This window comes from Mesorhizobium sp. CNPSo 4689 (genome assembly GCF_057784325.1).
The window spans coordinates 568,884-626,554 of record NZ_JBWLUZ010000001.1 but is presented as its reverse complement, the minus strand read 5'-3'; the positions used below and the strand labels follow the sequence as shown (position 1 = coordinate 626,554).

45 protein-coding genes, 1 tRNA gene, 1 pseudogene and 1 riboswitch (2 of these 48 cut by a window edge) are annotated in these 57,671 nt (G+C 63.9%); of the genes and pseudogenes, 25 read left to right on the top strand and 22 right to left on the bottom strand.

Going from position 1 to position 57,671, the window contains the following annotated elements:
- From AC04SI_RS02840 to AC04SI_RS02830, 3 genes are all read left to right on the top strand, one after another.
- On the top strand, window positions 1-205 hold the 3' portion of the coding sequence (locus AC04SI_RS02840; protein WP_488473881.1) for a hypothetical protein. Its footprint begins 68 nt before the window's first position; only the last 205 of its 273 coding nucleotides appear in the window; its start codon lies off the left edge, out of view; its stop codon occupies window positions 203-205.
- A gap of 813 nt (window positions 206-1,018) precedes the next feature.
- Complete coding sequence (locus AC04SI_RS02835; RefSeq protein ID WP_488473880.1) at window positions 1,019-2,479, top strand: hypothetical protein; 1,461 nt, start codon at window positions 1,019-1,021, stop codon at window positions 2,477-2,479.
- A 1,147-nt stretch (window positions 2,480-3,626) separates the two neighbouring features.
- The gene (locus AC04SI_RS02830; RefSeq protein WP_404280162.1) at window positions 3,627-4,067 is read left to right on the top strand and encodes a hypothetical protein; all 441 of its coding nucleotides are present in this window, start codon (window positions 3,627-3,629) and stop codon (window positions 4,065-4,067) included.
- A 156-nt stretch (window positions 4,068-4,223) separates the two neighbouring features.
- Here AC04SI_RS02830 and AC04SI_RS02825 read toward each other — a convergent pair.
- The 3 genes and pseudogenes from AC04SI_RS02825 to AC04SI_RS02815 all read right to left on the bottom strand — a co-directional run bounded on the left by AC04SI_RS02825 (window position 4,224) and on the right by AC04SI_RS02815 (window position 8,038).
- A pseudogene (locus AC04SI_RS02825) lies at window positions 4,224-5,111 on the bottom strand (alpha/beta hydrolase).
- A 25-nt stretch (window positions 5,112-5,136) separates the two neighbouring features.
- The gene (gene fhuB / locus AC04SI_RS02820; RefSeq protein ID WP_404280158.1) at window positions 5,137-7,176 is read right to left on the bottom strand and encodes a Fe(3+)-hydroxamate ABC transporter permease FhuB; all 2,040 of its coding nucleotides are present in this window, start codon (window positions 7,174-7,176) and stop codon (window positions 5,137-5,139) included.
- Complete coding sequence (locus AC04SI_RS02815) at window positions 7,169-8,038, bottom strand: ABC transporter substrate-binding protein (protein ID WP_404280265.1); 870 nt, start codon at window positions 8,036-8,038, stop codon at window positions 7,169-7,171. Before AC04SI_RS02815 ends, fhuB begins: the two co-directional genes overlap by 8 nt.
- A gap of 271 nt (window positions 8,039-8,309) precedes the next feature.
- On the opposite strand from AC04SI_RS02815, the gene AC04SI_RS02810 reads away from it, so the two are divergent.
- Window positions 8,310-9,059, top strand: coding sequence for a pseudouridine synthase (locus AC04SI_RS02810; protein ID WP_404280156.1), 750 nt, complete (start codon window positions 8,310-8,312; stop codon window positions 9,057-9,059).
- Between the two features lie 29 nt (window positions 9,060-9,088).
- Here the strand turns inward: AC04SI_RS02810 and AC04SI_RS02805 are convergent, their stop codons facing one another.
- Both AC04SI_RS02805 and AC04SI_RS02800 read right to left on the bottom strand, forming a co-directional pair.
- Entirely contained in the window at window positions 9,089-9,670 is a 582-nt protein-coding gene (locus tag AC04SI_RS02805) for a histidine phosphatase family protein (RefSeq protein ID WP_404280154.1), read from the bottom strand.
- 111 nt (window positions 9,671-9,781) lie between these two features.
- On the bottom strand, window positions 9,782-11,113 hold the full coding sequence (locus tag AC04SI_RS02800; RefSeq protein WP_040582399.1) for a dicarboxylate/amino acid:cation symporter: 1,332 nt from the start codon (window positions 11,111-11,113) through the stop codon (window positions 9,782-9,784).
- A 233-nt stretch (window positions 11,114-11,346) separates the two neighbouring features.
- Between AC04SI_RS02800 and AC04SI_RS02795 the strand changes: the two genes are divergently transcribed.
- From AC04SI_RS02795 to AC04SI_RS02785, 3 genes are all read left to right on the top strand, one after another.
- On the top strand, window positions 11,347-13,218 hold the full coding sequence (locus AC04SI_RS02795) for a sensor histidine kinase (RefSeq protein ID WP_404280152.1): 1,872 nt from the start codon (window positions 11,347-11,349) through the stop codon (window positions 13,216-13,218).
- Entirely contained in the window at window positions 13,215-14,570 is a 1,356-nt protein-coding gene (locus tag AC04SI_RS02790) for a sigma-54-dependent transcriptional regulator (RefSeq protein ID WP_404280150.1), read from the top strand. Before AC04SI_RS02795 ends, AC04SI_RS02790 begins: the two co-directional genes overlap by 4 nt.
- Before the next feature lie 161 nt (window positions 14,571-14,731).
- Window positions 14,732-15,076: a hypothetical protein gene (locus tag AC04SI_RS02785; RefSeq protein ID WP_120018428.1), complete on the top strand. Its 345-nt coding sequence runs from the start codon at window positions 14,732-14,734 to the stop codon at window positions 15,074-15,076.
- 28 nt (window positions 15,077-15,104) lie between these two features.
- Here the strand turns inward: AC04SI_RS02785 and ggt are convergent, their stop codons facing one another.
- The 3 genes from ggt to AC04SI_RS02770 all read right to left on the bottom strand — a co-directional run bounded on the left by ggt (window position 15,105) and on the right by AC04SI_RS02770 (window position 20,758).
- Window positions 15,105-16,844 carry a gamma-glutamyltransferase gene (gene ggt / locus AC04SI_RS02780; RefSeq protein WP_404280148.1) on the bottom strand — a complete coding sequence of 580 codons (1,740 nt, stop codon included), beginning with the start codon at window positions 16,842-16,844 and terminating at the stop codon, window positions 15,105-15,107.
- Between the two features lie 351 nt (window positions 16,845-17,195).
- Window positions 17,196-18,488: an L-rhamnose catabolism isomerase gene (gene rhaI, locus AC04SI_RS02775; protein ID WP_404280146.1), complete on the bottom strand. Its 1,293-nt coding sequence runs from the start codon at window positions 18,486-18,488 to the stop codon at window positions 17,196-17,198.
- Between the two features lie 167 nt (window positions 18,489-18,655).
- Window positions 18,656-20,758: a bifunctional rhamnulose-1-phosphate aldolase/short-chain dehydrogenase gene (locus AC04SI_RS02770; RefSeq protein ID WP_488473879.1), complete on the bottom strand. Its 2,103-nt coding sequence runs from the start codon at window positions 20,756-20,758 to the stop codon at window positions 18,656-18,658.
- Between the two features lie 187 nt (window positions 20,759-20,945).
- Here AC04SI_RS02770 and AC04SI_RS02765 point away from each other — a divergent pair, with 187 nt between their 5' ends.
- From AC04SI_RS02765 to AC04SI_RS02735, 7 genes are all read left to right on the top strand, one after another.
- Window positions 20,946-21,749, top strand: coding sequence for a DeoR/GlpR family DNA-binding transcription regulator (locus tag AC04SI_RS02765; RefSeq protein WP_488473878.1), 804 nt, complete (start codon window positions 20,946-20,948; stop codon window positions 21,747-21,749).
- Window positions 21,750-21,804: 55 nt separating this feature from the next.
- Window positions 21,805-22,800 carry a rhamnose ABC transporter substrate-binding protein gene (gene rhaS / locus AC04SI_RS02760; RefSeq protein WP_488473877.1) on the top strand — a complete coding sequence of 332 codons (996 nt, stop codon included), beginning with the start codon at window positions 21,805-21,807 and terminating at the stop codon, window positions 22,798-22,800.
- An 83-nt stretch (window positions 22,801-22,883) separates the two neighbouring features.
- Window positions 22,884-24,443 carry a sugar ABC transporter ATP-binding protein gene (locus tag AC04SI_RS02755; RefSeq protein WP_488473876.1) on the top strand — a complete coding sequence of 520 codons (1,560 nt, stop codon included), beginning with the start codon at window positions 22,884-22,886 and terminating at the stop codon, window positions 24,441-24,443.
- Window positions 24,440-25,417, top strand: a complete 978-nt coding sequence (locus AC04SI_RS02750; protein ID WP_404280135.1) for an ABC transporter permease — start codon at window positions 24,440-24,442, stop codon at window positions 25,415-25,417. Before AC04SI_RS02755 ends, AC04SI_RS02750 begins: the two co-directional genes overlap by 4 nt.
- A complete protein-coding gene (locus AC04SI_RS02745; RefSeq protein ID WP_404280132.1) occupies window positions 25,414-26,415 on the top strand; it encodes an ABC transporter permease in 1,002 nt (333 codons plus the stop codon). The genes AC04SI_RS02750 and AC04SI_RS02745 overlap by 4 nt, the downstream gene beginning before the upstream one ends.
- Window positions 26,415-26,729, top strand: coding sequence for an L-rhamnose mutarotase (gene rhaM, locus AC04SI_RS02740; RefSeq protein ID WP_404280130.1), 315 nt, complete (start codon window positions 26,415-26,417; stop codon window positions 26,727-26,729). The genes AC04SI_RS02745 and rhaM overlap by 1 nt, the downstream gene beginning before the upstream one ends.
- A complete protein-coding gene (locus AC04SI_RS02735; RefSeq protein ID WP_488473875.1) occupies window positions 26,726-28,093 on the top strand; it encodes an FGGY-family carbohydrate kinase in 1,368 nt (455 codons plus the stop codon). Before rhaM ends, AC04SI_RS02735 begins: the two co-directional genes overlap by 4 nt.
- Here the strand turns inward: AC04SI_RS02735 and AC04SI_RS02730 are convergent, their stop codons facing one another.
- The 3 genes from AC04SI_RS02730 to galE all read right to left on the bottom strand — a co-directional run bounded on the left by AC04SI_RS02730 (window position 28,094) and on the right by galE (window position 32,259).
- On the bottom strand, window positions 28,094-29,920 hold the full coding sequence (locus tag AC04SI_RS02730) for an alanine racemase (RefSeq protein ID WP_404280126.1): 1,827 nt from the start codon (window positions 29,918-29,920) through the stop codon (window positions 28,094-28,096).
- Window positions 29,921-29,923: 3 nt separating this feature from the next.
- Window positions 29,924-31,174: a D-amino acid dehydrogenase gene (locus AC04SI_RS02725; protein ID WP_404280124.1), complete on the bottom strand. Its 1,251-nt coding sequence runs from the start codon at window positions 31,172-31,174 to the stop codon at window positions 29,924-29,926.
- Window positions 31,175-31,263: 89 nt separating this feature from the next.
- Window positions 31,264-32,259, bottom strand: coding sequence for a UDP-glucose 4-epimerase GalE (gene galE, locus AC04SI_RS02720; protein WP_404280122.1), 996 nt, complete (start codon window positions 32,257-32,259; stop codon window positions 31,264-31,266).
- 278 nt (window positions 32,260-32,537) lie between these two features.
- On the opposite strand from galE, the gene hemA reads away from it, so the two are divergent.
- Complete coding sequence (gene hemA / locus AC04SI_RS02715) at window positions 32,538-33,815, top strand: 5-aminolevulinate synthase (RefSeq protein WP_404280119.1); 1,278 nt, start codon at window positions 32,538-32,540, stop codon at window positions 33,813-33,815.
- 20 nt (window positions 33,816-33,835) lie between these two features.
- Here hemA and AC04SI_RS02710 read toward each other — a convergent pair whose 3' ends face one another.
- Together AC04SI_RS02710 and mscL are read right to left on the bottom strand one after the other, a co-directional pair.
- Complete coding sequence (locus AC04SI_RS02710; protein ID WP_404280117.1) at window positions 33,836-35,002, bottom strand: pyridoxal phosphate-dependent aminotransferase; 1,167 nt, start codon at window positions 35,000-35,002, stop codon at window positions 33,836-33,838.
- A gap of 106 nt (window positions 35,003-35,108) precedes the next feature.
- Window positions 35,109-35,528, bottom strand: coding sequence for a large conductance mechanosensitive channel protein MscL (gene mscL, locus AC04SI_RS02705; RefSeq protein ID WP_404280115.1), 420 nt, complete (start codon window positions 35,526-35,528; stop codon window positions 35,109-35,111).
- A gap of 237 nt (window positions 35,529-35,765) precedes the next feature.
- On the opposite strand from mscL, the gene AC04SI_RS02700 reads away from it, so the two are divergent.
- On the top strand, window positions 35,766-39,242 hold the full coding sequence (locus AC04SI_RS02700; protein ID WP_488473874.1) for a PAS domain-containing hybrid sensor histidine kinase/response regulator: 3,477 nt from the start codon (window positions 35,766-35,768) through the stop codon (window positions 39,240-39,242).
- Window positions 39,243-39,261: 19 nt separating this feature from the next.
- On the opposite strand, the gene AC04SI_RS02695 is transcribed toward AC04SI_RS02700, so the two are convergent.
- Together AC04SI_RS02695 and AC04SI_RS02690 are read right to left on the bottom strand one after the other, a co-directional pair.
- On the bottom strand, window positions 39,262-39,921 hold the full coding sequence (locus AC04SI_RS02695) for a response regulator transcription factor (RefSeq protein ID WP_404280106.1): 660 nt from the start codon (window positions 39,919-39,921) through the stop codon (window positions 39,262-39,264).
- 119 nt (window positions 39,922-40,040) lie between these two features.
- Window positions 40,041-40,469 (bottom strand): hypothetical protein, encoded by a 429-nt coding sequence (locus AC04SI_RS02690; RefSeq protein ID WP_404280104.1) that lies wholly within the window; start codon window positions 40,467-40,469, stop codon window positions 40,041-40,043.
- A gap of 104 nt (window positions 40,470-40,573) precedes the next feature.
- Here AC04SI_RS02690 and AC04SI_RS02685 point away from each other — a divergent pair, with 104 nt between their 5' ends.
- Window positions 40,574-40,924 (top strand): DUF952 domain-containing protein, encoded by a 351-nt coding sequence (locus AC04SI_RS02685; protein WP_404280102.1) that lies wholly within the window; start codon window positions 40,574-40,576, stop codon window positions 40,922-40,924.
- Window positions 40,921-41,994, top strand: coding sequence for a quinone-dependent dihydroorotate dehydrogenase (locus AC04SI_RS02680; RefSeq protein ID WP_404280100.1), 1,074 nt, complete (start codon window positions 40,921-40,923; stop codon window positions 41,992-41,994). The genes AC04SI_RS02685 and AC04SI_RS02680 overlap by 4 nt, the downstream gene beginning before the upstream one ends.
- Here AC04SI_RS02680 and AC04SI_RS02675 read toward each other — a convergent pair.
- On the bottom strand, window positions 41,991-43,322 hold the full coding sequence (locus AC04SI_RS02675) for an MATE family efflux transporter (protein WP_488473873.1): 1,332 nt from the start codon (window positions 43,320-43,322) through the stop codon (window positions 41,991-41,993). The genes AC04SI_RS02680 and AC04SI_RS02675 overlap by 4 nt on opposite strands.
- A 126-nt stretch (window positions 43,323-43,448) precedes the next feature.
- Here AC04SI_RS02675 and AC04SI_RS02670 point away from each other — a divergent pair, with 126 nt between their 5' ends.
- Window positions 43,449-44,351 (top strand): histone deacetylase family protein, encoded by a 903-nt coding sequence (locus tag AC04SI_RS02670; RefSeq protein WP_488473872.1) that lies wholly within the window; start codon window positions 43,449-43,451, stop codon window positions 44,349-44,351.
- An 8-nt stretch (window positions 44,352-44,359) separates the two neighbouring features.
- Here the strand turns inward: AC04SI_RS02670 and AC04SI_RS02665 are convergent, their stop codons facing one another.
- Together AC04SI_RS02665 and AC04SI_RS02660 are read right to left on the bottom strand one after the other, a co-directional pair.
- Window positions 44,360-44,623: a DUF6460 domain-containing protein gene (locus tag AC04SI_RS02665; RefSeq protein WP_006204546.1), complete on the bottom strand. Its 264-nt coding sequence runs from the start codon at window positions 44,621-44,623 to the stop codon at window positions 44,360-44,362.
- Between the two features lie 129 nt (window positions 44,624-44,752).
- Window positions 44,753-46,456, bottom strand: a complete 1,704-nt coding sequence (locus AC04SI_RS02660) for a glycosyltransferase (protein WP_488473871.1) — start codon at window positions 46,454-46,456, stop codon at window positions 44,753-44,755.
- Window positions 46,457-46,646: 190 nt separating this feature from the next.
- On the opposite strand from AC04SI_RS02660, the gene AC04SI_RS02655 reads away from it, so the two are divergent.
- Both AC04SI_RS02655 and AC04SI_RS02650 read left to right on the top strand, forming a co-directional pair.
- Window positions 46,647-46,720, top strand: a tRNA-Gly gene (locus tag AC04SI_RS02655).
- Window positions 46,721-47,010: 290 nt separating this feature from the next.
- Window positions 47,011-48,198: a putative sugar O-methyltransferase gene (locus AC04SI_RS02650; protein ID WP_488473870.1), complete on the top strand. Its 1,188-nt coding sequence runs from the start codon at window positions 47,011-47,013 to the stop codon at window positions 48,196-48,198.
- Between the two features lie 120 nt (window positions 48,199-48,318).
- On the opposite strand, the gene AC04SI_RS02645 is transcribed toward AC04SI_RS02650, so the two are convergent.
- Together AC04SI_RS02645 and AC04SI_RS02640 are read right to left on the bottom strand one after the other, a co-directional pair.
- Window positions 48,319-48,765, bottom strand: a complete 447-nt coding sequence (locus AC04SI_RS02645; protein WP_404280089.1) for a hypothetical protein — start codon at window positions 48,763-48,765, stop codon at window positions 48,319-48,321.
- A gap of 211 nt (window positions 48,766-48,976) precedes the next feature.
- Entirely contained in the window at window positions 48,977-49,966 is a 990-nt protein-coding gene (locus AC04SI_RS02640) for a LysR family transcriptional regulator (protein WP_404280087.1), read from the bottom strand.
- Between the two features lie 294 nt (window positions 49,967-50,260).
- Here AC04SI_RS02640 and chvE point away from each other — a divergent pair, with 294 nt between their 5' ends.
- From chvE to araD1, 4 genes are all read left to right on the top strand, one after another.
- On the top strand, window positions 50,261-51,325 hold the full coding sequence (chvE, locus tag AC04SI_RS02635; RefSeq protein ID WP_404280085.1) for a multiple monosaccharide ABC transporter substrate-binding protein: 1,065 nt from the start codon (window positions 50,261-50,263) through the stop codon (window positions 51,323-51,325).
- Between the two features lie 96 nt (window positions 51,326-51,421).
- Entirely contained in the window at window positions 51,422-52,954 is a 1,533-nt protein-coding gene (mmsA, locus tag AC04SI_RS02630) for a multiple monosaccharide ABC transporter ATP-binding protein (RefSeq protein WP_488473869.1), read from the top strand.
- Window positions 52,951-54,243, top strand: coding sequence for a multiple monosaccharide ABC transporter permease (gene mmsB / locus AC04SI_RS02625; RefSeq protein ID WP_404280080.1), 1,293 nt, complete (start codon window positions 52,951-52,953; stop codon window positions 54,241-54,243). The genes mmsA and mmsB overlap by 4 nt, the downstream gene beginning before the upstream one ends.
- 201 nt (window positions 54,244-54,444) lie before the next feature.
- Window positions 54,445-55,437 carry an AraD1 family protein gene (gene araD1, locus AC04SI_RS02620; protein ID WP_488473868.1) on the top strand — a complete coding sequence of 331 codons (993 nt, stop codon included), beginning with the start codon at window positions 54,445-54,447 and terminating at the stop codon, window positions 55,435-55,437.
- 181 nt (window positions 55,438-55,618) lie between these two features.
- Here araD1 and AC04SI_RS02615 read toward each other — a convergent pair whose 3' ends face one another.
- Window positions 55,619-56,392, bottom strand: coding sequence for an ABC transporter substrate-binding protein (locus AC04SI_RS02615; protein ID WP_404280076.1), 774 nt, complete (start codon window positions 56,390-56,392; stop codon window positions 55,619-55,621).
- 96 nt (window positions 56,393-56,488) lie between these two features.
- Window positions 56,489-57,583, bottom strand: a complete 1,095-nt coding sequence (locus tag AC04SI_RS02610) for a 2'-deoxycytidine 5'-triphosphate deaminase (RefSeq protein WP_488473867.1) — start codon at window positions 57,581-57,583, stop codon at window positions 56,489-56,491.
- An 83-nt stretch (window positions 57,584-57,666) separates the two neighbouring features.
- Window positions 57,667-57,671, top strand: a riboswitch (SAM riboswitch); it runs 73 nt beyond the window's last position.

Here is a 57,671-nt window from a genome sequence, read left to right as displayed (position 1 = left end):
CAAGTCTCCGTGCCTAGTGTTGGAAGCGGCGGCAGACATCTTCTTCGCTGGGCAGCCAAAGCGGGTCTACGATGAGCTTAATTCTCCAAAAACATTCGTTGAATTCACTGCGGAAGACGGTGCTGAAAATCACTGCCAGTCGGGCGCCCTGTCGTTCAAGGATCAAGTCGTGTTTGACTGGATTGACGAGACCCTGAAGTCATAAGGTTACTTGGTACGGGCGGGCAGAATAGCTGGCAAAGCTCCCGGCCAGTATGTTCAGGAAACGAACCTATCCACAGAAATATTTTGTTGGTATTTCTGTTGGTAGACGCTGCCACTGGAAGACCGCAAGTATCTGAAAAAACGTCCACATTTCATCTTCTTGGATTCCGCCTCTGGGCACCATTTTTTCCCTCAAGAAAATCAACGATTTTGGCAATCAGGTGCGGTGTACCCATACCTGTTTCCATGTTGCAAACCGCAGTGTGGCGGCTCGGAAGAGGCATTAGCTGCGATCGAACGCGCCCTCGTAGTTCATCGCGGAGGAATGGTGGCGGCGCTGGCGACCTGGCTGCGTCGTCTGTGATCGGCTTCTTCGGGTCACAGACGCAATCAGCAACTCCAAGGATCCGGAATGTATTGGATCGCGGAGCCTGGTGAGGATGCCGTGCGACGCTTTTGACGTGCTCGCCGCAGCGCATGTCCTCGAAAATCGTCGGAGCTGAGGATTTGACGTCGTACAGGGAACTCATCGAAGCCCGTGATAGTTGATACTTTAGGAGACCCTGTGCGGGCAGTTTGGGAATCACTACCCCTTATTCGGTACTTACTGCCCCTACATGCCTTTGATAGCTTGAATGACATGCCTGAGGGTTGCCTGGCGCGGTAGCGCGGGGCGCTTGAGTTTGCGTCAGCCCTGACGCCACAGGCAAGCGTTTCACCAGTGCGGTCGACCCATGGAGGATCCGCAATGGATCACGGGCGGAGATCCAACTGGGCTTCCACGCCCCTTGGCCACTCTCCTGACGGAGCACACTTGATAGCTGCGTTGTTTCATGACGAGCGCAAGCAGTCCGCCCCGCTGCCCTTCATTCCGATTTGCCTGGTGCTGTTTGGATTTGCAGCAATCGCACTCGTTCCGTCAGAAACGAAACCTCCCGTCACAGTCTCGCAGCCGAATGGCGCCCAGATGGATTTTGCTGCCGCGGAACAGAAGCGAGCCCTCGAGCGATCCTGGGTCGACGCGTTGAGGCGTGGTCTGAGCGCCGCTCGCATGGAACTCGAGGCAGCTCGCGCCCAGGCGCTTGCCTCGCAGGTCCTGGCAAAGGAGGAGCGCGACCTGGCTGAACGCGAACGCGCAGCAAATGAACAGAGTTTCCTCACGCAACAGGATATCGATGCAATCAAGACCAGCAGCGCGCATGGGGAAGATCTGCCCCGTGAACTGGCGGCGGCCCGCCAGGAACTTGCTGCCGAGGGCGTCGCGGCACGCAAAACCGCTGAGGCGTCTCTAGCCGGGACGAGGCAGGCGCTTGAAGAGGAGCGCCGGAAGGTCGGGCTCCTGGAGCGAGATATCGCGCAGGCCCGTCAGTCCATGGAAGCGCTGGAGGCAAGCGCGAAGCTGGCAGCGACAACGCAAGCCGGCGCCATCCAGGGCCGGCAGCTTGCCGAAGCGGCGCGCAATACCGCGGAAGTGTCTCTGGCCGGGACGAGGCGGGCGCTTGAAGAGGAGCGCCGGAAGGTCGAGCTCCTGGAGCGAGATATCGCGGAGGCCCGTCAGTCCTTCGAAGTGCTGGAGGCAAGCGCGAAGCTGGCAGCGACGACGCAGGCCCGCGCTATCCAGGGCCGGCAGCTTGCCGAAGCCGCGCGCAATACCGCGGAAGTGTCTCTGGCCGGGACGAGGCGGGCGCTTGAAGAGGAGCGCCGGAAGGTCGGGCTCCTGGAGCGTGATATCGCCAAGGCCCGTCAATCCATCGAAGCTCTGGAGGCAAGCGCGAAGCTGGCAGCAACAACGCAGGCCAGCGCCATCCGGGGCCGGCAGCTTGCCGACGCTGCTGCAAGGCAAGCTGGCGAGGCGCTCGCACGGGAACGCGAAAGAGCAAGCTCGCTTGCGAGCGATCTTGAAACCGCTCGGCAGGAACGCGACGCGGCAAAGAAGGAATTGACCCGGATATCGACGGCGTTCAAGGAGGCGTGGGAGCAGGAGCGCGAAAAGGCCATTGGCCTGGCCCGCGACCTCGCTTCGGCACGCAAGGACGTCGACGCCCTTAAGCGCTCGGCTGAGCGTCGCACCTCGCAGGTCGAAAACGCAGCAAAGGCACGCCCCATCGATCGCGCAAGCGCGCGCGCGTCTCAGCGCAGATCGTCGCCAAACTCGGGGCAGCAGGAAGTCGGCAGCGCGGAAGTGCGCAAGTCGCGAGCCGCTCGCCTGATGACGATCGTGCTGCCAGACGCGCTGCTTCCCACGCGGCCGCCGGCTGAGGGATTGCGCCAATGACAGCCCGGGAACGGAGGATTGCGATGAGCAAGTATCTCGCGGCCGCTTTCTCGATTGCGATCGCGATCGAGCCTGCGACTGCCCTTGAGGCGGGAGTTGGCACCCGGGCCGGCAATGTCGGGGTTGGCGCCAGTGTGGGCGTCGGCCAGAACGGGGCGTCAGTCGGTGTTGGCGCGGACGTCGGTAGCGTAGGAGGAGCAGACGCCGGAGCTTCGGTCGGAACTGGCAACGGCTCGGTCGGCGCAAGCGTTGGAGCCAGCGGCCAACTCGGCGGCGCGAGCGTTGGAACGAGCGGCCAAGTTAGTGGGGAAGACGCCTCGTCGGATAGTAGCTCAGCAAGCACCCCTCCAGGCGATACCCCCGGTGCTCCCGCCGCTGCGGCGGCCGCGGCCGCAGGCGCACCAAAATCCATCGTCCTGCCACGCATCCTCTGGCCTAGGAGCGGTCGCTCATCGGCCGTGACGACAATTGAAGCGATACCGGGCACGCCGGGTGCAATGGTTCGCGCCTGCCGTGAGGCGATTGAGTTGGCCGCTATTCCGTTTGGTGTCGTGAATGTACGTGCGATGAGCGCAGGCTCCCTACGCCGTCTGAGCCGAGGCGCAGTCTCGGCCCCGATTGCAGTTCGCATACATTATGCAAGGCAAGGGGGCGCCGAGATCCGGCAGGCGCGAATCAGATGCCACCTCGACGCTGCAGGCAGAGTGATCAGCCTGACATAGATGTTCGGCCTTGGATTTGCTCACCCGATGGATAGGTCTGCGCGAACCCAAGCGCCAGGTTGGCGGATACGTTCACCCTCAGCACGGCCAAGGTAAGCCACTCTGCGCCTGGACTGGCGCCATCGGATGGAGAAGCTACGCGACCGGCTACCGTTGACCCAACGGTTTCCTGCGCCGAGGCCGGGATGGCGTCGAGGCGCTCGGCCATGGCTCGCGCGAATTTGTCGATGCGGTCAGCTTCTTCTGCTCCTGGCGCTTTTCTCGTCCGCGGCGCCGATCTGAAACAGCGCCAGCCTTTCGGTCGCGTATTCGCCGGCCTCACCCGCCGAAATCACTTTGCTCGCATCGGCCGATTGGCGGATTTGATTTGCTTGGTGATCCCCGATCCCTAGGGCAAACTGCCTGGCGGGGCTGCAGGAGGAGAAATGAGAGCACGCGCAGCTACGGTCGGCGATCTCGAGAGTGTTTTCCGCGGTCTGTCCAAGCGGATATCGGACGAGTATGTGGCGGCCGGCAAGGACAGCAAGGCCGCCTACGACAATCTGATGATGAATTTGAAGGAAGGCCGTGCCCATGCCCTTGTCGAGGGCGAAAAGACGGTGGCGATCATCGCCTGGAACGAGCATAGCGACGCCGCCGATACGCTGTTTGCCGCGCAGGAGGGTTTCTTCAGCGCCGCCACCATCCGCTTCTGCAAGCGGCACATTCGCCATATCCAGGCGCTTGCCGGCAACCTCCCCATTCGCTCGCGCAGCTGGCTGCAGAGAGCCGACGTCGCCAAATGGTTCCGGATCATCGGCTATGTCCAACGCGGCCAGGAGAATGGCGCTACTTTGTTCGAACTGCCACCGGCTCGCGGCGGCTAGCAATCACAGCGCGTTGCAAACGTTGCTAGCCTAGCGGGCCTTGGTCGGGCCGCTGGAATAGTTCAACAATTGATTGAAACTTTGAACTGCTCCAGCTCTTTGTTTTTTACGCAATTCCGGACGGAAAAACCGCTACGCACTTTTCCCGGAATTGCTCTAGCGGCCATCTCCCCGTTGCACCGCAAACGCCGTCTGCACCGCGCGGTTGACGGCGACCGGCAGGATCGACATGTGGTTTTCGCCGGCGTGCAATTCGAAGCTGGCGCGCAAGCTCGGGATGGCGTCGAGGCGCTCCGCCATCATCCGCGCGGATTCGTCGGTGCGTGTCAGCTTCTTCTGCTCCAGGCGCTTTTGCTCGTCGGCGGCGCCGATCTGGAACGGCGCCAGTTTTTCGGTCTCGTATTCGCCGGCCGACAGGATCATTTGCGCGCTCAGCCCGTCCGGCACCGCGGTCTCGAATGTTTCGAGAAACCGGTCGATGGCGCGGTCTTCCCAATAGATGGCCGGGCTCGCCGCAATCCAGGTGCTGAAGGCACGCGGGCGGGTGAACAGCGCATAGAGCGCGAACAGGCCACCGAAGGAGTGTCCGTAGAGCGCCTACCGGCCAGCGTCGATCCTGGCGCGGCTGGCCACGAACGGCTTCAGCTCATCCTCGATGAAGGCGAGGAATTTTTCGGCGCCGCCGGTCCGCACCTCGGGGCCGCCTTCGTGGAAAGGCGGATAGGTCTTGCCGGGCGGCGGGCCAAGATCCCAGGAGCGCCTGAGCGGGTCATAGGCGCCGGCGACGGGATAGCCGATGGCGACTATGACTCCGTCTTCGACGTTGGTGCCCGAGGGGTAGCCCGATTGCACGCGCATGGCATCGACGGCGGTGCCGATGACGGCGTTGCCGTCGGTCATGTAGAGGACCGGCCAGCCGGCCTCGGGGGCTTCACCGGGCGGCACATGCAGGAAGATCCGCCAGGGCTCGCCGCCCGTGGTGGGAACGAAATCGTGGACCGTGGTGTCGGCGATCAAGGCTGGCGTCGCGATCGACTGGAACATGGAGATCTCCCGAGGAACAAAAGAGTCAGCGGCGGCGCAGCAGCCACATCAGCACCGGGCCGCCGATCAGCGTGGCGACGAGGCCGGCCGGGATCTGGCGCGGGAAGATGGCGGTGCGGCCGATCCAGTCGGCGGCAACCATGATCAGCGCGCCTGCCAGCACCGCGCCCAGGGCCTGCGGCAGCGCGCGCGCCAGCCCTAGGCGGCGGGCGAGATGCGGCGCCATCAGGCCGATGAAGGTCAGCGGACCGACGATCAGGGTCGAGGCGGCGGTGAGTGCGGCGACCATCAGCAGCACCGCGAGCCGCGTCTTGCGCAGGTCAATGCCAAGGCTTTGTACGGCAGGCGCGCCGAGCGGCAGCATGTCCAGCCAGCGGATGAAGGCAGGCGCGAGCAGGAACAGGCAAAGCGCGATGGCCGAAGTCAGCAGCGCCGAACCCACATCGACACCATAGGTCGAGCCGGTCAGCCAGTTGAGCAGCAGCATGGCGCGCGGATCGCCGGTGGCGGTCAGCACCAGGATCAGCGCGTCGAACAGCGCCGTCAGCGCGACGCCGGCGAGTAGCAGCCGCTCGGGCGCATAGGCGGCGCGGCGGCCAAGCGTCAGCGTGACCAGCAGGGCGGCGAAGGCGCCGGCGATGGCGGCGGCTGTCTGGACAGGGCGGCCGGGATCGGAAGCTAAGAACAGCGCCAGCACCATGCCGAGCGCGGCGCCGGCGCTGATGCCGAGCACTTCGGGGCTGGCCATCGGATTGCCGGTCAGGCGCTGCATCATCATCCCGGCCAGCGCCAGCATGGCGCCGGCGGCGAGCGCCGCCGTGACGCGTGGCCAGCGCCATGACAGCAAGGGCTCAAGCTGATCGCCGACAGCAAAACTCCAGCCATGCGGCCCCGGCCCCAGCAGCAAGGCAAGCCCGACCAGCACAACCAAGGACAGGCCGAGCGCCGCCAGCACCAGGCCGGGCCGGCGGCTTCGAGGCAGATGCTCGGCGGTCAGCGCCGGGGCTTCCGAGGCCAGTGCAAGGCGTGGCAGCAGCCACAGCAGAAGGGGCGCGCCGAGAAGTGCCGTGATGGCGCCGGTCGGCAACAGGTCGCCCTGCGGCCCGGTCGCCAATTGCACCGCCTGGTCGGCAGCCCAGAGCAGAACCGCGCCGACGAGCGGTGCCATGAGCAGCCGCTGCCCGAGGCGACGGGCGCCGCCGATGCGGGCGAGCGTGGCGGCGGCCAGGCCGACGAAGCCGATGACGCCGACGGCGGCAACGACGAAAGCAATGAGCGCCACCGCCGCGCCGAGCCCGGCGACACGGTAGACGCCGAGCGGCAGGCCAAGGCTGCGGGCGCCTTCGTCTTCAAGGCCGAGCAAGGTCAGCGGACGGACCATCAGGCCGATGGCGACGGCGGCGGCGCCGAGGCGCGGCAGCAGCCAGAGCGTCGTCGTCCAGTCCTGCTGGCCGAGCGAGCCGGCACCCCAGATGAACAGGCTGGCCAGCCATTCATGCCGCAACACGATGAGGGCAGCGCCGATGGCGCCGGCATAAAGGCTGACGACCAGGCCGGCGAGCACGACGGAGAGCGGCGACAGGCGCTTGTGCCAGGACAGAGCGACAACCGCGGCAATCGCGACGAATGCGCCGGCCAGCGCCACCCATTCGCGGCCGAAGGCGAGCAAGGACGGCGCGGCAAGCGTCGCCAACGCCAGCGCCAGATGGGCGCCGGCTGAGACGCCGACCGTTTCCGGCGAGGCTAAAGGGTTGCGCAGCACCTGCTGCAGAACGGTTCCAGCGAGCCCAAGTGCTGCGCCACAGAGCAGGCTGATGGCCAGCCGCGGCAGGAAGGCATAGTGGACGAGCACCAGCCGAATGTTCGCGACATCAGGCGTGCCGAGCGCGTCGAGCCAGAGCGCCGCCGGTAACTGCGCGGCAAGATTGGAGAGCGTGGCAGTGGAGGCGGCGGCCGAGAGCACCACGCAAAGCAGGATGGCGCCGACTGGCTGGCCGGCGGATAGGCGGCGCGGCCATGTCCCACTGGCGCGCCTGCCACCCTGGGCGACAGTGTCGTCAGCCATGCGCGGCATCTCCGGTCATCGCCTTGGCCAGTTCGTGCGCGAAGCGGGCTGCGGACGGCAGCGCGCCGAACATTAGCACGGCGGGCAGGCGCATGATCGAGCGGTTGCGCACGAAGGGCATGGCGTTCCAGACCGGGCTTTCGGTCAGCGTACCGCCGGCGCCCTCGGGCAGGGGCTCCATGTAGGCCAGCCGCGCGTCACTTGCGGTGGCGAGGCCGTCCAGGCCGAGCGTGGCAAAGCCCCAATAGTTGGTGTCGCCCGTCCAGGCGTTGCGGATGCCGATGCGGTCGAACACATCCTGGAACAGGCTCTGCCGGCCATAGACACGCACATTGCGCGGATCCAAAAAGTTGACGATGTAGAGCGGCCGCGCCGACAATGGCGCCAGCTGCTGCCGGATTTCCGAGAACCCAGCCTCCGTCGCGGCAATCAGCGCCTCGCCTTCTTCCTCCTTGCCGACAAGCCGCGCCAGTTGCCGCGTCGCCTCGACGGCAAGCTGATAGGGCCGGCCCTCCTCGGTGTAAATGCCGATGGTCGTCACCGGCGCGACGCGCTCAAGCAGCGGCTTGATGCCGTCCAGATAGGGGATGGCCAGGATGACATCCGGGCGCAATTGCTGCAGGAATTCGAGGTTGGGCTCAAGCAGCGTGCCGACATCGGCGATCTCCGGCGGCAGCGGCGGCTCGACCACCCATTTCTCCCAGACTTCGCGGTCGGCAATGGCTACCGGCCGGACGCCGAGCATCAGCAAGGTCTCGGTCAACCCGGCGTCGAGGCAGACGATGCGCAGGGGGCGCGGCGCGGCGGAAAGCGAGCCCGCGAAGGGCAGCAGGAAAAGCCCAAGCGCGCCTCGCCGGGTCATGCTGCCGCGCCTGGCCGCCCGCCTGTCATTCTCCGGCACGATCCTGGTCTCCCTCTGCGCCGCGATCTTACATACCCGGCTTGCAGCCGTCGGTGCCAAGCTGACTATGAAACCTGACTTTCATAGTCAACATTCAAGATGACCAAACCGGCCAACAATCTTCGCAACGTGGAATCGCGCGGGGCTCTCGCGGTATGCCCCGGGCGGGTTGCGCGACGATCGCCGCGCATGGCATCTGTCGCTGACCACCGGGAAGAACACCCACTAACGCATGACACGGCCGCCCAACATCGCCCGCCGACCACCTCCCGCCGGGGTCAGCCTTTGCCGCGCGCTGTCGAAGCTTGGGCTGTGCTCGCGCAAGCAGGCCGAGGCGCTGGTTGCCGAGGGGCGGGTGCGGGTCGGCGGCAAGGTGGTGCGCAACGGATCGCTGCGCGTCGATCCCGGCCGAGACCGCATCACCGTCGACGGTGAGCGCGTCGTTGCCGAGCGCAAGGTCTATCTGATGGTCAACAAGCCGCGCGGCCTGCTCACCACCCGGGACGACCCGCAGGATCGAGGTACGGTCTATGACTGCCTGGTTGGGCTCGACCTGCCCTTCGTGTCGCCGGTCGGCCGCCTCGACAAGGCGAGCGAAGGCCTTCTGTTGATGACCAACGACACGCATTGGGGAAATGGCCTGCTCGATCCCGCCTCGCATGTCGCCAAGACCTATCACGTGCAGATCGGCACGCCGCCCGACGAGGCTATGCTGGCGCGGTTTCGCGATGGTGTGGTCGTCGACGGCGAGCTGTTGACGGCCCGCTCGATCGAGATGCTGCGCAGCGGCGGCCGCACGGCATGGCTGGAAATCGTGCTCGACGAGGGCCGCAACCGCCAGATCCGCAGGCTGCTTGGCGCCTTCGATGTCGAGGTGTTGCGGCTGGTAAGGGTGGCGATCGGGTCCTTGCAGCTTGGCGATCTCGCCAAAGGCAAGGCGCGGCACATCACTCCCGAGGAACGGGCGATGCTAGCGAACTGAGCTACGGGTACGCGGCTGCCGTCAGCCTGCTACTTCTGGTTCCACCTGCGGATAACCGGTTCGGTAAGGTCGTGCTCGTAACCGAGGGTGCTGAGGCTCGCGGTGTCCAGCACCAGCAAGGCGCCGTCCTGCGGCGGCAGGCCGAGCCAGCGCGCCGCAAGCACCCTCAGGAAATGCGCGCTCGAAAACACCAGCACGTTGCCGCCGACCGCTCGCAACCCGCTGACGATCCGGTCGGCCCTGGCGCCGACATCCGCCGCCATCTCGCCGCCCGGACAGCCGTCGCGAAACACATTCCAACCGGGGCGCGCGGCAAGGATTTGTTTGGTGGTCAGCCCCTCATAGGCGCCGTAGTCCCATTCCTGCAGATCGTCTTTCTTGACGCAGGCCGCGCCGAAGCCGGCGAGCGTGCAGGTGTTGTAGGCCCGCTGAGAAGGGCTCGACCAGATTGCCTGGAACGACGCGCCCTTGAGGCGCTCCGCCACACCACGTGCAGCAGCCTCGCCGGCAGCCGTCAGCGGGATGTCTGTGCGGCCTGTGTGCTTGCCCGATGCGCTCCATTCCGTCTCGCCGTGGCGAACCAGGTAGATTTCGGGAAACGCGCTGCTCATTCACGGGCCTTTCGCCATGGCGGGTTGAGATCAACCTATGCGCCGGCCGGTGAAAAGAACAGGCCGCAGCCGGTGACCGGCTGCGGCCTGCACAGGCGAAAGCCTGAAGGATCAGGCGGGCTGCAGGCCCGGCAGCGAGAGATCGGCCTCTTCCGGAAGATCGCCTGCCATCGCGGCAGCGAACTTGGTCTGGTCGAGCTCGCCTTCCCAGCGCGCCACGACGATCGTCGCCACCGCGTTGCCGACGAAGTTGGTCAATGCCCTGCACTCCGACATGAAACGGTCGACGCCGAGGATCAGCGCCATGCCGGCGACCGGCACCGACGGCACGACCGAAAGCGTCGCCGCCAGCGTGATGAAGCCGGCGCCGGTGATGCCGGCGGCACCCTTGGAGCTCAGCATCGCAACCAACAGCAGCAGGATCTGGTCGCCGAAGGTGAGCGGCGTGTCGGTCGCCTGGGCGATGAACAGGGCGGCCAGCGTCATGTAGATGTTGGTGCCGTCGAGGTTGAAGGAATAGCCGGTCGGGACGACCAGGCCGACCACCGAGCGGTTGCAGCCGGCGCGCTCCATCTTGGCCATCAGGCCGGGAAGGGCCGCTTCCGAGGACGAGGTGCCGAGAACGAGCAGCAGCTCTTCCTTGATGTAGCGGATCAGCGCCAGGATCGAGAAGCCGTTGTAGCGGGCGACGGCGCCGAGCACCACAATCACGAAGAGGAAAGCGGTCAGGTAGAAGGTGCCGATCAGCATGGCGAGGTTGGCGATCGAGGCGATGCCGTATTTGCCGACGGTGAAGGCCATGGCGCCGAAAGCGCCGATGGGTGCGGCCTTCATCAGGATGGCGACCAGGCGGAAGATCGGCGTGGTCAGCGCCTGCAGGAAATCGACCACCGGGCGGCCGCGATCACCGACCAAGGCGAGAGAAACGCCGAACAGCACCGAGAAGAACAGCACCTGCAGAATATCGCCCTGGGCGAAGGCGCCGGTGATGGTGTCGGGGATGATGTTCATCAGGAAGCCGACGATGGTCGTGTCATGCGCCTTCTCGGTGAAGGTCGTCACCTTGGTGGCATCGAGTGTCGCCGGATTGATGTGCATGCCGGCACCGGGCTGGACGACATTGGAGACGACGAGGCCGACGACGAGCGCCAGCGTCGAGAAGAACAGGAAATAGATCATCGCCTTGCCGGCGACTCGGCCGACCTTCTGCAGGTCGGAAACGCCGGCGATGCCGGTTGCGACCGTCAGGAAGATGACCGGCGCGATCACCATCTTGACCAGCTTGATGAAGGCGTCGCCGAGCGGCTTCAGCGACGCGCCTAATTCGGGATAGAAATGGCCGAGCAGGATGCCGGCGGCGATGGCGGTAAGCACCTGCACGTAAAGATGCCGGTAAAAGGGAACTTTGCCGCGCGGTTCGGCGGCAGCGAATGCTGTCTGCATGACGTCCTCCATTGTGCCCCGATCGAACCCTCGACCTCCCGGGGCGTTGACCTCCAACAGCCTCGCGGCTGCTGCGAATGAGAGTGCAACAGGCGTGCCAGTTTCTGCTTGTGAGCTCTTCCTATTGATTTTGTTGAACATTTTTTGTTCGATCGATGCATTGCCATATCGCGACGTGCGGCCATCCGCATAAGTCAAATTGTGCTTTGTGCGAAATCATGCACAGATAGGCCATGCTGCAACGCCCCGCCGCTGCCCCAGCTCAAGTCCTGTCTTCGACGCCCGAGCAACTCGGCAAGCGGGCGCGCCGGGCCTGGCTGTTGTTCGCAGCTGCGGCGCTCGCAATCGCCGCGGCGGCACTTTACGGCGCCGGCCTCTATGGCCGCAGCACCGAAATCCGGGCACTGGCGGCGCAAGGGCGCACCGACGCCAATCTGAAGGTCGCGCTGCTGCGCGCGGTGCTGGAGAACCCGCGCGCGCTGCCTCTGCTTCTGTCGGAGGACCAGCAGGTGCGTGACGCGCTGACTGAGCGCAACCCGGTGGCAATCGACGTTTTGAACCGCAAGCTCGAAGGGCTGGTCTCCGGCACCAAGGCCTCGGTGCTCTACGTCACCGGCATAGACGGCCTGGCCATCGCCTCCAGCAACTGGCGTGAGCCGACAAGCTTCGTTGGCAACGACTATGGTTTTCGCGCCTATTTTTCCGTCGCGATGCAGACCGGCACCGCGGAATACTTCGCGCTCGGCAATGTCAGCAAGCGTCCGGGCCTTTACATTTCACGCCGCGTCGGCAGCGCCGCGGCACCGCTCGGCGTCGTCGTCGTCAAGATGGAATTCGACCAGCTCGAGGCCGACTGGCACGAGGCCAACCGCCCGGCCTATGTCAGCGATGATCATGGCGTCGTGCTGATCACCAGCGTACCCTCCTGGCGCTTCATGACGACGGCACCGCTTGGCCAACCCGTGCTTGGCGAAATCCGCAACAGCCAGCAGTTCGGCGACGCGCCGCTGGTGCCGCTGCCGATCAATCGGCCGCAAGCCTTGAGCGCCGACGTCGCGCTCGTCCATGCGATCACGCCAGGCGGCAGCGAAGCCGAATATCTCAGGCTCTCTACGCCGATCGCCTCGACGCCGTGGCGACTCGACTATCTCGTTCCGGCGGAGGCGCCGATTGCTGCAGCTCAGCGTGAAATGCGGCTTCTGGCGCTTGGCGTCATCGGTCCACTCATTGGCCTTGCCGCCTATCTTTTGTGGCGCCGGCAGTCGGCGCAGATGCGCATCGCCGCCGAACAAGCGGCGCGCACCGAACTCGAACGCCGCGTCGTCGAGCGCACCGAGGATCTGAGCCGTGCCCGCGACCGGCTGCAGGCCGAGATCACGGGCCATCGCAGTACGGAAGCCAAGCTGCAGGTGGTGCAGCAGGAGTTGGTGCAGGCGAACCGGTTGGCCATCCTCGGCCAGGTCGCCGCCGGCGTCGCGCACGAGATCAACCAGCCGGTTGCCACGATCCGCGCCTATGCCGACAATGCCCGCGTCTTCCTCGACAGGAAGCAGACCGTACCGGCCGAAGAGAATCTCGGCGCCATCGCCGCACTTACGGAACGCATCGGCACCATCACCGAGGAATTGAAAGCCTTTGCCCGCAAGGGCCGCACCGCGGCCGAGCCGGTCGAACTCAAGGGTGTCATCGAGGGCGCGGTGGTGCTGCTTCGAAGCCGCTTTGCCGGTCGGCTCGACGCGCTTGATATCACGCCGCCACCACCGGGCCTCAAGGTGAAGGGCAACCGGATTCGGCTTGAACAGGTGCTGATCAACCTGTTCCAGAATGCGCTGGAAGCGCTTGACGGCCGCGAGAACGCCAGGGTCGAGGTGTCGGCCGAGGAGACGGCTGACGGCGTGACCGTCAATGTGTCGGACAACGGGCCGGGCATTCCGCCCGAAATCCTCAAGTCGCTGTTCACGCCGTTCAACACGTCGAAGGAAAAAGGCCTCGGGCTCGGGCTCGTCATTTCGAAGGACATCGTCGCCGACTATGGCGGACGCATCGAGGTTGCAAGCGACGACCGCGGCACCCGTTTCACCATCCATCTTGCGAAAGCAGCATGACGAGCAACGATCCCGCACCGGTCGTCCTGATCGATGACGACATCGATCTGCTGAAGGCCACAAGGCAGACGCTGGAGCTGGCCGGGTTTTCGGTGTCGGCCTTTTCCTCGGCGGCCAAGGCTCTGGCCGGGCTCGATGCCGGCTTTGCCGGTGTCGTGGTGTCAGACATCAGGATGCCGGAGATCGACGGCCTGCAGCTTTTCGACCGCATCCTGGAGTTGGACCCGGACATTCCGGTGATCCTGATCACCGGGCACGGCGACATCGCCATGGCCGTCAAGGCGATCAGGGACGGCGTCTACGACTTCATCACCAAGCCTTTTGCCGCCGACAAGCTAGCGCAAAGTGTGTGGCGCGCGGCGGAAAAGCGCCGCCTGGTGATGGAGAACCGGGCCTTGCGCGAGGCGGCCGAGCAGGCGCAGGACGGCCTGCCGCTGATCGGCCAGACGCCGGCGATGGAAAGGCTGCGCCGCACGCTCAGGCAAATCGCCGACACCGATGTCGACGTGCTGGTGACCGGCGAAACCGGTTCCGGCAAGGAGGTGGTCGCGAGCCTCTTGCACAGCTGGAGCCGGCGCGCCAAGGGCAATTTCGTGGCGCTGAATTGCGGCACACTGCCGGAAACCGTGATCGAGAGCGAATTGTTCGGCCACGAGGCCGGCGCCTTCACCGGCGCGCAGAAGAAGCGGATCGGCCGCATCGAGCATGCCAGCGGCGGCACGCTGTTCCTCGACGAGATCGAAAGCATGCCGCCGTCGACGCAGGTGCAGATGCTGAGGGTGCTGGAAATGCGCGAGGTGACGCCGCTCGGCACCAACGAGGTGCGGCCGGTCGACCTGCGCGTCGTTGCGGCCGCCAAGGTCGATCTCGGCGATCCCAGCCAGCGCGGCGCCTTTCGCGAGGACCTCTATTACCGGCTCAACGTGGTGACGATCTCGATCCCGCCGCTGCGCGAGCGCCGCGACGACATTCTTCTCCTGTTCGGCTATTTCGCCGAGCGCGCCGCCACCCGTTTCCGGCGTTCGGTGCCGGCCGTGCCGGCCGCCGTCCAGCGCCATCTCAGGGAGCATGACTGGCCGGGCAATGTACGGGAACTGGCGCATTTTGCTGAGCGCTTCGTGCTCGGGTTGGAAGAAGGAGGCGAAGCACGGGCCGCCGCGCCGGTGGAGCTGGATGACGCCATGCCGTTGCCGGAGCGGCTGGAGCGCTACGAGGCCGACATCATCCGCGAGACGCTTGGCCGCAATGACGGCGACGTCAGGCGCACGATCGAGGCGCTGGGGATTCCGCGCAAGACCTTCTACGACAAGCTGCAGCGGCACGGCATCGTGCGCAGCGATTTCTCCAAATAGATCAAGCCTGTGGAACCAGATCGCCGATCTGGCCGTTGAGCTTGGCCGGCAAACCGTGGCACGTTGGCACCAGAGGGCGGCGAACATATCGCCGCGGGTGGCGTTGCCGGTTGCGCTCGGCAAGCGTTGATGGTTTGTTGCCGCTCAGCGGAGAACGAGTGATGCGCGAATCCATCGGTCAAGACGAATACGGCTCGGCCAACCCCTTCGATCCGGACGACCTGCCGAATCTGAACACGATCGGACCGGCAATGGGCAGCGGCAACGATTTCGAGAAATATGCCGTCGCCGTCATCATCGTGTTCGGCGCCCTGATCATCGGTGGGCTGATGGCCGCTTCGATGACCTTCGGGCACCGCAACGGCTTCCTGTTCGCGCTTGGCGGCGCCACCTCGGCCTGGATATCGGGCAATGCGCTGCTGCTCGACCGGCCGCGAATTTATGCCCTGTTCGTCGGCATCGCGGCCGTGCTGCTGATTGCGTCGACGATTACGCTGGTCGCCTGACCTGAATCTCAACGCACCCTAGACGAGTCTAATACCCAAGCGCCTCGCCGGATGCGGCGCGGCTGTCGATGGCGCCATTGTAGCGGGCGCCGCCGCCTTTCTCGATCTCCGCCAGGCTCTTGCCGCCGACCAGTATGCCGGCAGCCTGGCCCCAAGTCGTATCGCCGAGATCGAGATGATAGCCCATGCCGGCAAGCAGTTTCTCGGTGTCGGGCGACAGTCCGAACGGTTCGACATAGACCGTGTCGGGCAGCCACTGATGATGGATGCGTGGCGCGTCGATGGCCTCCTGGATGTTCATGCCGTGGTCGATGACATTGACGATCGCTTCCAGCGTAATGGTGATGATGCGCGAGCCGCCGGGACTGCCGATGACCATGAACGGCTTGCCGTCCTTGGCCACCACGGTCGGGCTCATCGAGGATAGCGGCGTCTTCTTCGGCTGGATGGCATTGGCCTCGCCCTGGACGAGCCCATAGAGATTAGGCACGCCCGGCTTCTGGGTGAAATCGTCCATCTCGTTGTTGAGCAGGATGCCGGTGCCGTCGGCGACGACGCCGGCGCCGAACAAGCCGTTGAGCGTATAGGTCACCGCCACCGCATTGCCGTCATTGTCGATGATCGAATAGTGCGTGGTTTCCTTGCTCTCGCCAAAGCCCTTCGGCATCAGATCCTGCGAGACGCCGGCCCGGAACGGATCGATCTTGTCGCGGATGTCCTTGGCGTAGCCCTTGTCGAGCAGCTTCGAGACCGGATTGTCGACGAAATCCGGGTCGCCCAGCGCCGAGTTCCTATCGACATAGGCGTAACGCATGGCCTCGACCATGGCATGGACCGTCTCGGCCGAACCGGCGCCGAGATAGGACAGCGGGTAGCCTTCCAGCACGTTGAGGATCTCGCAGATGATGACGCCGCCCGAACTCGGCGGCGGCGAGGAAATGATCTCGTAGCCGCGATAGTTGCAGGTCACCGGCTTCAGCTCGCGCAGCGCGTACTGCTCGAAATCCGGCTTGGCCAGAATGCCGCCCTTGGCGCTGCTTGCCTTGACGATGGCGTCGGCGATGGCGCCCTTATAGAAGGCGTCAGGCCCCTTCTCGGAGATCGCAGACAGCGAGGCGGCGAGGTCCGGCTGCACCAGCCGCTCACCAATGCCATAGGGCTTGCCGTCCGGTTTCAGGAAGATGGCGGCCGCAGCCGGATCCTTCGCCAGCCGGTCTGCGTAGCGGGCAAAAAAGCCGGCATCGCCCTGATCGAGGACGAACCCGTCCTTGGCGTAGGCAATCGCCGGCGCCATCAGATCCTGCCTGGACAACGTGCCATATTTCTCGCGCGCAGCCTCGAAGCCGGCGACCGAGCCTGGCACGCCGACCGCAAGATAGCCGTCGAGGCTGGCGCCCTTCACCGGCTTACCATCCTTGTCGAGATACATGGTCTTGGTCGCGGCCAGCGGCGCGCGTTCGCGGAAATCGAGGAAGGTCGACTTGCCGTCCTTGAAGCGGATGGTCATGAAGCCGCCGCCGCCGATATTGCCGGCGTTCGGGTACACCACGGCCAGCGCATAGCCGACGGCGACCGCGGCATCGACGGCGTTGCCGCCTTTCTTCAGCACCTCGACGCCGACTTCCGAGGCCAGGTGCTGTGCGGTCACCACCATGCCGTGTTCGCCCTTGGCTGGGGCAGGCGAGGCCGCAAAGGCTGAGGTCAGCGGTGCTAAGGCGAAAGTGAAGGAGAGACTGACGGCGATCAGCGTCCGGCGGGTGAAGTGCATGGCGGGCTCCGGGCGTGGGGTGCGCCTAGAAGAGCCGCTTGGGGCGGGAGAGTCTACTGACAATGACGGCGGACACGGGTTGGTGATCGTTCACCTGACTCTCTTCTCCGTGGGGAATACCCATCCAGTGTGGGCGCCCCCCCTCATCGCCCTGCCGGGCACTTCTTCCCGAAGGACGCTTTCCTCGACGATTTCGCCAATCGCCAACGTTGCAAAGGGCGCGCCACAGCGGCGACTAGCGGGCTTCTCCCCGTTTACGGGGAGAAGGTGCCGGCAGGTGGATGAGGGGCAGCGCGGACCTCGACAATTATCCGAGACCTGTCTGAAGCAGTTGCCTGCCTTAGATCAGCCTCAGACAATCCCGCCGCTTCCGCCGACGACCGCCGGCCGCTCCGCCGCGACCCTGGCGCGATAGCCGGCAGCACGGTAGGCGGCCACCGGATCGATGGCGCCACCGGTCTTCAACCGTGCCATGGCCAGGATCGGCTCGACATCGGTGCGGTAAGCCGTTTTTAGCGTCTGCGTCGCCATCAAAGCGTCATTGGCGTCCTGGAAGACTTCCAGCGCCTTGCGGTCGACCAGCAGCGCCTGGGCATAGGCGCGCTGTACCTCGACGGCCGACAGCATCAGGCTTTCGATCGGGTCGGTGACGTTGTGGCTCTGGTCGAGCATGTGGGCCGGATGAAAACCTTCAGCACCGGAAAGCTCGGCATCGACCAGTTCGTTGAAGACCAGGAACAACCGGTAGGGATCGATCGAACCGGCGTCGAGGTCGTCATCGCCATATTTGGAATCGTTGAAGTGGAAGCCGCCGAGTTTCTTGAACTGGATCAGCCGCGACACGATCATCTCGATGTTGACGTTGGGCGCATGATGGCCGAGGTCGACCAGGCAGAACGCCTTGTCGCCTAGCTCCTTGGCGATCATGTAGTTGGTGCCCCAGTCCTGCACGACCGTCGAGTAGAAGGCCGGCTCGTACATCTTGTGCTCGGTGAACAGTTTCCAGTCGTCCGGCAGGCCGGCATAGATGTCCTTCATGGCTTCGAGATAGCGCTCGAAGGCCCTGGCGAAATTGACCTGGCCGGGGAAGTTCGAGCCGTCGCCGATCCACACCGTCAGCGCCTTCGAGCCCAGCGTCCTGCCGATCTCGATGCATTCGAGATTGTGCTCGACCGCCTGGCGGCGCGTGCCGGCATCGGCGTGCGACAATGAACCGAATTTGTAGGAGAGCTTCTGGTCCCTGGCATCGGAGAAGGTGTTGGAGTTCATGGCGTCGAAGCCGAGGCCGAAGCGGGAGGCCGCCTGCTTCAGCCGGTTCGGATCAGCCTTGTCCCAAGGGATGTGCAGCGAAACGGTCGGCGTTGCCTGCGTGAGCTGGCGGATGACGGCGCAGTCCTCGATCTTGTCGAAGATGTCGCGCGGCTCGCCGGCGCCGGGAAAGCGGGCAAAGCGGGTGCCGCCGGTGCCGACGCCCCAGGACGGGATCGCCACCGCGAATTTTTCCACCTTGTCGCGGATGGCGTCGATAGCGATGCCGTGCCGGTCGAGGCGCTCGCCGAGTGATTGATAGTCGCGCTCAAGGTTGGCCTTACGCGCGGCATTGTCCTTGTCGACGATTTCGGCGGAGATGATGGTTTCGGACACGGTGGTTCCTCCCATATGTGTTCGGTCGGCGCTGCCCCTCATCCGCCTGCCGGCATCTTCTCCCCGCATAGTGACGGGGAGAAGGGAAGCGCTCCGGCGTCGGCGACCCCTCTCCCCGTCCTTACGGGGAGAGGGTAAGGGTGAGGGGCGGCGCCGCCTTCAAACTATTATCGCGTAAAGCTCTGCGCGTTGCCCGCGTCGACATTGATGATGTTGCCGGTCGATTTGGCCGACATGTCGGAGGCGAAGAAATAGATCGCTTCGGCGATGTCCTCTGGAAACACCGAGCGCTTCAGCATCGAGCGCGAGCGGTAGTGCTCTTCCAGATCGTCGGTCGACATCTTGTAGGCGGCGGCGCGCTGTTCCTTCCACTCGCCGGTCCAGATCTTCGAGCCGCGCAACACGGCGTCCGGATTGACGACATTGACCCTGATCTGCGCCTCAGCGCCCTCCAGCGCCAGGCAGCGCGCCAGATGGATCTCGGCCGCCTTGGCGGTGCAATAGGCGGCGGCGTTGGGCGACGCGGCGAGACCGTTCTTGGAAGCGACGAAGATGACGTTGCCGCCGATCTTCTGGGCCCGGAACAGCCGGAAGGCTTCGCGCGAGACGAGGAAATAGCCTGTGGACAGGATGTCCATGTTCTTGTTCCACAGCGCCAGCGTCGTGTCCTCGATCGGCGCCGAGGACGCCAGGCCGGCATTTGACACCAGAATGTCGATGCCGCCGAATTCGACCGAAGTCTCGGCAAAACCGGAAACGACCTGGTCCTCCGATGTGACGTTGATCAGCACCGGGCGCACGAAATCCTTGCCGTAGGCCTTGGCCAGCTCGTCGTTGGCGCTGGCGAGTGCCGTCTCGTCGATATCGGCCAGCACCACGCAGGCACCTTCGCGCAGCAGGCGGTTGGCGGTGGCGCGGCCGATGCCGCCGGCGCCGCCGGTGACCAAAGCGATCTGGCCGGCCAGCGCCTTCGGCTTCGGCATGCGCAGCAGTTTCAGGTCCTCGAGCAGCCAGTATTCGATGTCGAAAGCTTCCTGTGCTGGCAGGCCCACATAGGACGAGACGGTCGAGGCGCCGCGCATGACGTTGATGGCGTTGACGTAGAATTCGCCGGAAATGCGGGCGGTCGCCTTGTCGCCGGCGAAGGTGAACATGCCGACGCCCGGCATCAGATAGACGACGGCGTTGGGATCGCGGATGGCGGGCGAGTCCGCATGCTTGCAGCTGTCGTAGTAGGCCTGGTAGCCAACACGATAGGCAGCAATGTCGTCGGCGAGGCGCGCGATGACGGCATCGACATCCGGCTTTGCCGGGTCGAACTCGACGACCAGCGGCCGGATCTTGGTGCGCAGGAAATGGTCCGGGCAGGACGTGCCAAGGGCGGCCAGCGGCCGCAAATCCCTGGAATTGACGAATTCGAGCACGGCGGCGGAATCGTCGAAATGGCCGAGCTTGTGGCTCTTCTCGGAAATCAGGCCGCGGATCCGCGGCATCAGTTTTGCGGCCACAGCGCGGCGCGCCTGCGCATCGAGCGATTTGACGACTTCACCGCCGAAGATCGCCACACCTTCCGACCGGCGCTCGAACCACTCCATTGCTTGGTTGATCACCGCGATTGTCGTCTCGTAGCATTCCTTTGGCGTATCGCCCCAGGTGAACAGGCCATGGCTCTCGAGAATGACGCCCTTGGCGGCCGGATGCTCGAGGCAGAACTTTTCCAGCCATAGGCCGAGTTCGAAGCCCGGCCGCTTCCACGGCAGCCAGCCGATGGCGTCACCGAAGATCTCTTTGGTCAGCGCCTTGGAATCCTTAGCCGCGGCAATGGCGATGATGGCGTCGGGATGCATATGATCGACGAAAGGCTTCGGCACGAAGGCGTGCAGCGGCGTGTCGATCGAGGCCGCGCGCGGATTGAGGTTGAAGGTGCAGTGCGGCAAGAAGCCGACCATCTCGTCCTCATGCGCGAGGCCGCGATAGAGGCCCTTCAGCGCGCGCAGCTTATCCATGTAGAGCGTGGCGAAACCGTCGAGCTTGATCGAGGCGCTGTCGCCGCCCGAGCCCTTGACCCACAGCACTTCCACGCTCTCGCCGGTCAGCGGGTCCTTCTGCCAGATCTTGGACGAGGTGTTGCCGCCGCCATAATTGGTGACGCGCTTGTCGAAACCGAGCGTGTTCGAGCGGTAGACGAGACGTTCCGGTTCGCTCATCGACGCTGCCTTGGCGTCATCCCACAGATTGGCAAGGCGCGAGCCGGAGCGCTTGTCGAGCATTTGAATATCCTCCCGTGAGACACGCGAACAGTGCGGTCGATCTTGGCCAAATGTCTACGGAAGCGGCGAGATTGTCAATCACAAACGATCAATATCGATCATATTGCACTGCACAATGAAAATATATGATTGGAAATGATTGACACTGCGCGTTTTGGGTGCCTAGATGCTCAGGCAGGGAGGAACCATGCACGAGAAAGAGCGCCACAGGATCATTCTGTCCGCCGTCCAGGAAAAACCTGTGGTGACGGTGCAGGAAATGGTCGACCTGACGGACTCGTCCGAGGCGACGATCCGGCGCGATATCGCGGCCCTGCATGTGCAAAAACGCCTGCGCCGGGTGCGCGGTGGCGCCGAGGCGATCTCGCCGCCGCAGTTCATCGGCCTTGCCGGCCGGCCCTTTTCCGTCAACGAGACGCTGAATGCCGCGCAGAAGCGGGCGATCGCCCGCGAAGCGGTCGAGCTCTGCAAGGACGGCGAGCCGATCATCATCAATGGCGGCACCACCACCTTCCAGATGGTGCATTTCCTGACCGGCCGCCGCATGCCGATCTTCACCAATTCCTTCCCGATCGCCGAACACCTGCTCAAGCATTCCAAGAACACGGTGATGCTGTCGGGCGGCACGATCTACCGCGAGCAGAACATCATCCTGTCGCCCTTCGACAATGACGTGACGCGCAATTTCTACGCGCGCCGCATGTTCATGGGCGCGCAGGGGCTGGGGCCGCTCGGCCTGATGGAAGGCGACCCGCTGCTGATCCAGGCCGAGCAGAAGCTGATCGACCAGGCCGACGAGCTGGTGGTGCTGGTCGACTCCTCGAAGTTCCGCATGCGCTCCAGCCTGATCCTGTGCGGCCTGACGCGCATCGCCACGGTGATAACCGACGACGGCATCGAGGACCGCGAAGCCAAGATGCTGGAGACCGCCGGGGTGACGCTGATCGTCGCCCGCAAACCGGCAAAGGAAGAATCTTCACTGCAGGCCTGAGACACCCTCACGCCCGCAGCGGCGATGGAATGCAACGCTCAAGGGAGGATATTCGATGAGCTTTCTGAAGAAATTGATGGTTACGGCGGCCTTTTCCGCCGCCATGTTCGTGAATGCCGCCTATGCCGAAAACGTCAAGATCGCGCTGGTGGTGAAGTCGCTCGGCAACGGCTTCTTCGATGCCGCCAACAAGGGCGCCGAGGAGGCGGCCAAGGAACTCGGCGATGTCGAGGTCATCTACACCGGCCCGACCAAGGCAACCGCCGAAGCGCAGATCGAAGTGGTCAATTCGCTGATCGCCCAGAAGGTCGACGCCATCGCGATTTCGGCCAACGACGCCGACGCGCTGGTTCCGGCGCTGAAGAAGGCGATGGAACGCGGCATCACCGTGATTTCGTGGGATTCGGGTGTCGCGCCCGAAGGCCGCCAGCTTCACCTCAACCCGTCCGATACCGGCCTGATCGGCGAGACCATCATCAAGCTCGCCGCCGACTATCTGCCGGAAGGCGGCGACGTCGCGATTCTCTCGGCATCCTCGACCGCGACCAACCAGAATGCCTGGATCGAAGCGGCCAAGAAAATCCTGCCGGAGAAGTTCCCCAAGATCAACCTCGTCGCCACCGTCTATGGCGATGACGACTCGGCCAAGAGCACCGACGAAGCCAAGGGCCTCTTGAAGTCCTACCCGAACCTCAAGGCGATCATCGCACCGACCACGGTCGGCGTCGTTGCCGCCGCCCAGGTGGTGACCGACGCAGGTCTCATCGGCAAGGTCAATGTCACTGGCCTGGCGCTCCCTTCCGAGTTCAAGAAGTTCATCGACAATGGCTCCAGCCAGGCGGTGGCGCTGTGGAACCCGATCGACCTCGGCTACTCGGCCATCTATCTCGCCCATGATCTGGCGGTGAAGAAGGAAGAAGCCAAGCCGGGTGCGACGCTGTCGATCGGCCGCGTCGGCAAGGTGACGCTCGACGACACCAACTCGGCTGCGATGGCTCCGCCCTTCCAGTTCGACAAGACCAACATCGAGAAGTTCTCCAAGATCTACTGATCCTGGCGCCTTCAAGCTGACGCGGCGGGGCTCACGCTCCGCCGCATCTTCAAACGGACCTTGAATCAGGGCCTGATACGGATATGGACACGACAGCCCAACACAAATTGGAGACGGAACGGCCCGGGCCCTCGGGCCCGTCCGAGCCCTCTGCCCCGCGCCTGACGCTTTCAGGCATCTCCAAGAGTTTTCCCGGCGTACGCGCGCTGCACGATGTCAGCCTGTCGCTCTATCCCGGACAGGTGACGGCGCTGATCGGCGAGAACGGCGCCGGCAAGTCGACGCTGGTCAAGATCATGACCGGCATCTACCAGCCCGACGCCGGCACCATCAGTATCGACGGCCAGGCCGTTACCTTGCACAGTGCGCATGCCGCCTTCGGCCATGGCATCACCGCCATTCATCAAGAAACGGTGCTGTTCGACGACCTTTCGGTTGCCGAAAACATCTTTCTCGGCCACGCGCCACGCACCCGCTTCGGCACCATCGACTGGCGCACCATGCGCAGCAATGCGCGCGAAGTGCTGGGCACGATGGGCGCCGGCCATATCGACGCCGACACGCGTCTGAAGGATCTCGGCATCGCCAATAAGCATCTGGTGGCGGTCGCGCGCGCCATGTCGATCGATGCACGGATCGTCATCATGGACGAGCCGACGGCGGCACTATCGATGAAGGAGATCGAGGAGCTTTTTCTGCTCATCGAGTTCCTCAAGAGCGAAGGCAAGGCCATTCTCTTCATCAGCCACAAGTTCGATGAGATCTACCGCATCGCCGACCGCTATACGGTGTTCCGCGATGGCGAGATGATCGGCGAAGGCCTGCTCAAGGACGCCGACCAGGGCCAGATCGTGCGCATGATGGTCGGCCGCAACGTCGACCACATCTTTCCGCAGCGCAAGGCAAGCATCGGCGCGCCGGTCCTATCCGTCGCCGGCCTGTCGCATCCGACCGAGTTCGACGACATCGGCTTCGAATTGCACAAGGGCGAGATATTAGGCTTCTACGGCCTTGTCGGCGCCGGGCGCAGCGAGGTGATGCAGGCGATATCGGGCATCACCCGCACCAGCAGGGGCACGATCACGCTCGAGGGAAAAGCCATTGCACCGAAATCGGCGGCTGACTCGATTGAGGCCGGCATCGTCTACGTGCCGGAAGAGCGCGGCAAGCAGGGCGTGGTGATCGGCCTGCCGATCTTCCAGAACGTATCGCTGCCTTCGCTGAAGCGCACGTCCAAATCCGGCATGCTTCGGCTGGCGGAAGAGTTCGCGCTGGCGCGCTCCTACACCGAGCGGCTCGATCTGCGCGCCTCCTCACTCAGCCAGGATGTTGGCACGCTGTCCGGCGGCAACCAGCAGAAGATCGTCATCGCCAAATGGCTGGCGACCGCGCCCAAGGTGATCATCCTCGACGAGCCGACCAAGGGCATCGACATCGGCTCCAAGGCCGCCGTGCACGGCTTCATGGCCGAGCTGGTGGCGCAGGGCCTGTCGGTGATCATGGTGTCGTCCGAGCTGCCGGAAATCCTCGGCATGTCCGACCGCGTCGTCGTCATGCGCGAAGGTCGCATCGCGGCGGTGCACGACAATAAGGGGCTCGACGCCGAGACGCTGGTGAGGACAGCAGCGGGGATCGCGGCATGAAGAATTTTCTCAAATACCGCGAGATCTGGCTGCTTGCGGCCATCGCCGTGCTGATCGGCCTGATTTCGACCCGCTTCCCCGGCTTTGCAGATCCGGCCAATTTGCGCCAGGTGTTCAACGACACCTCGATCCTGATGATCCTGGCGCTCGGCCAAATGGTGGTGATCCTGACCCGCTCGATCGATCTGTCGATGGCGTCCAATCTCTGCTTCACCGGCATGGTGGTGGCGATGCTCAACGCCGCGCATCCGGCAATCCCGATCCCGCTGCTGATCGTCATCGCCCTTCTCGTCGGACTGGTGCTCGGCGCCATCAACGGCTTGCTGGTGTGGCGGCTGAACATCCCTTCGATCGTGGTGACATTAGGCACGCTCACCATCTATCGCGGCGCGACCTTCGTCATATCCGGCGGCGCCTGGGTCAATGCCGACCAGATGAGCGCCGATTTCATCAATTTTCAGCGCGCGGCCTTTCTCGGCATTCCAGTGCTGTCATGGATCGCGCTTCTGGTGATCGCGCTGTTCTTCCTGGTGATGACGCGCACCGCGCTCGGCCGCTCGATCTATGCCATCGGCGTCAATCCGACCGCGTCGGTCTATGCCGGAATCGATGTCGGCCGGACAAAATTCATCGTCTTCTGCATCTCCGGCATGATCGGTGGGCTTGCCGGCTATCTGTGGATCTCGCGTTACGTCATAGCCTCGGTCGAGGTCGCCAACGGCTATGAGCTCAACATCATCGCGGCCTGCGTCATCGGCGGCATCTCGATCGCCGGCGGCATCGGCTCGGTCGGCGGCGCGGTGCTCGGCGCGCTGTTCCTCGGCATCATCTCCAACGCGCTACCGGTCATCAACATCTCGCCCTTCTGGCAGATGGCGATCTCGGGCAGCGCCATTATCCTGGCCGTCGTGCTCAATGCGCGCGGCGAACGCCGGCAGGGCCGCATCATCCTCAGAAAGGCGGAAGCAGCATGACCGACACCCCTGCCCCGCGCCATATACCAGACCGGCTGGACAAGCCGCTCTCTTCGGCGATCTTCTCCTGGGAGGCGCTGCTGGTCGTCGTCGCGGTCGCGATCTTTACCGTCAACAGCTTTGCCTCGCCCTATTTCCTCGACCCGTGGTCGCTGTCGGACCTGACCTTCAACTTCACCGAAAAGGCGCTGATCGCGCTCGCCATGGCGCTGCTGATCATTTCCGGCGAAATCGACCTGTCGGTGGCCGCCATCATCGCGCTGGCGTCAACGATGATGGGCATGGCGGTGCAGGCCGGCGCCGGCACGCCGGTGCTTGTCCTGATCGGCATCGCGGTCGGGCTCGGCTGCGGCGCCTTCAACGGGCTCTTGGTGACCCGGCTCGGCTTGCCCTCCATCGTCGTCACCATCGGCACGATGAGCCTGTTTCGCGGCATCGCCTTCATCGTGCTCGGCGACCAGGCCTACAAAGGCTATCCGGCGAGCTTCGCCTTCTTCGGCCAGGGCTATGTCTGGTGGGTGGTGTCGTTCGAGCTGGCGCTGTTCCTGGTGGCGGCCGTCATCTACTGGTTCGTGCTGCACCGGACGAGCTTTGGCCGGCGTGTCTTTGCCATCGGCAACAATCCGGTGGCGGCGCAGTTCTCCGGCGTGCGCGTCGACCGCATCAAGTTCATCCTGTTCTGCCTGACCGGGCTGATGTCGGGCATCGCCGCGGTGCTGATCACCTCGCGTCTCGGCTCGACCCGACCGTCGATCGCGCAAGGCTACGAGCTGGAGGCCATCACCATGGTGGTGCTCGGTGGCGTCAGCATCCTCGGCGGCGCCGGCAGCATTTTGGGCGTCGTGCTTGCCGCCTTCATCATGGGGCTGGTGACCTTCGGCCTTGGCCTGCTCAACGTGCCGGGCATCGTCATGTCGATCTTCATCGGGCTGCTGCTGATCATCGTGATTGCACTTCCGATCGTCTGGCGGCGGCTGCGCGGGGGGCGCTTCGCCTGATGGAGAAATACGCCTTCAAGATGAAGCTCAACCCCGGCATGAAGGCCGAGTACAAGCGCCGCCATGACGAGATCTGGCCGTCGCTGGTGGCGCTGCTGAAACAGGCCGGGGTGTCCGACTATTCGATCCATCTCGACGAGGAGACCAACATCCTGTTCGGCGTGCTGTGGCGGCGCGACGATCACGGCATGGCCGGCCTGCCCGGTCATCCGGTGATGCAGCGCTGGTGGGCGCACATGGCAGAAGTCATGGAAACCAAGGCCGACAACGAGCCGGTGGCGGTGCCGCTGGAAACCATGTTCCATATGGCATGATCCGCCACGTCGCCGTCATCGATATCGGCAAGACCAACGCCAAGGTGGCGCTGGTCGATCTCACGACCGTGCGCGAGGTGACGCTGCGCCGCGTTGCCAATGCTGCCTCCACAGATGGACCCTACCCGCATCACGACGTCGAACGCCTCTGGGCATTCGTCATCGATAGCCTTTCCGCGATCCATCGCGAGCAACGCATCGACGCCATATCGATCACCACGCATGGAGCGACGGCGGTTCTGGTCGACGCTAAAGGCGGCCTGGCGCTGCCAGTGCTCGACTATGAGTTCGCAGGGCCCGACGATTTAGCCCAGGACTATGATGCGATCCGCCCGGCCTTTGCCGAGACGGGCACGCCGCGCCTGCCGGCAGGTCTCAACATCGGTGCGCAGCTGTTCTGGCAGCGGAGGCATTTTCCGACCGATTTTGCCAGGACAGCCGCGATCCTGATGTACCCGCAATACTGGGCCTTGCGGCTGACCGGCGTTGCCGCCAACGAGGTGACATCGCTCGGCTGCCACACCGATCTGTGGGACCCGTGGCAGCCCAATTTCTCGTCGCTGGTCGACCGGATGGGCTGGCGCCGGCTCATGGCGCCGGTGCGGCCGGCGAAGGACCGTTTGGGGCCGATCCTACCCGCGCTTGCCCGCCAGACCGGGCTCGACCCGCAAACGCCGGTGTTTTGCGGGCTGCACGATTCCAATGCCTCGCTGCTGCCGCATCTCATCGCCGATCGGCCGCCCTTCTCCGTCGTCTCGACGGGCACCTGGGTGGTGTCGATGGCAGTCGGCGGCAACAAGGTGGCGCTCGATGCGGCGCGTGACACGCTGGTCAATGTCAACGCGCTCGGCAATCCCGTTCCGTCAGCGCGCTTCATGGGCGGACGTGAGTTTTCGCTTCTGACCGACGGCAAGCCGCAGGATTGGAGCGACGCCGATGTCGCCGCCGTACTGGCACGCGGGACATTGCTGCTGCCTTCGACCCAGCAAGGCTCGGGGCCCTATCCGCATCACGCCGCACGTTGGCTTCCGGCCGAGGACGTCACCGACGGCCAGCGCTTCGTCGCTATCTCGTTCTATCTGGCGCTGATGACGGCGACTTGTCTGGGCCTGATCGGCGGCGATGGCCCGGCGATCGTCGAGGGCCCCTTCGCCCGCAACCGGCTGTTCACCCGCATGCTCGCGGCCGCGACGGCGCGGCCAGTCATCGCCTCGGAAGCCGCGACCGGCACCAGCATCGGCGCCGCCCTTTTGGCGACCGATCGCGGCGCGATCGGAAGCAAGGGCGAAACAACGAAACCGCCTGATGATCTCGCATGGGCCGACTATGCGCGCGCATGGCGAGCAGCGGTCGACGCGAGCTGATCAGAGAATCCGCTTGCCGAAGGCCGACATGACGAAGTTGATCGTTTCGGTCGCCAGCCTTGGCTCCAGTTCGGCCGTCAGCCCGGACACATCCATCGACAGCAGCCCGCCGGACAGCGCGATCGTCTCCATCGCCTGATGCGTCTCGCGCACGGTGATGCCGCCGGAACCCGCCGCCCAGCCTGCGAATTCGGTCACCGTTGGCGCGTAACTGACGTGAAAACCTTGCGTGCCGGAAGCGGCGATGTGGATGGCCTCGCGCATGACGTCGCGCATACCCATGGCATCGACATCGGCCATGGTGAAGGCGGAAACGCGCGAATCGTTCAGCACCCGCGCCTCGGCCGGATCGGCGTGGCGCAGGCCGACAATGACGACGTTTTCCGGCGACAGCTGCGGCTGCAAAGCGCCCGGCTTGTGGTCAAGGCCGAGCGCTCGCGCCAGCACGGAGACCTCCGGCAGGTCGATGCCTTCCTCGTCTTCAGGCATCAGCGCGGCGATGGAATCGATCCAGATAAGGCCGAAGGAATGCGTGGCGCGCGCCGTCGCCGCCAGCGCCTTGTGGGCATTGCGACGATCGGCGCCGACGGTCAGCCTGATCAGGCCGGATGGCGGCCGCTCGACATCGGCCAGTTCGACGACGTCGAAATTCATCGCCTCCAGCCGGGCGCCGGTCGCCTCGCGCGCCACGATGCCGGCCGCCGCCGGCTCGGCCGAGATCGACACCATCTTGCGACCGGAATAGTCCTCGACATCGTGCATTGGGGCCTTTTCGACATATTCCGAAGTCATCGCCATCAGCATGGCGCCGTAGCTCATGTGGAAGGCGACGCGGTCGCCGACGGCGGGCGGCGGATCGGCATCGGCCACGTCGAGCAGCAGATGGTCGCTGGAGGCGCCGAGCACGCGCATGCCCTTGGTGATCGGCACCAGCCCCTCGACTAGCACGTCCTCGCGGCCGATATTGGCGATGGCGCGCAGCCTGTCGCCCTCGTCGGAGAAGACCGGCTGGTTGCCGAAGGCATCATAGCCGGACTGGCCGATCGGCCGCGACGGCTTCAGCTTGACCTCGATGATGTCGCTGGTCAGCCGGCAGGCATCGGGTTCGAGCTCGTCCCAGGGCGTGTCGCGGAAGGTTTCGACGCCGCCTTGCAGGATCGCTTCGCCGACCCTGAGATTGTTGATGCCGGCTGGCAGCCGTCCCTCGAGCAGCAGCGGCAGCGACGAGGAGGCGCCGCCCGAGATCCAGTCGAGGCTTTTGCCGGACAGGCGCTCGGTCTTGTAGGCGTGGGCGACGAGCTGGCCGAGGTTCTCTTCCGTCGGCATGATGGCACCGAAACAGCCGAGATTGGTGCCGATGCCGGCGATGCGCACGCCCTTCATTTCGAGGATCTGCTCGACCGTCGACACCAGATCGTTCGGCCAGATGCCTTCCCTGAGATCGCCGAGATCGATCATCAGCATGATGTCGTGGACGCGGCCCATGCGCTCGGCGATGCGGGCGATCTCGCGGATGATGGTGAGTTCGGATTGCAGGCTGATGTCGACGCTGCGCACCACCTCCTCGACGCGGGCGACCGGCGGGCTGCGCAGCAGCATGATCGGCCCATTGATGCCGCTGTCGCGCAGCCGGCGGATGTTCTCGAAGCGCGATTCGGCAATGCCGGTGACACCGCCGCGCAGCATGGCGCGCGCCACTTGCGGCATGCCGCAAGTGCCCTTGGTGACGCCGAAGACCTTGATGCCCGAGCGCGCGCAGCGCTCGACGATGGTGCGGGCGTTACGCTCGATGCGACCGAGATCTATGGCGACTTGCGGACCCGACATCGCTCAGTTCCTGTAGACCAGCCCTTGCGGGTCGATCTCTGGCTTGCGGCCGGCGACGATGTCGGCAAGGAATTTCCCGGAGCCGCAGGCCATGGTCCAGCCGACATGGCCGTGGCCGGTATCGAGATAGAGGTTCGTGTAGCGCGCCTGGCCGATGACCGGCACCGAGTTCGGCATCATCGGCCTGAGACCTGCCCAGAGTTCGGCCTTCTTCTCGTCGAAGGCGCCCGGGAAAAGCTCCTTGCCGGTCCTGAACATGGCGGCGAAGTCACGTGGCCGATACGTGCGGTCGAAGCCGGTGAATTCGGCCGTCGAGGCAAGCCGCAGCCGGTTGCCGAGCCGGGAGTAGCCGATCAACTGGTCTTCGTCGGCGCCGCCCATGGTCGGCCCCTTGCTCTCATCCTCCAAGGGAATGGTCGCGGTGTAGCCTTTCACCGGATAGACCGGCAGGTCGATGCCGTAACGGCGGCCAAGCAGGCCGCTTTCCGGCCCCATCGAGATGACGACGGCGTCGCCGGAGACCGGTCCGGCCGACGTCATCACCGTACGCACACGATCGCCTTCGATGTCGAGACCTTCGACCGTCGTGCCGTAGAGAAACTTCACGCCGAGTTTTTCGGCGGCGTGGGCGGCGAGTTTTTCGACGAATTGCCGGGAATCGCCGGTCTGGTCGATCGGCGAATAGACGCCGCCGGCGATCTTGTCCTTCGCATCGGCAAGGCCGGGCTCGAGCTCGATCAGGCGGTCGCGGCCGACGATCTCGATCGGCAGGCCATGTTGGGCGAGAAAACGGTAATTGTCGGTGCCGGTGTCGAGGCTGTGCTGGGAGCGGAAGAAATAGAGGATGCCCTTCTTGCGCTCGTCATAGTGGATGCCGGTATCGGCCGAAAGCGCATTGATGCAGTCGCGAGAATAGAGCGCCAGACGCAATTTGACCTGACTGTTGGCGCGCAGGCGCGATACCGTGCACTGGCGCAGGAAACGCATGCTCCAGGCCAGGAAATACGGATCGAAGCGCAGCCGCACCTTGATGCCGAGATCGTGGTTATAGAGCGCGCGCAGGAACGTTTTCAGCGCCGCCGGCGAGGCCCAGGCGGTGGCGTCGCCTGGCGACACCAGACCGGCATTCGACTGGCTGGTGCCGCGCGCCGGCGCCGGATGGCGCTCGATTACCGTCACCTCGTGGCCGTCGCTGGCCAGATAGTAGGCCGCCGCCGTGCCGACAACACCCGCGCCGAGTACCAGTATTTTCATGCCGCCCCCCAAATCTCAACGGCCAAAGCGCCTCCACGCTTCGCCGCGAAGCCCTTCAATAGCGCTTTAGCGAGCGCGGGACGAGCCCTTCAGCCGCGTGCGGAGTTCTTGCTGCTCAGGATCCGCTCCCAGGCAAGCGCGTCGGCGACGATCAGGTCGAGGTCGTCGCGCTGCGGCGTCCAGCCGAGTTCTGCACGCGCAAGCTCCGAATTGGCGACTATGGCGGCGGCGTCGCCAGGGCGGCGATCGCCCATCTTCACCTCGAAATCATGGCCGAAGGCGCGGCGCACGCTGTCGATGACTTCGAGCACGGAATAGCCGTGGCTGTAGCCGCAATTGGCGACGAGGCTGGCACCCCCGGCGCGCAGCCGCTCAAGGGCGAGGCGATGCGCCGCTGCCAGGTCGCTGACATGGATGTAATCGCGCATGCAGGTACCATCCGGGGTGGAATAGTCGGTGCCGAACACCTGCATGAAGGGCCGCTTGCCGAGCGCCGTCTCGCAGGCAACCTTGATCAGATGCGTAGCGCCCGGCGTCGACTGGCCGGTACGGCCCCTGGGGTCGGCGCCGGCGACGTTGAAGTAGCGCAGCGCCGTATAGCGCAGCCCATGCGCGATCGCCGCATCGCGCAGCATCCATTCGCTCATCAGCTTGGATAGGCCGTAGGGCGATACCGGCGCCAGGCTGGCGTCCTCGCGCACCGGCTCCAGCCCGGCGCCGCCATAGACGGCGGCGGTCGAGGAAAAGATGAAATTGGGGACGCCTTCGCGCACCGCGGTCTCGATCAGCGTGCGTGTCTTGCAGGTGTTGTTCTCGTAATAGCCGAGCGGATCGGCGACCGATTCGGGAACCACGATCGAGCCGGCGAAATGGATGATGGCGTCAACATGATAGTCCCTGATGATCGAACCGACCAGTTCCCTGTCGGCGACATCGCCGACGACGAGCTTCGCCTCGGGCGCAACCGCCCATTCGAAGCCTGTCGAAAGCCGGTCGAGCACGACCACGCTCTCGCCCGCATCCAGAAGCTCCCAGACCATGTGGCTGCCGATATAGCCGGCGCCGCCCGTTACCAAAACCGCCATCCCGAATCCTCGCACCTTCTGATTTATCGGAAACTGTCTCAACAAGCGCCTTACTGGAAAGCCCGCCGCAAGGCCATTAAAACCCTGAATGTTAAGTCGGTAACAGTCGCTATGGCCTGCGACATGGTACCGAAACAAAATTGATCCACATCAAGGGAATAGGCCACGAACCGTGGTCGTTAGGAACAGGTCCGGGGCGTGGCATTTTGACCAAAAAGGTCCGGTGGACGCCAAAGGGGGCAATGACTATGATCCCGCGCAAAACTTGGGACGTCGACATGAACTATCAGCGGTTCTTCGAGGAAGCGATCGACCAGCTCCATGCCGAGCGGCGCTATCGCGTTTTCGCCGACCTCGAGCGCATCGTGGGCAAGTTCCCGCGCGCCATTTGGCGCTCCAACGGCCGCGCCCAGGAAATCACCGTCTGGTGCTCCAACGACTATCTCGGCATGGGCCAGCATCCCGACGTCATCGCTTCCTTCCAGAACGCGGCCGGCAAGATGGGTTCGGGCGCCGGCGGCACCCGCAACATTTCCGGCACCAGCAATCCGCTGGTCCAGCTCGAACTGGAACTGGCCGACCTGCACGACAAGGAAGCGGCACTGGTCTTCACCTCGGGCTTCGTCTCCAACGAAGCGTCGATTTCGACCATCGCCCGGCTGCTGCCCAACTGCCTGATCATTTCGGACGAGCTCAACCACGCCTCGATGATCGAAGGCGTGCGGCGCTCGGGCGCCGAAAAGAAGATCTTCCGCCACAATGACGTCGCGCATCTCGAGAGCCTGCTGCAGGCGGCCGGCAGTGAGCGCGCTAAGCTGATCGTGTTCGAAAGCGTCTATTCGATGGATGGCGACATCGCGCCGATCAAGCAGATCGTCGAGCTCGCCGAGCGCTACAACGCCATGACCTATATCGACGAGGTCCATGCCGTCGGCATGTACGGTCCGCGCGGCGGCGGCATCACCGAGCGCGAGGGGCTCGCCGATCGCATCGACATCATTGAAGGCACGCTCGCCAAGGCATTCGGCACGCTCGGCGGCTACATCACCGGCACAAGTGCTGTCATCGACGCCGTGCGCTCCTATGCGCCGGGCTTCATCTTCACCACGGCGCTGCCGCCGGCGATCGCGGCTGCGGCGACCACGTCGATCCGTCATCTGAAGCGCTCACAGGCCGAGCGTGACGCGCAGCAGCGCCAGGCGTCGCGGACCAAGGAGATTCTCGGCGCCGCGGGCCTGCCGGTGATGGACTCGCCGACCCATATCGTGCCGTTGCTGGTCGGCGATCCCGAGCTCTGCAAGATGGCCAGCGATCGGCTGCTCGGCGTGCATGGCATCTACATCCAGCCGATCAACTATCCGACAGTGCCGCGCGGAACGGAGAGGTTGCGCATCACGCCGACGCCCTTCCATTCAGATCAACTGATCGCCGAACTGCAGGACGCGCTGGTCGAGACCTGGGATGCTCTGGGCATTCCTTATGGCGCGGCCGGTCGCCCCGCGGTCGCGAAGAGCGACCGGATTATTCCTCTATTGGTCCCGAAGTCAGGCGGCTGAAGACGCTGACCCTCAGTTGCTCAGACCGTCTTCATCCATTTCGCCAGCCGGTGCGCGGCTTCCTCGAGCTGGTCGAGGCGACGGTGGAAGCATAGCCTGAGGAAGGCTTCGCCGCCGGGACCGAAGGCGGTTCCGGGCGCCAGGCCGACATTGGCCTGATCGACGATGTCGAAGGCGGCGGTTCGGGAATCGGTGATGCCGTCGACCGTGAAGAACAGATAGAAAGCGCCTTGCGGCACGGTGAAGCGCGCTTTGCCGGTCGCGCCGAGGATACCGCAGACCAGATCACGCGCCGCCCGCGCCCGCTCGACCTGCTCGACGATGAAGGCATCACCCTCGTCGAGTGCGGCGACGGCGCCGCGCTGCATAAACTGGGCTACGCCCGAGGTCGAGTACTGGATCAGGTTCTCGAAGACCTGCTGCAGGGCGGGATGGGTCTTGATCCAGCCGACGCGCCAGCCGGTCATCGCCCAGTTCTTGGAAAAACTGTTGACAAACAGGATGCGGTCTTCCCCGGTCGCGATGTCGAGGAAGGACGGCGCGCGGCCATGGCCGTAGTGGAACAGCGCATAGATCTCGTCGGCGATGATCCAGATGCCCTTTTCGCGGGCGAGGTCGAGGATCGCCTGCAGGGTTTCCCGGTCGGCGGTCCAGCCGGTCGGGTTGGACGGCGTGTTGACGAACAGCGCCTTGGTCCTTGGCGTGATCGCGGCTGCGATCTTGTCGACATCGCAGGACCAACCATTGCCGGACTGGTCGAGCGTGACCGCAACCGGAACGGCGCCGGCGACACCGGCGGCAGCGGCGAAATTCGGCCAGGCCGGTGACAAATAGACGACCTCGTCGCCACTGCCGGCGACCGCGTCGATCGCCAGCTGGATGGCGTGCATGCCGGAGGCGGTGACGATGAATTCGTCCGTGGCGAAGCTCTTGCCGAAATGCCTGTCATAGTAGCGGGAAAGCGCCTGTCTCAGCTCCGGGATGCCCTTCTGCCAGGTGTAGAAGGTCTCGCCAGCAGCCAGTCCGCGGGCAGCGGCATCGCTGATGAAGGCGGGCGTCGGCAGATCGCCCTCGCCGGCCCAAAGCGGGATCAGGCCGTCGCGCAGGCGGCCGTGGTTGACGACGGCGACGATGCCACTTTCGGGCGCGGCGCGGGCCTCGGCGCGTAAATTCTGGATTAGGGTCATGTAAATGTCCGTTGGTTTTGCGACAGCTAGCCTGTTTTGCGGCAGGCGAAAACAGAAAACCCCGGCTGCAAGCGACCGGGGTTTTGGTCCAGAAATGTTGCTCCGGCTATCTCCTGGCGAGCAGATCGCGAATTTCGGTGAGCAAAGCGACATCGGCGGGCGGTGGAGCGGCGGGTGCTGCCGGCTTCTCCCTCTCCAGCCGCTTGCGCATATTGTTCACCGCCTTGACCATCAGAAAGATGATGAAAGCGAGGATGATGAAGTTCAGTGCCACGGTGATGAAATTCCCGTAGGCGAACACCGCGCCTTCCTTGCGCGCATCGACAAGGTTGGTTGAATGCACGTTGGACGACAGGGCGACGAAGTAGTTCGAAAAATCGACACCGCCAAGTGCGCCGATGAAAGGCATGATGATGTCGTTGACCAGCGAATCGACGATCTTGCCGAAGGCGGCGCCGATGATGACGCCGACGGCCAAGTCCATCACATTGCCCTTGGAAATGAATTCCTGGAATTCTTTCAGCATTCGACCCTCCTTGCCATGGCCGCGCTGCCGCCTCCACCATCCCTTCGGCGCCGGCCCACGTCCACCATAACAAAAACCCTTGGTTGCAACAGAAGCAAAGGCGCGAAAGCAGCTGCATTCTCCTTCCCCGGGGTCAGCGGCCAAATGTCCGACAGACCTGACAGCCATGCGCCGAAAGCCGCGATGGACTCGCCCCCCAAGCTGTGATTGCGTCTGTACCAGGAGGAATTTCGGGCCGTGCAGGGCTGGTTCATCGTCATCATCGCGATCGCCTATGTGACGCTGCTGTTCGTCATCGCCAGCCTTGGCGACCGGCGCTCGGCAGGGCCGGACCGCGCCCGTCCGTTCATCTATGCGCTCAGCCTCGCCATCTACTGCACCTCCTGGACCTTCTTCGGCTCGGTCGGCCTGTCTTCCGAACGCGGCCTCGAATTCCTCGGCATCTATACCGGGCCGGTGCTGGTGTTCGTGTTCGGCTTTCCGTTGCTCAACCGCATCGTCAGGCTGGCGAAGACCGAGAAGATCACCTCGATCGCCGACTTCCTCGGCGCCCGCTACGGCAAGAGCTTCACCGTCGCGGCGATCGCCACGCTGATCGCGACGATCGGCGCGGTGCCCTACATCGCGCTGCAATTGAAGGCGATCTCCGGCTCGGTCAGCCTGATGGTCGAGCACTACACGGGATCGCCACCCTCCTTCGATCCGTTCGTCAGCGACATCTCGCTGGTCGTCGCCATGCTGCTGGCGCTGTTTGCGGTGCTGTTCGGCACCCGCCATGCCGACGCCACCGAGCACCAGGACGGGCTGGTGCTGGCGGTGGCGGTGGAAACCGTGGTCAAGCTCGCCGCCTTCCTGGCGATCGGCCTGATGGTCACCTTCCTGATCTTCGGCGGACCAGGCGACATGTTCGACAAGCTCGCCGAGAATGGCGAGGTGCGGCAGGCGATGGGCTACAACACCTCCTTGGCCACCTGGCTGGTGCTGACCGGCCTCAGCGGGTTTGCCATCATCATGCTGCCGCGCCAGTTCTACGTCACCATCGTCGAGAACCGCGGCGAGGCTGAACTTCGCACCGCGACCTGGGTGTTTCCGCTCTACCTTGTCGCGATCAACCTGTTCGTGCTGCCGATCGCCTTTGCCGGCCTATCGCTGGTCGGGACCAGGACCAGCAGCGACCTCTATGTGCTATCGCTGCCCTTATTCAGCGGCCATGATGTGCTTGCAATGGCCGCCTTCATCGGCGGCCTGTCGGCGGCGACCGCCATGGTCATCGTCGAAAGCGTCGCGCTGTCGATCATGATTTCCAACGACCTCGTCATCCCGCTGTTCGTGCGCCGCCTGCTCAAGACCACGACCTCCGAAAGCGAAGACTGGTCGTCGCTGATCCTCAATGTGCGGCGCGGCGCGATCTTCGTCATGCTGTTCATCGCCTTCCTCTACTATCGCGAGAGCACCAACAACGCGCGGCTCTCCTCCATCGGCCTGATGTCGTTCGCGGCCATCGCCCAGTTCGCTCCGGCGCTGATCGGCGGGCTGATCTGGCGCGGCGCCAACGGCAGGGGTGCAGCACTTGGCATGGTCGCCGGCATCCTCTGCTGGGGCTACACGCTGCTTTTGCCCTCGCTCGCCGCGCCGGATGCCGACATCCTCGTCCACGGCCTGTTCGGCTTCGAGGCGCTTCGGCCGCAGGCGCTGTTCGGCACCGTCGCCGAACCGTTGAACCATGGCGTGCTGTGGAGCCTGTCGATCAACACGGTGTTCTTTGTCCTGGGTTCGCTGTCGCGCGCATCGGTGCCGCTGGAACGCATCCAGGCGGCGATCTTCGTGCCGCGGGAGGCCAGCCCGATGCCAAGCCTGCGCCGCTTCCGCACCGCCATCACCGTCAACGACCTCAAGGACACGATCTCGCGCTATCTGGGCGTCGAGCGCACCGAGCGTTCTTTCCAGTCGTTCGAAAAGACCAACGGCACCACGCTGCACGGCAATGAGCAGGCGAGCATGGACGTCATCCGTTTTTCCGAGCAATTGCTGGCGAGCGCCGTCGGTTCCTCCTCGGCGCGGCTGATCCTGTCGCTACTGTTCCGGCGCAACGACCGCGAATCCAAGGATGCCTTCCGCCTGCTTGACGACGCCACCGAGGCGCTGCAGCACAACCGCGACCTGCTGGAGATCGCGCTCGACCAGATGGAACAGGGCATCACCGTCTTCGACCGGGATTTCCGCCTGATCTGCTGGAACCGCCAGTACCGGGCGCTGTTCGACCTGCCCGACGAGATGGGCCAGGTCGGCGTCTCGCTCGACCGCATCCTGCACCACCTCGCGCAGCGCGGCGACATTCCGTCCGACCAGCGGGTGGCGATGCTCAACCGCCTGACCAGCTTCGTCAGCCCGTGGCAGGTGGAGTTGAAGACCAGCGGCCGCATCCTGGAACTGCGCTCCAACCCGATGCCGGACGGCGGCATCGTCGCCACCTATGCCGATATCTCCGGGCGCGTCGAACAGGATCTGGCGCTGAAGCGAGCCAATGAATCGCTGGAGCAGCGGGTCAAGACGCGCACCATCGAACTGACCCGCGTCAATGAGGAGCTGGCGCAGGCGCAGATGCTGGCCGAGGAGGCCAATCTCGGCAAGACGCGCTTCCTTGCCGCCGCCGGCCACGACATCCTGCAGCCGCTGAACGCCGCCCGGCTCTATTGCTCGTCGCTGATCGAAAAGGCCGGCAAGGGACCCACCGGCAAAGCGGCGGTCAACATCGAATCCTCACTGGAATCGGTCGAGACCATTCTGGGCGCCGTGCTCGACATTTCCCGCCTCGATGCAGGCGCAATGAAACCGGACGACACCGCCTTCAGCCTGGACGGGCTGCTGCGCCAGATCGGCAACGATTTCCTGCCGCTCGCCGCCGAAAAAAAGCTCGGGCTGACCATCATGCCGTCGTCGCTCTGCGTCATGACGGACCGCAATTTGTTGCGCCGGCTGATCCAGAACCTCATCTCCAACGCCATCAAATACACCCGCCACGGGCGCATCCTGGTCGGGGTGAGGCGGCGCGGGGAACTGGCCGAAATCCAGGTGATCGACACCGGCATCGGCATCGCCGGCGACAAGCTGAACACGGTGTTCCACGAATTCACCCGGCTCGACGAAGGCGCGCGCGAAGCCGAAGGCCTCGGCCTTGGCCTCTCCATCGTCGACCGCATCGCTCGCGTGCTCAGGCTCGAAATCCGGATATTTTCCAACCCAGGCAAGGGCACGCGCTTTTCAGTGATCCTGCCGGTTGTCGCGGCCGAGGCGCCTCGGCGCGAAGTCGAAGCGAAGACGCCGGTGCGCGCCACAAATTCGCTGGCCGGACTGCGTGTTCTCTGCATCGACAATGACGCCCGCATCCTCGACGGGATGCGGCTGCTGCTCGAAGGCTGGGGTTGCAGCATCGACACCGTCACGGGTGTCGAGGAGGCATCCGGCATGCGCCGGCCGGATATCGTGCTGGCCGACTATCATCTCGACGGCGGCACCGGACTGGATGCCATCGAGACGTTGCGGTCAATTCACGGCCATGACTTGCCGGCCGTTCTGGTCACGGCCGACCGCTCCAGCGAGGTCCGCACTGCTGCCGGCGCACTCGACGTGCCGGTGATCAACAAGCCGCTGAAGCCGGCGGTGCTGCGGTCGATGATGGCCAGGGTCAGGCCACTGGCCTCAGCGGCCGAATAATTCGACCCCGCATCCAGGGTCAGCCTGCTGCTTGAAGCGGGTCGCCGCCGATCTTGGCCAGCTGGATCACCGCCTGGGTGCGGCTGTCGACGCCGAGCTTCTGCAGGATGGCCGAGACATGCGCCTTTATCGTGGCCTCGGAGACGCCGAGTTCGTAGGCGATCTGCTTGTTCAACAGTCCTTCCGCCAGCATGCCGAGCACGCGCGTCTGCTGCGGCGTCAGCGCCTGCAGGCGCTTGATCAGGTCTGATATTTCGGGGTCGCGTTCGACGCCGAGATCGATACCGATGGGCGCGGCGATATCGCCGGCCAGCACTGCCTGCACGGCGCCGCGAATCTCCTCCATGCTGGCCGATTTGGAGATGAAGCCCGAAGCGCCGAGATCGAGCGCGCGCCGGATCGTCACCGGGTCGTCATGCGCCGACACAACGACCAGCGGCACCGCCGGGTGAACGCCGCGCAGCGAGATCAGGCCGGAGAGGCCACTGGCGCCCGGCATCGACAGGTCGAGCAACACCATGTCGACATCTTCATTGGCCACGACCAGCGCCTTGGCGCTCTCGAAATCGCCGGCCTCGTGGATAGCGGCGACATCGCCGACGCCGACAAGCGCCTCTTTCAGGGCGCCGCGGAAAAGCGGATGGTCGTCGGCGATGACGAACGTGTAGCCCGACGGCAAATAGTCCTCCCCAAATCCCGCTGCTGATTGACTGCTTTTACGGGATCGGAACGATTATGCGGCGATGCGCCCTGTTTTCAAGCGGCAAAGGCCGGACACGGAGTTTTTCCCAGCACGGCTCAGGTCTTTTGCGAATTGAGCTGGGCGCCGTCGTCCTTTTCCATATCCTTGACGATGCCCATGAAGCTACGCAGGAAGCGTTCCATGTAGCTCATCGTCTTGTTGAAATCCTCTTCGCTGGGCAGCTTCGATTCGAGGCGGGCGGACAGCGAGTTTTCGAGCCTGGTGACGCGCTCGTCCATGGCCTTCATCGAAGTGTGCAAGCGGTCGACCTCGTCCTGGAAGGCGGCGCGTTCGTCGGCCGCCATCTTGCACACCAGTTGGCCGGCGCGCTCCTCGCAGATCGACATGGCGCCGGTCTGCGTGTCCATGCGGACATAGCCGTTGGCCGACTTTTCCAGTTTGTAGCGGTCGGTCTCTTCGGACCAGGCCGACGCCGCGACGAACGAGACAAGTGCGGCGGGGATCAGTATGTGCTGCAGACGCATGTTCAACCTCCACGAGCCAGTATGCGCACCTTATCACAGGTTTGCGCCGTAAATGGGGAAGAGTTGCCCTTCCCCGCATGATCGGTTCGGACTATAGCGCAGCCATGTCTCAGATTATCTACAAGATCGCGCCAGAAGCCTTGTGGCGCGAAGCCGAGAAAAACGGCCGCTTCACCGGTGCTGCGATCGACGTCGCCGACGGCTTCATCCATTTCTCCACCGCCGGGCAGGTGCGGGAAACGGCGGCCAGGCACTTTGCCGGCCAGTCCGACCTTTTGCTGATTGCAATCGACGGCCGCCGGCTCGGCGACGCGCTGAAATACGAGGTGTCGCGCGGTGGTGCGCTGTTCCCACACCTCCACGCCCCGCTCGATCTCAGCGTGGTGCTTTGGGTGCGACCCCTGCCGCTCGGCACGGATGGGCTGCACCAATTCCCGGCGCTGGAGGCCGAATGAGCGTGTTCGACCGGATCGGCCAAAAAATCCTGTTCACGTTCGATCCGGAGGCAGCCCATGGGCTGTCGATCGCCGCGCTGAGATGCGGCCTGCCGGTTGCCGGACGGCCGGTGCGCGACGACAGGCTGAAGGTCAGCGTCTGCGGGATCGATTTCCCGAACCCGCTTGGCATGGCCGCGGGCTATGACAAGAACGCCGAAGTGCCGGACGCGCTGCTTGGTCTCGGCTTCGGCTTCGCCGAGGTCGGTACCGTGACGCCGCTGCCGCAGGCGGGCAACCCGAAGCCGCGCATCTTCCGGCTGACGGCGGATCAAGCTGTGATCAACCGGCTGGGCTTCAACAATGAGGGCCATGGGGCCGCCGAAAGGCGCCTGGCCGCCCGCAAGGGCCCCGGCATCGTCGGCGTCAACATCGGCGCCAACAAGGACAGCGCCGACCGCATCGGCGACTATGAACGCGGCGTGGCCCGGTTTGCCCAATACGCCAGCTATCTGACGGTCAACATCTCCTCGCCCAATACGCCGGGCCTGCGCAACATGCAGGCGCGCGAGCAGCTCGGCGAACTTTTGTCCCGCGTCATTGCTGCGCGCGCAGCCGCTTCGGCCAAACCGCCCGTCTTCCTCAAGATCGCGCCGGACCTTGTCGAGGCCGAATTGGAGGACATCGCCGCCGAAGTCACCGAGAAGCAACTCGACGGCGTCATCGTCTCCAACACCACCATTTCACGGCCGACACTGCGTAGCGCCGGTGTCACCGGCGAGGCCGGCGGGCTTTCGGGAAAGCCGTTGTTCGAGCGCTCGACCATCGTGCTGGCGAAGATGCGCAAGCTGCTTGGGCCGGACCGCGCCATCATCGGCGTCGGCGGCGTCGATTCCACTGATGCGGCACTGGAAAAGATCCGCGCCGGCGCCGATCTCGTCCAGCTCTACACCGGCATGATCTATGCCGGGCCCGCACTGCCCGGCCGCATCCTCACCGGCATGGTTAGTTTCGCCGACAAGGAACGGCTCACATCGATCCGGGCGTTGCGCGACATCAGCCTCGACAAATGGGCATCGAAGCCCCTCTAAAAGGCGGTTCGCACGCGCAGCCGCAAAATCGCCAGCAGGCTGAAGCCGCGCACCAGCAGGAAGACGTGCAGCGACGCCCACAGACCGTTGTTGCCGAAGGCCGGCGCCAGAGCGAGCAGCGCGGCGCTGAAAGCGAGAAACGACAGGAGCATCATGTTGCGCATGTCGCGCGACCAGGTGGCGCCGATGAAGACGCCGTCCATCTGGAAGGCCAGCACGCCGCTCAGCGCGGTGAAGGCCGCCCAGGGCAGATAGGTGTCGGCGACGGCGCGAACATCCTGCGACGTGGTGACCAAGGCGACCAGACCGGCACCGCCCTTGAGCAGGACAAGCGTCGCCGCGCCCGCCAGTCCAAAGCCCCAGAACAGGGTCAGCCGCACCGCCCGGTGGAAGGGCGCGGCGGCGCGCGCGCCGATTGCCCGTCCCGCAAGCTGTTCGGCGGCGGTGGCGAAACCGTCGAGGAAGTAGCCGGCGATGAGGAAGAAGTTCATCAGCACGGCATTGGCGGCCAGCGTCACCGTGCCGACCTGCGCGCCCTGGCGGATGAACAGCGCAAAGGCGGCGAGCAGCGAAAACGAGCGGATCATGATGTCGCGGTTGAGCGACAGCATGTGCCGGAAGGCCGTCATGTCGAGGATGCGATGGCGGGGCAGCCGGGGCGCGGCCCGGAACCGCCTAATGACGATCGCCAGACCAAGCAGCATGGCAAGGAACTCGCCGGTGACGGTCGCCCATGCGACACCTGTGACGCCCCAGCCGAGTTCTAACCCGAGCAGGAAACAGAGCACGATGTTGATGCCGTTCAGCACTGCCTGCAGCATCAATCCCAGCCTGCCTTCGCCGCGCCCCAGCACGTAGCCGAGAATGGCGTAGTTGATCAGCGTGAAGGGGGCGGCGAGCAACCTGATGCGGACATAGACGGCCATTGCCTCGCTGACGCGCGGTTCGGCGCCCATGAACTTTTGCCCGGCAATGGCGATCAATGGCGCAAGTGCTGCAAATGCGATGCCTGCGACGACCGCGATCAGCACGGCGCGCCAGAACACCGCCTGCTCCTCCACATCGTCGCCGCGCCCGAAAGCCTGAGCGACGAGGCCGGTGGTGCCGGAGCGCAGGAAATTGAAGGTGGTGAAGACGACATCGAAGACCAGCGCGCCAGCCGCCAGGCCGCCGAGCAGGGCTGCATCGCCGAACTGGCCGATCACTGCGGTATCGACGATGCCGAGCAACGGCGTCGTCAGATAGGCAAGTGTCATCGGCACGGCGATGGCAAGCACCGAACGGTGGGTGACGACGAAGGCTCTGGCGTTGGCTTGGGTCGCATCCAAAGGATTGCTGCCTTGCTAATTGCGGCTTGATCGGACAGCCGATGTGCCCCAGTTTCGCGATGCCACGCAATCGCCAACCAATGGCGGCCAACCGAATTCCAACACTGGCGCAGGCCGCCCGACGTCATGTCGCTGCAGATCGTCCATCATCCCGACTACGACGCCGGCTTTGCCGTCAACCACCGTTTTCCTATGAGCAAGTATCCGCTACTGATGGAAGCTCTGCGTTCGCGCGGGCTGGCGCGCCCGGATGCGGCGAACTTGCCCGACCCGGCGCCGGAAGCCTGGCTGAAGCTTGCGCATGCGCCTGACTATGTCGAGCAGGTGCTGGCCTGCGAGGTGCCTGAAAAAATCGAGCGGGAAATCGGCTTTCCGGTCGGCCCGCGCGTTTCGCTGAGGGCGCAGCTCGCAGCGGGCGGCACGGTGCTGGCGGCGCGGCTGGCCTTGCGGCACGGCATCGTCTGCAATGCCGCCGGCGGCAGCCATCATGCGCGGCGCGGGCAAGGTGCCGGCTTCTGCACCTTCAACGACGTCGCCGTTGCCTCGCTGGTGCTGCTGGCCGAAGGCGCTGTCCAAAACATCCTGATCGTCGATCTCGACGTGCATCAAGGCGACGGCACGGCGGATATCCTGCAGGACGAACCCCGCGCGTTCACCTTTTCCATGCATGGCGAGCGCAACTATCCGATGCGCAAGATCGCGTCAGACCTCGACATCGCTCTGCCCGACGGCACCGGCGACGCCGCCTATCTGGAACGGCTGGGTAGCATCCTGCCGGAACTCTCCGCTCAAGCGCGCTGGGACATCGTCTTCTACAATGCGGGCGTCGACGTCCATGCCGAGGACCGACTGGGACGGCTCGCCCTCAGCGATAACGGCCTGCGCGCTCGTGATGAGATGGTGATCGGCCATTTTCGCGCGCTCGGCATCCCGCTCTGCGGCGTCATCGGCGGCGGCTACTCGACCGACGTGGCCAGATTGGCCGCGCGCCACGCCATCTTGTTCGAGGTGGCCTCCGGCTACGCCTGAGGTTGGGGTCACTTCCGGTAGTTGGCGATCCTGATCAGGATAAAGGCCGGCACGACGATCGCGGCACCCAGCAATATATAGCCGAGGAAGCGATCGATGGCGTGGAAGCCGAGGTTCCAGAGGTCGACGAAGAATTTGCGGATGCCGTAGAAGACATCCATCGGCGACCAGCCGAAGGCATTCATGACCAGACCGACGAGGAACGACACCACCAGCAGCTTGATGAGCACCCTGAGTGGCGAGTCTCCGAGAAAGCGCGTCAGTGCGGACAAGGCCTGTCTCCCGATTGAGGTGCCCGGATTCGGGTGCCCGTGCAGAAATACGCATTTGCCGTTCCGGCATCAAGCCGAAGGGCTTCATATCAGGGAAGGCCGTCAAATCCGCCGGCGGAAGATGCGCGCCTAGGGTGGCCGCTCGCGATAGACTTCCCCGGAACGCCAAAGCCGGTTGTAGCGATTGCCGCTGGAGATGCCTAGTTCCGACAAGGGCCCACCTCCCTTCTTGCGCTTGATGGCCACCAATTCCTTGCCATGCTGAAGACAGTGGCTCGGCTCTTGCGAAGGTTCGGCGCCATCCGACGGTGGCAGCGTCAGCCAGACCGCCTCTCCGACGATCAGGTCTTCCGCATCGCAGGTCATGGCGATGGCCTTGCCGAAGAGGGTCGGACCGGTGGGGCACAGCGCGGTTGGTCCGTAATACTGACGCTTCACATTGGCGCAGACGAGCTCGATGGCCTTCACCAGAGCCCTGTGACGCCGCGGCGCGGCGACCACACCGAGGCTGGTATCCCAAGGCGTCGAGCTCAGAAAGTCGCGAAACACCGACAGGCGTTGCTTGTCGCGGGGAACGCCGCGCAGGAAGGCATAGGAGAGGTCGGCATAGACGCCGCCCTGTTCGTAAAGCAGGCAGTATTTGGCCAGGTCCGCCTTGTAGGCGTAGGGCCGCAGGGTGCGGAAGGCCGACAGCACCTCGGCGTCGAAATGCGCCGAAATGAACTCTATCAACGCCGCTTCCCGAAACAGGACATGCCCTTCGCCCGGATGCGCGGCCTTGAACGACTGGATGTTCTGCGTGACCAGGTCGGAGAGGTCGCCGCCGTCGTCATCGGCTATGAGAATGCTGAACAGGGGCATCGCTTTGCTTTCGGCCGTCAGTGCGGGTTGAACGCCGTCAGTTTCTCCCAGTCGCGCCACTGGTGAGGACAGGCCGCGAGGAAGGGCAGATGCCTGTCGGCGAATTCCTGCGTTGGCTGACTGCAGGAGTTCGGCCCTGTCCCGATGACCTTCCAGGTCGATGGGCCGATCCACGGTCACCCGGATCTTGCCGGTGCTGTCGTCGCGCACGACGAAAACCGGCAGCAGCGGGGCGCCGGCGATCTTGGCCAGGCGGGGCGCGCCGCTCGACAGTTCGATGGCCGACTGGCCAATCCTTGCCTTGACCAGCAATTCGCCCTCCCAGGCTCCCGCCGTTATCGACACGAATTTGTTCGCGCGCAGCAGACGCCGGGCCTCGTGCATGCTTGCTGCGGAATTGGCACGATCGATCACGATCCGGCCGGCCGCGTATTTCAGCTCGGCGCCGGTCCTGATCGGGTTGAGGAAACGGATGCCGAAGCGCGACTTGGTGAAGCCGTGCTCCGGCCGGCTGACGTGGAACACTTCGAGCCCTGCCCCGGCGAAAGCCATTTTCGCCGCGAGGGCGTTGAAGGAGAAATGCGCGATCCACAGGACCGCGCCGTGACCTGCGTTTCTTGCCGCATCGAGTTGCTGCCGACCTCGCAACTCGATGTCGGGTTTCCAGCCGGCCAGACGCTCGCGCACGATCTGGACATGGTGCTCGCTTCGCATCGCGCCGATGCGGCGTTGATCGTCAGCGCCAGTCAATCCGAACGAGGCGAGAGTCTGCCGGACGCAGCCATCCCCCAGGCTGGAAGAAGCGCCTTTCAGCCGCTCAATGGTCATACAGGCTGCTTGCCAGCGCTTCTCGGGAGCGAGAAGGGAGACAATCGCAAAAACGGGAAGCTGCAGGAGGAACTGCAGGTCTTCTGACGTGAATGTCTTTCTGGAGTGAGAAGTCCTTCTCCTCCTCCTTATCTTGAATTCCAAGCGGGTCCCCACCCAGCACTTCATGTTCGGACCATAACATCGCCAAGCAAACAAGTGCCGGTTCGCAAGGCGCGGCCGTTCTATCATGCCCGTCGACCGGCATCAAAGGCGTCTTGCCAACAGGGCGAGCGGCTTTCGGCGGCTTTGACGATTGCCCGAAGCGGGGCCCTCATGGTAACGAGGTGACGCTGCGGGTATGATGTAATGGTAGCTTGTCAGCTTCCCAAGCTGAACGCGAGGGTTCGATTCCCTCTACCCGCTCCAGCAACTGGCATGGACAGTCCGGCTCGGCGGCGGGATCACTCCCAACGTCTCCCTTCGGCTGCTCCGTACGGCAAGTACCGTCGCTTTGACGTCAGGATTCAAGCTCACGCCAACTCTGCATGAGGCGATGCAGCGGATGACCCGCAAGGCAGGCGTGAAACTCGTTCGACCGTACCTCCGAGGGCTTGGCCGCGCCTGCATGCTGAGCCCGATGAGAACAGGAAGTTGTGATCTCAGCCCGCCCACGATGCGGCGCGATCAAATGGCAGAACAGGGGAGCCCCGTCACACATGCAATTCCTAAAGCGCTGGTTTTCCAACCCCGAGAGTGTGCCAGTCCAAACCGTGGAAGAAGAACATTCCTTAGAATATTTCGCGTGGCTGTTGAGCCGCATGCCATTAGGTGACGTTCCTGACCTAGCGCAATCGCCGCACGTCGGGGCCCAGGATGACAGCGGTCTCGTTGACCGAATTACGGCAGCGTATCGCGGGGCATATGCGGCGTTTGTGCCGACAAGTTCGGCTTGGGATCACTCCTTGTTCAGTATCAAGGCCGACGTTCACAACGCCCTGCTTGGAGACAATGCCGACAAAGCCGCGCGTGTGCTGGGTCGCCCCAGCGAGACAGCATTTTTCTGGGGCTTTGACGATATTGCGAAAGCCCCGCCCGGCGAGGTTGAACCGCACGAATTCGTCGTCCGCCGTCTCAACGGCACCATATCGTGGCAAAAACTCCACGCGATGTGGCTGATGGATATGTTGAACAGCCTTGCCGAAGCTATTGGTGCGCGTCGTATGACCTATCCGGAAATGCAGCCTGCAGATGTCGGCGCCAACTACGCCAATGCGCGAAGCGCCGACCAGATACTGGATGATATCGACGAGACGCTCAGCATCAAGCTGCAATTCCCCAATCCATTTCCAAATGAAATCGGGCTCAGCACAAAGCGGGGAATCGCGGAGTTCCGCGCGTTGCAAGCGGTCTACCAGGCATGGCGAATTGGACAGATCTCAAGAAGCCGAGCAAATTTCAAAGTTCTGGAGATTGGAGCGGGGCTGGGCAGGACAGCCTATTTTGCCGACCTCTTTGGGATCAAGGATTACACAATCATTGACATTCCCCTGACCAATGCCGCGCAGGCTTCATTCCTCGGCCGGACGCTCGGCACGTCGCGTATTCGATTGCATGGGGAAGAATCAGTTGCACCGGTTCGTATAGTGCCCGCTACGGCGATCGATCAAATCGATGAAAGATATGACCTGATCGTCAACGTCGACTCTCTGACGGAGATGTCGCAAGAAACCGCCGAGGCATATTGGCGGTTTGCTCGAAAGAACACGAATACGTTCCTTTCAATCAACCACGAAGTCAACCAGAATACGGTACGATCGCTTTACGCAAATGATCCCGATGTTCGGGGATTGAGGTATCCATACTGGATGCGACGTGGATATGTCGAAGAGGTTCTGACGTGGTAGCGCCGGCGTCGGCCATGGACACAAAGGACGAGATGGTCTTCGATCACAAGCTGAACGCGAGGGTTCGATTCCTCTACCCGCTCCAGCGTCCGAAGGCGAACAGCGCCACTGCGACCACGTTCACGCCAGCACTCCACACAGGGGCAGGTGCTTTGCCGCCTCTTCGGCTCCCATCCGCATTATCGTGTGCGACAGGCCGCCATGCTCCTCGATCCAGTGCCGCACCCAATCGGGGTATTGCGAGATGAGGTAGTTGGCGGCGACCACATTCTGCCGAGCGCCGACGCCATAGGGCAGATGGAAGCCAAAGGATGCGTCCAGGGTAACGCAAAGCTGCTCGGCGGGCAGGGACAGGTAGAGCGTGCAGGCGCTGTCGCATGCCCCGTCAAAGCTCACTGGCTCCTCGGCGATGCGCAGTTCGGCGACATGCAAAGCGAAGTTCACGATCTGGCCACCGGGATTGCCGCTCACGGTCTCCGCGTTCACGGGCAGCGCCATCAGGACGGCGGCGAAGAACCCAATCGCCCTGGTCGTCAACATCCGTGCGGGCATCAGATCTTTGTCCATCTTGTGATCTCGCGTTCGTCTCGCGGCGCCAACGCTAGCATCAAGATGGTTAACATAAGGCAACGCTAATCAACCTTCCGATCGGTTCCGTTACACTAGCGCGAGCTCGATCCCCGCCACGTGCTCCAGCCTTTGGCGCAGAGCGTCACCGCTTCATCTGTTGTCCGGGTTTTGGGAAACGTCCAAGGACTACCGCCATCCGCTCCAGCGTTTATCCCACTTCCCTAAGAATGAAGTCGTGCAGCATCTTGGCGGCCGGCGACAGCACGCGGTTCTTGACCGTGATCAGGCTGTAGGGCCTGACCTCGATGTCGAACTCGGTCTGGACGACGTCGATGGCGCCGGCCAGCCCTTCCGGGCTCTGGATGAATTTCGCCACCTGGATCGACACCGGCGCGATGGCGTCGGACTGCGCCACCATGACCAGGGTCAAGAGCAGCGAGCTGGTGTTGAGGATGCGGTCCGGGAGCGCGATGTTGCGGTTCAAGAAATTGCTCTCCATCGCCTGGCGCAGCGGCGAGCCGCCCGACTGGAAGACCCAGTCATAGGCGGCGGTGTCCTCCAGCCGCACCGCCTTGCCCATGCTCAGCGGGTGGCCGCGTCGCACGATCAGGCAGGCCTTTTCGACGCCGATGACGCGCGATTCGAACAGCCGCGGATTGAGGTCGTCGGGGATGCGCGCGATGATGAAATCATGGCGCGAGGCGATCAGCTCGCGCGCCAGCACGTTGGAGGTCTCGACCTGCATGGTGATCTCGATGCGCGGGTAGATGCGGCGGATCTCGCGGATCGCCGGCACCGCCAGCTCGATCGCCGGCGCCGTCACCGCGCCGAGGAACACCGAACCGCCCTTGCCCGCCTTGAGTTCGGAAATCTCGCGGTCGGCCTCGCGCATCTCGAGCAGGATCGAGCGCGCGCGCCGGGCCAGAGCCTTGCCGTAGGGCGTCAGCGTGATACCGCGCGGCAGCCTTTCGCACAGCTTGACGTCGAGCACCGCCTCCATCTCGGCGATCATGCGCGAGGCGGCGGGCTGTGAAATGTTCATCACCTGCGCGGCCGCGCTCACCCGGCCGTGATCATCGAGTGCGGCGATCATGCGCATGTGGCGTAGGCTCAGGCCGCTGCGCAGCAGGGTTTCGCCGTCGCCCGGCAGCTCGTCGTAACTACCGGAAATTCCAGAAGGATTTCGCAATGCCGCCATGATTGTCGCCTGTTCCCGTCGAAGGATCGATCTGTTTTCAATCATATATCAGTTTCGGTATAGCAATCATCAAAGATCGCATTTGACAGTTATGTCAAAGGGACACACCCTTCGCGCGTCCTGGGGCGTGCCAGTCGATGACGAGGAAAATCGTATCGATTGAAATCTGCGTCCCAGGGCCGATTGGGAGGATACCGGAGATCGATAGACGACAGCAGCGCGCTTGCGCTTCTGCTCGACTGCGCGGCCCGCGAAGCCCCGAGGTGTCGCGTCCATCAACCAGGGAGAGTTACTGTGAAAATCATCAAGACACTGGCCGCCGTGGCGGCCCTTGGCATCGCGGCCATGACGCTGCCTGCGCATGCAGGCGAAGGCCTGGTCGGCGTGCTGATGCCGACCAAGACCTCGCAGCGCTGGATCAATGACGGCGATGCCGTGAAGTCCCAGCTCGAGGCGCTCGGCTATACCGTCGACCTGCAATACGCGCAGGACGACATTCCGAACCAGCTCAGCCAGCTGGAGAACGAAATCACCAAGGGCCCGAAGGCGCTGATCATCGCCTCGATCGACGGCACTACCTTGTCGGACGCGCTGCAGAAAGCCGCTGACGCGGGCGTCGTCGTCGTCGCCTATGACCGCCTGATCAAGAAGACCGCCAACGTCGACTACTACACCACCTTCGACAATTTCGGCGTCGGCGTCATCCAGGCCAATTCGCTGCTCAAGGGCCTCGGCATTCCGGAAAAGAAGGGACCGTTCAACATCGAGCTGTTCGGCGGTTCGCCGGACGACAACAACGCCTTCTTCTTCTACGACGGCGCCATGTCGGTGCTACAGCCGCTGATCGACAACAAGACCCTCGTCGTCAAGTCGGGTCAGACGGGCATGGACAAGGTCGGCACGCTGCGCTGGCTGGCCGCCACCGCGCAGGCCCGCATGGACAACCTGCTGTCCGCCAACTACTCGGACGGCAGCCGCGTCGATGGCGTGCTGTCGCCGTATGACGGCCTGTCGCGCGGCATCATCGCCTCGCTGCGCGCCGTCGGCTACGGCACCGCCGACCAGCCGTGGCCGGTCGTGACCGGCCAGGACGCCGAGACCGCTTCGGTCAAGGCGATCATCGCCGGCGAGCAGTACTCGACCGTGTTCAAGGACACCCGCGAACTGGCCAAGTCGACCGTCGAACTCGTCGACAAGGTGCTGTCGGGCGGCAAGCCGGACGGTCTCGACACCAAGACCTACAACAACGACGTCAAGGTCGTCCCCTCGATCCTGTTGACGCCGCATGAGGTCGACAAGTCGAACTACCAGGCGCTGGTCGTCGACTCCGGCTACATCAAGGCCGACGAACTGAAGTAATCTCGGTTGCAAAATCAGGGGTCCTGCGCAACGCAGGGCCCCTTTTCGTTAACCAGCGAGCCCGGTATTGTTTGCCGGCCTCGGAGGGAATTCCTGATGACCTCGACGATTTTGGAGATGCGCGACATCACCAAGACGTTCCCCGGCGTGAAGGCGCTGTCGAACGTCAACCTCAGCGTCGAGGAGGGCGAGATCCATGCCGTGGTCGGAGAGAACGGCGCCGGCAAGTCGACGCTGATGAAGGTGCTGTCGGGCGTGTACGCGTCCGGCACCTATGAGGGCGCGATCGTCTACCGCGGTGAGGAATGCCATTTCAAAGGCATCCACGACAGCGAGCACAAGGGCATCGTCATCATCCACCAGGAACTTGCGCTGGTGCCGATGCTGTCGATCGCAGAGAACATTTTCCTTGGAAACGAGCACGCCAAATTCGGCGTCATCGACTGGAATGCCAACGAGACGCGTACCAGCGCCCTGCTCAAGAAGGTGGGCCTCAAGGAGGACCCCAAGACGCTGATCACCAATATCGGCGTCGGCAAGCAACAGCTGGTCGAGATCGCCAAGGCGCTCAGCAAGGAAGTGAAGCTGCTGATCCTCGACGAGCCGACGGCGTCGCTCAGCGAAAAGGACAGCCAGGCGCTGCTCGACCTTTTGCTTGAATTCAAGCGCCAAGGCATGACCTCGATCCTTATCTCGCACAAGCTCAACGAGGTGAACCGGGTCGCCGACAAGGTCACGGTCATCCGCGACGGGCGCACGATCGAGACACTTGCCAAGAAGGATATCAGCGAAGACCGCATCATCACCTCGATGGTCGGCCGCTCGCTCGACGACCGTTATCCGCCGCGCGAGCCCAAGATCGGCGAGACCGTGCTCCAGGTGAAGAACTGGTCGGTCTATCACCCGCTCCATGCCGAGCGGCAGGTGATCAAGGGTATCGATATCGACGTCCGCAAGGGCGAGGTGGTCGGCATTGCCGGGCTGATGGGCGCCGGACGCACCGAATTCGCGATGAGCCTGTTCGGCCGCTCCTACGGCCGCCGCATCACCGGCGAGGTGATGCTCAAGGGCAAGCCGATCGACGTCTCCTCGGTGAGCAAGGCGGTTGAACACGGCATCGCCTATGTCACCGAGGACCGCAAGACCTACGGCCTCAACCTGATCGACCATATCAAGCACAATATCACGCTGGCCAATCTCAGCGGCGTGTCGCGTCATAGCGTGATCGACGATATGCGCGAGCTGGCCGTCGCCAACGACTACAAGGCCAAGACTAACATCCGCTCGTCCAGCGTCTATCAGATGACGGGCAATCTGTCGGGTGGCAACCAGCAGAAGGTGGTGCTGTCGAAATGGCTGTTCGCCAATCCGGAGGTGCTGATCCTCGATGAGCCGACGCGCGGCATCGACGTCGGCGCCAAGTATGAAATCTACACCATCATCGCGCGTCTCGCCTCCGAGGGTAAGGCGATCATCGTCATCTCGTCGGAGATGCCCGAACTGCTCGGCATCACCGACCGCATCTACGTCATGAACGAAGGGCGCATCGTAGGCGAAATGGCGGCAAGCGACGCAAGCCAGGAAAAGATAATGCGTGCCATCGTCCGGGGAGAAGGAAAAGCATCATGAGCACCGAAAGCGCTCCCGCGCCGAAAAGCGGCGTCGCCGAAGATGTGCAGCAGGGGCCCCGCGTGGCCGTCTCTGCGCTAATCACCAATTTGCGCGAGTACGGCCTGATCCTGGCGCTGATCGCCATCATGGTGTTCTTCCAGTTCACCACGTCCGGAACACTGTTCAAGCCGGTGAACCTGAGCAACCTGGTCCAGCAGAACTCCTTCATCATCGTGATGGCGCTGGGCATGCTGCTGGTGATCGTCTCCGGCCATATCGACCTCAGCGTCGGCTCCGTCGCCGGCTTCATCGGCGCGCTGGCGGCGATGATGATGGTCATCTGGCCGCTTGGCCCCTTAAGCAATCCGCTGGTGGTGTCGATCGTCTGCCTGATCATCGGCGGCCTGATCGGCGCGGGGCAAGGCTACTGGATCGCCTATCACCGAATACCGAGCTTCATCGTCACGCTGGCGGGCATGCTGATCTTCCGCGGCATCTGCCAGGCGCTGCTGGGTGGCGGATCGTCCGTGGGGCCGCTTCCGGCTGGCTTCAAGGCGCTCAGCTCCGGCTTCATTCCGGATTTGATCGGCCCCTTGGTGCTGATCCCGCCGACGGTGAACGCCGCCGGCAAGACCATCGTCGGCAGCGGCCTGACGCTGCACATGACGACGATCGTGATCGGTCTCATCGCCGTGCTCGCCTATGCCTATTTCGGGCTCAAGGCACGGCGCACGCGCGAGCAGCACGGCTATGAAGCCGAGCCCTTCACGCTGTTCGTCGTCAAGACCCTGGTGACCAGCGCGCTGGCGCTGCTCCTGGTCTACCAGTTCGCCACCTACAAGGGCCTGCCAATCGTTCTCATGGTTATGGGCGTGCTGATCGCACTGTTCGTCTTCGTCACCAAACGCATGACGATCGGCCGCCGCATCTATGCGATGGGCGGCAATGCCAAGGCAGCACAGCTGTCGGGCATCAAGACCGAACGGCTGACGCTGATGGTGTTCGTCAATATGGGCGTATTGTCGGCGCTTGGCGGCCTGATCATCGCGGCGCGGCTCGGACAAGCGGTTCCGGCGGCGGGCCTCGGCAGCGAGCTCGACGTCATCGCAGCGGTGTTCATCGGCGGCGCTTCAGCCATGGGCGGCGTCGGCCAGGTGATCGGCGCGGTGGTCGGCGGCTTCATCATGGGCGTCATGAACAACGGCATGTCGATCATGGGCGTTAATGTCGACTGGCAGCAGGTCGTGAAAGGCCTGGTGCTGCTCGGCGCCGTGGTCTTCGACGTCTACAACAAGAACAAGGGTTAAGGGCGAGGCAAGCAGGAAGGCATACGGGTCACATCGCGGCCGTCGGCAACCCGCCGATGCACAGAAGTCCCCCGAGGGACCAGGCCTGCGAGCGCAATCCGGACGAAGAATTTCACCCGCGGCGCGGATTGGTCCCGAGCCGTGCAGGTCAGGGTTTGCCATGCAGGCGGCCGGGCCAAGGCACCAGAGAGAGGGTATATCATGCTGATCTCCCAGATCCTCGACGACGCAGAGACGATCCGCGTCGTCGCCCGCAATGGCGGCAAGACCCGGATCATCAACGGCGCCCGCAGCGTCTATTCGCTGGCCATGGAAGCCGCGCGCACGGGCACCGGGCTCGCCGCGCTGATCGAGCGCAAGGGTTTTGGCGAGGCCGTCGACCTCGACGCCGCCTACAAGAAGGGGCGCCTGCTGTCGCCGATCAACCATCCCGATCCCGCGCATCTCCACCTCACCGGCACGGGGCTCACCCATCTTGGCTCGGCGGCGACGCGCGATTCCATGCACAAGAAGCTCAGCACCGACGGCGAGGAGCAGCTCACTGATTCCATGAAGATGTTCCGCATGGGGTTGGAGGGCGGCAAGCCGGCGAAGGGCCAGACCGGCGTGCAGCCGGAATGGTTCTACAAGGGCAACGGCACGATGGCGGTAGCGCCGGGCGCGGCACTGATGTCGCCGGCGTTTGCCCAGGATGCCGGCGAGGAGCCGGAGATCGCCGGCATCTACGTCATCGGCGACGACGGCGCGCCGTTCCGTGTCGGCTTCACGCTGTCGAACGAGTTTTCAGACCATGTCACCGAGCGTGTGAACTATCTTTTCCTGGCGCATTCGAAGCTGCGCAACGCCTCGTTCGGGCCAGAGATCCTGATCGGTGACCTGCCGTCCGACGTCAGGGGCTCATCGCGCATCGTTCGCGACGGCAAGCTGCTTTGGGAAAAGCCGTTCCTGTCGGGCGAGGCGAACATGTCGCACACCATCGCCAATCTCGAGCACCACCATTTCAAATATTCGGCCTTCCGCCAGCCCGGCGACGTGCATGTGCACATGTTCGGCACGGCAACATTGTCCTTCGCCGACGGCATCAGGACCGAGGCCGGCGATATTTTCGAGATCGAAGCCGGGGATTTCGGCCTGCCGCTGCGCAACCCGCTCGAGATCGAAAAGCCGGTGAAGGTGGCGGTGAAGGCGCTGTGAAGGCGTGATCTCCCCCCTCGTGGGGGAGATGGCCGGCAGGCCAGAGGGGGGCGCTGTCCCTCCAGCGTCTCAATCGAGAGCACCTGCCCTTCAGCTGTCGTGGGCGAGGGCGATCCTTCGCGCCCCCCTCTGCCCTGCCGGGCATCTCCCCCACAAGGGGGAGATTGGCAGTTTCAACCTCTCAATAAATATCGAAGTCGAAATACTTGGCCTGGATCTTCTTGTAGGTGCCGTCGGCGACGATGGCGTCTATGGCCGCGTTGAGCTTGTCGCGCAGTGCGGTGTCGTCGAGGCGCACGGCGATGCCGGCCTGCGTCTCGGTGCCCTTGACGTCGCCGACCATCTTGCAGCAGCCGTCGCTCGCCTTCTTCATCCAGTCGACCAGCACAAACTTGTCAGAGATCACCGCGTCGAGGCGGCCGTTCTGCAGGTCGGTGATCGCCTCTTCCTGGGTCGGGTAGAGCTTGGCTTCGGCGCCGGCCTTGCCGTAGACATCCTGGGCGAAATCGGCCTGGGTGGTCGATGCCTGGGCGCCCACCGTCTTGCCGGCAAGGGCTGCTGGGTCGGTCGAGGTCAGCTCGCTGTCCTTCGGAGCGACCAGCGCAAGCGGCGTCGTATAGTATTTGTTGGTGAAGGCGACCTGCTTCTTGCGTTCCTCGGTGATGCTCATAGAGGCGATGATGGCGTCGAACTTCTTGGCCTGGAGGGCGGGAATGATGCCGTCCCAGTCCTGGGTGACGATTTCGCATTCGACCTTCATCTGCGCGCACAGCGCATCGGCGATGTCGACGTCGAAGCCGACGACCTTGCCGTCCGGAGTGATGGTGTTGAACGGCGGATAGGCGCCCTCGGTGCCGATCTTCAGTTTCTCCGCTGCCTGCACCGGCAACGAACCGGCGCCGAGCGTCAGCAGGGCAGTTGCGGCTGCCGACAGGATCCATCTCGAGATTTGCATGGTCTTCCCCTTTATTTCCGTCACCTCGACGGGCTGAGGCACAGCCAAGCATGGCACGCCCGGTCAGGCAAGCACGGTCTGGCGGTGGCGGAAAGATCAGCGCGCGGCGCGGAAATGCTTGGATAGTTTCAGGCCCTGGGCCTGGTAATTCGAGCCGAGATCGGTGCCGTAGAGCGCCTGCGGCCGTTTCAGCATGTGCTCGTAGACCAGCCGCCCGACGATCTGGCCGTGATCGAGGATGAAGGGCACTTCATGGCTGCGCACTTCGAGCACCGCCCGGCTGCCGGTGCCGCCGGCCGCCGAATGGCCGAAGCCCGGATCGAAGAAGCCGGCATAGTGAACGCGGAATTCGCCGACCAGCGGGTCGAAAGGCGTCATCTCGGCGGCATAGAGAGGCGGCACATGCACCGCCTCGCGCGACACGAGGATGTAGAACTCGTCCGGATCGAGCACAAGTTCGCCGGCGCCGCTCTTGTAGAGCGGCTCCCAGAAATCGACGACGTCCTGCGCGGCACGCTTGTCGACATCGATCAGGCCGGTGTGGTGCTTGCCGCGATAGCCGACCAACCCGTCCTTGTCGCCATCGAGATCGATCGACAGTGCAATGCCGCCGCCGGAAATGTTGGGCGGCTCGGTGGCCACCAGCATCTCGGCATGATGCAGGTCGCGCAATTCGCTTTCCGACAGCAGCGCGTTGCCGGTGCGGAAACGGATCTGCGACAGCCGCGAGCCGGCGCGTACGACGATCGGAAAGGTGCGCGGACTGACCTCGAGATAGAGCGGACCATGATAGCCGGCGGCGATCTTGTCGAACTCGTGGCCGCGATCGGTCATCACGCGGGTGAAGATATCGAGCCGTCCGGTCGAGCTCTTCGGATTGGCGGAAGCAGAAATGTCCGACGGCAGCGCCAGGCTTTCCAGCAGCGGCACGATGTAGACGCAGCCTGTTTCCAGCACCGCGCCCTCGGTGAGGCTGATCTCGTGCAGCTGCAGCCGCGCGAGCTTGTCGGCGACCTGATGATCGGGGCCGGGTAGGAAGGAGGCGCGCACGCGCCAGGCCTTATCGCCGAGCCTGAGATCGAGGCTGGCCGGCTGGATCTGGTCCGCGTCGAGAGCGCGCGGCGACTTCAGCGCGCCTGACTGGAAGAGCGCGGAAATGTCCTGATCGGGAAGAATGCCTGTTCGCCGCAAAGGCTGGCTCCGCTGCAACACCGCTGGTACAAACCTCTTAATCAAGCCGGCAATTGACGCAAGCGCGGTGCGGGTCTAAAGGGTCGTT

Excerpts from the sequence above, each read along its gene's own strand:
- AC04SI_RS02830 (WP_404280162.1), top strand. The coding sequence starts at position 3,627 with ATGAGAGCACGCGCAGCTACGGTCGGCGATCTCGAGAGTGTTTTCCGC.
- fhuB (WP_404280158.1), bottom strand. The coding sequence starts at position 7,176 with ATGGCTGACGACACTGTCGCCCAGGGTGGCAGGCGCGCCAGTGGGACA.
- AC04SI_RS02815 (WP_404280265.1), bottom strand. The coding sequence starts at position 8,038 with ATGACCCGGCGAGGCGCGCTTGGGCTTTTCCTGCTGCCCTTCGCGGGC.
- AC04SI_RS02810 (WP_404280156.1), top strand. The coding sequence starts at position 8,310 with ATGACACGGCCGCCCAACATCGCCCGCCGACCACCTCCCGCCGGGGTC.
- AC04SI_RS02805 (WP_404280154.1), bottom strand. The coding sequence starts at position 9,670 with ATGAGCAGCGCGTTTCCCGAAATCTACCTGGTTCGCCACGGCGAGACG.
- AC04SI_RS02800 (WP_040582399.1), bottom strand. The coding sequence starts at position 11,113 with ATGCAGACAGCATTCGCTGCCGCCGAACCGCGCGGCAAAGTTCCCTTT.
- AC04SI_RS02795 (WP_404280152.1), top strand. The coding sequence starts at position 11,347 with ATGCTGCAACGCCCCGCCGCTGCCCCAGCTCAAGTCCTGTCTTCGACG.
- AC04SI_RS02790 (WP_404280150.1), top strand. The coding sequence starts at position 13,215 with ATGACGAGCAACGATCCCGCACCGGTCGTCCTGATCGATGACGACATC.
- AC04SI_RS02785 (WP_120018428.1), top strand. The coding sequence starts at position 14,732 with ATGCGCGAATCCATCGGTCAAGACGAATACGGCTCGGCCAACCCCTTC.
- ggt (WP_404280148.1), bottom strand. The coding sequence starts at position 16,844 with ATGCACTTCACCCGCCGGACGCTGATCGCCGTCAGTCTCTCCTTCACT.
- AC04SI_RS02770 (WP_488473879.1), bottom strand. The coding sequence starts at position 20,758 with ATGCTCGACAAGCGCTCCGGCTCGCGCCTTGCCAATCTGTGGGATGAC.
- AC04SI_RS02765 (WP_488473878.1), top strand. The coding sequence starts at position 20,946 with ATGCACGAGAAAGAGCGCCACAGGATCATTCTGTCCGCCGTCCAGGAA.
- rhaS (WP_488473877.1), top strand. The coding sequence starts at position 21,805 with ATGAGCTTTCTGAAGAAATTGATGGTTACGGCGGCCTTTTCCGCCGCC.
- AC04SI_RS02755 (WP_488473876.1), top strand. The coding sequence starts at position 22,884 with ATGGACACGACAGCCCAACACAAATTGGAGACGGAACGGCCCGGGCCC.
- AC04SI_RS02750 (WP_404280135.1), top strand. The coding sequence starts at position 24,440 with ATGAAGAATTTTCTCAAATACCGCGAGATCTGGCTGCTTGCGGCCATC.
- AC04SI_RS02745 (WP_404280132.1), top strand. The coding sequence starts at position 25,414 with ATGACCGACACCCCTGCCCCGCGCCATATACCAGACCGGCTGGACAAG.
- rhaM (WP_404280130.1), top strand. The coding sequence starts at position 26,415 with ATGGAGAAATACGCCTTCAAGATGAAGCTCAACCCCGGCATGAAGGCC.
- AC04SI_RS02735 (WP_488473875.1), top strand. The coding sequence starts at position 26,726 with ATGATCCGCCACGTCGCCGTCATCGATATCGGCAAGACCAACGCCAAG.
- AC04SI_RS02730 (WP_404280126.1), bottom strand. The coding sequence starts at position 29,920 with ATGTCGGGTCCGCAAGTCGCCATAGATCTCGGTCGCATCGAGCGTAAC.
- AC04SI_RS02725 (WP_404280124.1), bottom strand. The coding sequence starts at position 31,174 with ATGAAAATACTGGTACTCGGCGCGGGTGTTGTCGGCACGGCGGCGGCC.
- galE (WP_404280122.1), bottom strand. The coding sequence starts at position 32,259 with ATGGCGGTTTTGGTAACGGGCGGCGCCGGCTATATCGGCAGCCACATG.
- hemA (WP_404280119.1), top strand. The coding sequence starts at position 32,538 with ATGAACTATCAGCGGTTCTTCGAGGAAGCGATCGACCAGCTCCATGCC.
- AC04SI_RS02710 (WP_404280117.1), bottom strand. The coding sequence starts at position 35,002 with ATGACCCTAATCCAGAATTTACGCGCCGAGGCCCGCGCCGCGCCCGAA.
- mscL (WP_404280115.1), bottom strand. The coding sequence starts at position 35,528 with ATGCTGAAAGAATTCCAGGAATTCATTTCCAAGGGCAATGTGATGGAC.
- AC04SI_RS02690 (WP_404280104.1), bottom strand. The coding sequence starts at position 40,469 with ATGCGTCTGCAGCACATACTGATCCCCGCCGCACTTGTCTCGTTCGTC.
- AC04SI_RS02685 (WP_404280102.1), top strand. The coding sequence starts at position 40,574 with ATGTCTCAGATTATCTACAAGATCGCGCCAGAAGCCTTGTGGCGCGAA.
- AC04SI_RS02680 (WP_404280100.1), top strand. The coding sequence starts at position 40,921 with ATGAGCGTGTTCGACCGGATCGGCCAAAAAATCCTGTTCACGTTCGAT.
- AC04SI_RS02670 (WP_488473872.1), top strand. The coding sequence starts at position 43,449 with ATGTCGCTGCAGATCGTCCATCATCCCGACTACGACGCCGGCTTTGCC.
- AC04SI_RS02650 (WP_488473870.1), top strand. The coding sequence starts at position 47,011 with ATGCAATTCCTAAAGCGCTGGTTTTCCAACCCCGAGAGTGTGCCAGTC.
- AC04SI_RS02645 (WP_404280089.1), bottom strand. The coding sequence starts at position 48,765 with ATGGACAAAGATCTGATGCCCGCACGGATGTTGACGACCAGGGCGATT.
- AC04SI_RS02640 (WP_404280087.1), bottom strand. The coding sequence starts at position 49,966 with ATGGCGGCATTGCGAAATCCTTCTGGAATTTCCGGTAGTTACGACGAG.
- mmsA (WP_488473869.1), top strand. The coding sequence starts at position 51,422 with ATGACCTCGACGATTTTGGAGATGCGCGACATCACCAAGACGTTCCCC.
- mmsB (WP_404280080.1), top strand. The coding sequence starts at position 52,951 with ATGAGCACCGAAAGCGCTCCCGCGCCGAAAAGCGGCGTCGCCGAAGAT.
- araD1 (WP_488473868.1), top strand. The coding sequence starts at position 54,445 with ATGCTGATCTCCCAGATCCTCGACGACGCAGAGACGATCCGCGTCGTC.
- AC04SI_RS02615 (WP_404280076.1), bottom strand. The coding sequence starts at position 56,392 with ATGCAAATCTCGAGATGGATCCTGTCGGCAGCCGCAACTGCCCTGCTG.